Origin of the sequence: Streptomyces sp. HUAS 15-9, assembly GCF_025642155.1 — a bacterium.
In the GTDB taxonomy this organism is placed as follows: domain Bacteria; phylum Actinomycetota; class Actinomycetes; order Streptomycetales; family Streptomycetaceae; genus Streptomyces.
The window spans coordinates 5,929,626-5,986,841 of the sequence record NZ_CP106798.1 but is presented as its reverse complement, the minus strand read 5'-3'; the positions used below and the strand labels follow the sequence as shown (position 1 = coordinate 5,986,841).

Here is a 57,216-nt window from a genome sequence, read left to right as displayed (position 1 = left end):
CCAGGCTCCCGTCGGTCCGCGCGGGCCGCGTCGTCGGCGGTGACGAACTCCCCGTACATCGAAAGATGCAGTTCGGGACCGTTCCACAGGAGCACGCGGGCGGTGCGCGCGCCGTGTTGGATGGGGGCATGGCCCTGACGCTTCCGCGCCCGCACCGCGACGACATACGCATCGCCGTGGGCGGCTTCCTCGGAGGTCTGCTGATGTGGGGGCTGGGGCTCAGCCCCCGGGAGGTCACCGACGGCCTGGTGCTGGTGCCGCAGCGGTGGGCCGTGCTGGTGCCGCTGGCCGTGACGGCCGCGTGCGAACTGCTGCGCCGCACCCGGCCGAGGTTCGCCATGCTGGTCGGCACCGCCATGCTGACCGTGGACACGGTGACGCGGGGCAGCGTGGTCACGGTCGTCCTGTTCACCGACCTCATGTACGCGGCCGTCCTGTACGGCACCCCGGCCTCCGCCCGCCGCATCCCCTGGATCACCGGGCTGCTCACGGTGATCGGCGGGGTGGTGCCGGCCGCGCTCTGGCGTGACCCGAAAGGTCTGCTGATCGGTGTCGGCGTCGGTGTGGTGGCGCTCGCCCCCGCCGCGACCGGGTGGGTCGTGCGCGACCACCGTGACGCGGCCGAGGCCGCCCGGCTGCGCGCCGAACAGACCGCACTGCTGGCCGAGATGGACCGTGTCCAAGCGGTGACCGCCGAACGGGCGCGGGTGGCCCGTGAGTTGCACGACATGGTCGCCAACCATCTGTCCGCGATCGCCATCCACTCCACGGCCGCCCTGTCCATCGACGACCCCGGGACCAGCAGACAGGCCCTCGCCGTCATCCGGGAGAACAGCGTCGAAGGGCTCGCCGAGATGCGGCGGCTGATCGGGATCCTGCGGGACCGTGGCGGCGAACACGAGCCGTCCGCCACCCTCACCCTCGACGGCCTCACCGCCCTGGTCGACGGCGCCCGTGCCAACGGCCTCGACGTCACCCTGGACACCGACCACGGCCGGGTGCCCGCCCCGGTCGAGCTGGCCGCATACCGCATGGTCCAGGAGTCCCTGACCAACGCGCTCAAGCACGCCGGCCCGGGCCGTGTCACCGTCCGCCTGACCCAGCGGGACGGCATGCTCGACCTCCATGTGACCAGCCCTTACGGTCACCGGGACACCCCCCGCGCCCCCGGCTCCGGCGCCGGACTGATCGGGATGCGGGAGCGGGCGGCACTGCTCGGCGGCCGGTTCGACGCCGGCCCCGAGGGCGCACTCTGGGCCGTACGTGTCACCCTGCCCGTGACCGAAGGAGACCCCGAATGATCCGCGTCCTGGTCGCGGAGGACCAGTCCGCCGTGCGCGCCGGGCTGGTGCTCATCCTGAACAGCGCGCCCGACATCGAGGTGGCCGGCGAGGCGGCCGACGGTGAGCGGGCGGTGGCACTGGCCCGCGAGCTGCGGCCGGATCTGGTGCTGATGGACGTTCAGATGCCGCGCCTGGACGGGGTGTCGGCGACCCGGAAGGTCGTCGCGGAGGGGCTCGCGGATGTGCTCGTGCTCACCACCTTCGACCTCGACGAGTATGTCTTCGGGGCGCTGCGGGCCGGTGCGGCCGGGTTTCTGCTGAAGAACACCGAGGCGAAGGATCTGCTGGAGGCGGTGCGTACGGTGGCGCGCGGGGAAGGGATCGTCGCCCCGGCGGTCACCCGGCGGCTGATCGCCGAGTTCGCCGCACGGCCGGTGCGGGAGTCGAGCGCCGATCCCGCGGCCTTGGAGTCACTGACCCCCCGTGAGCGCGAGGTGCTGTCCTGCCTCGGAAAGGGGCTGTCCAACGCGGGGGTCGCCGAGCGGCTGGACATGGCGGAGGCGACCGTGAAGACCCACGTCAGCCGTCTGCTGGCGAAGCTGGAGCTGCGCAGCCGAGTTCAAGCGGCCGTGCTGGCCCAGGAGTTGGGGATCTAGGGGGATTCCGGACGAGTGGTCCAGACCTATTGACGCGTGGTCCAGACCTTTCTATTCTCGCGGCACCGTGGGCGTGAAGGCTCAGTCATGCCCCTGACACCCCCGAGATAGAGGGAGGCGCAGCATGCGCTTCAGACACAGAGCCGCGGCAGGGTTCGCGACCCTGTTGCTCCCCCTGGCCGGACTGGTCGGCCTCACGAGTCCCGCCCAGGCCGCGGCAGACTCCGCCGGCGCTACCGCCACCTACGCCAAGACCCAGGACTGGGGCTCCGGCTTCGAGGGCAAGTGGACCGTCAAGAACACCGGCACCACCGCCATCAGCTCGTGGACGATCGAGTGGGACTTCCCCTCCGGTACGTCCGTCACCTCGGCCTGGGACGCGGACGTCACCTCCTCCGGCACCCACTGGACCGCCAAGAACAAGTCCTACAACGGCTCCATCGCCCCAGGTGCCTCCGTCTCCTTCGGCTTCAACGGCGCCGGCTCCGGCTCACCGTCGGGCTGCAAGCTGAACGGCGACAGTTGCGACGGCACCACCGTCCCCGGTGACGCGGCGCCCTCCGCGCCCGGCACCCCGACCGCGTCGAACATCACCGACACCTCGGTGAAGCTGTCCTGGTCGGCGGCGACCGACGACAAGGGCATCAAGAACTACGACGTGCTGCGCGACGGCTCGAAGGTCGCCACCGTGACGACGACCTCGTACACGGACAACGGCCTGAGTGCCGGCACCGACTACTCCTACACCGTCCAGGCCCGTGACACCGCCGACCAGACCGGTCCGGTCAGCGGCGCGGTCGCGGTCCACACCACCGGCGGCGGCACCAATCCCCCGCCCCCCGGCGACAAGGTCAAGCTCGGCTACTTCACCGAGTGGGGCATCTACGGCCGCAACTACAACGTCAAGAACCTGGTGACGTCCGGCTCGGCCGCCAAGATCACGCACATCAACTACGCCTTCGGCAACGTCACCAACGGCCAGTGCGCGATCGGCGACTCCTACGCCGACTACGACAAGGCCTTCACCGCCGACCAGTCGGTCAGCGGCGTCGCCGACACCTGGGACCAGCCGCTGCGCGGCAACTTCAACCAGCTGCGCGAGCTGAAGGCCAAGTACCCGAACATCAAGGTGCTGTGGTCCTTCGGCGGCTGGACCTGGTCCGGCGGCTTCGGCCAGGCCGCGGCCAACCCGGCCGCGTTCGCGCAGTCCTGCTACAACCTGGTCGAGGACCCGCGCTGGGCCGACGTGTTCGACGGCATCGACATCGACTGGGAGTACCCGAACGCCTGCGGTCTGTCCTGTGACACCAGCGGGGCGGCGGCCTTCAAGAACGTGATGTCCGCGCTGCGCGCCAAGTTCGGCTCGAACAACCTGGTCACCGCCGCGGTCACCGCCGACGGCTCCTCCGGCGGCAAGATCGACGCGGCCGACTACGCAGGCGCGGCCCAGTACGTCGACTGGTACAACGTGATGACGTACGACTTCTTCGGCGCCTGGGCGGCGCAGGGCCCCACGGCCCCGCACTCCCCGCTCACCTCGTACAGCGGCATCCCGACCGCCGGCTTCACCACGGCCGACGCGATGGCCAAGTACAAGGCGAAGGGCGTGCCCGCGAGCAAGCTGCTCATCGGCATCGGCTTCTACGGCCGCGGCTGGACCGGCGTCACCCAGGACGCCCCGGGCGGCACGGCCACGGGCCCGGCGGCCGGCACCTACGAGCAGGGCATCGAGGACTACAAGGTCCTCAAGACGTCCTGCCCGGCCACCGGCACCATCGCGGGCACGGCGTACGCGCACTGCGGCAGCAACTGGTGGTCGTACGACACTCCCGCCACCATCAACAGCAAGATGGCGTGGGCCAAGTCCCAGGGCCTGGGCGGCGCCTTCTTCTGGGAGTTCAGCGGTGACACCAGCAACGGAGAGCTGGTGAGCGCCATCAACAGCGGGCTGTCGTAAGACAGTTCGAAATAGTAAGAAGCGTTGAGCGACGTTCACTCTCCTCCGGACTTCACTTCGTCCGGGGGAGAGTGAATGTGGCTACGCCACATTCACTCGCTGACCGGGCGGGGCTGCTTCCAGCCACGCGAGAAATCCGGTCAGCGCGTCTTCGGTCATGGCGAGTTCGAGGCGGGTGCCCCGATGGGTACAGGCGAGGATGACGGCGTCGGAGAGCAGCGCCAGTTCCTCCTCGCCCTCGGGGAGCCGGCGGCCGGCCACCTCGATCTGCGAGCGTTCCAGGACGCGGCGCGGGCGGGGGGCGTAGGAGAAGACCCGGTACCACTCGATCCGGTCGCCGTTGTAGCGGGCCACGCCATAGCTCCAGCCCTTGCCGCTGGCGTCGGGTTTCTCCGGTACGTCCCAGCGCAGGCTGCAGTCGAAGGTCCCGCCGGACCGCTGGATGAGTCTGCGCCGCAGGCCGAACAGGAAGAGTCCCACCACCACGAGCGCGACCACGACTCCGCACACAGTCAGAGCGAGGACCATCGGCACCGACCTCCTCGTCTCCTAGGTAACGGAACGGAAAAAACACCCACATCTGCCTCAGCCGCGGCTGGTACCGGATTGCTCCGGTCCCAGCCGCGGCTGAGTGACGTCATCACACAGTGCGCTGGCTCAGCGCGCCGTCGCCGCACGCAGTCGAACGTCCGCGCGGCGCTCGGCGGAGGCGTCGGCCTCCGACTTCGCGCGCTCGAGCGCCCGCTCCGCGCGCTGGACATCGATCTCGTCCGACAGCTCGGCGATCTCGGCCAGCAGCGACAGCTTGTTGTCCGCGAACGAGATGAAACCGCCGTGCACCGCGGCGACGACCGTTGCACCATCACTCGTACGGATGGTCACCGGGCCCGACTCCAGCACACCGAGCAGCGGCTGGTGACCGGGCATGACGCCGATGTCGCCGGAGGTGGTGCGCGCGACGACCAGGGTGGCCTCGCCGGACCAGACCTCTCGGTCGGCCGCGACCAGCGCGACGTGCAGCTCAGCAGCCAAGGGTGGCTCCTCGGGTCACCACCCGGCGGATCTGCCGGGTGTTGGTTACAAGTCTAGTGGGCGTGAAAGAGGGGGCGGGACGTACCCCGCCCCCTCAGGTGTGAGCCGCGGGGCTCACGGTGAACTCAGGGAGTTCAGGAGACGCCCAGCTCCTTGGCGTTGGCCTTGAGGTCCTCGATGCCACCGCACATGAAGAACGCCTGCTCGGGGAAGTGGTCGTACTCACCGTCACAGATGGCGTTGAACGCGGCGATCGACTCGTCGAGCGGCACGTCCGAGCCGTCCACGCCGGTGAACTGCTTGGCGACGTGGGTGTTCTGGGACAGGAAGCGCTCCACACGACGGGCACGGTGGACGACGAGCTTGTCCTCCTCGCCGAGCTCGTCGATACCGAGGATCGCGATGATGTCCTGGAGGTCCTTGTACTTCTGCAGGATCGTCTTCACGCGCATGGCCGCGTTGTAGTGGTCCTGCGCGATGTACCGCGGGTCCAGGATGCGGGACGTGGAGTCCAGCGGGTCCACGGCCGGGTAGATGCCCTTCTCGGAGATCGGACGGGACAGCACCGTCGTCGCGTCGAGGTGGGCGAAGGTGGTGGCCGGGGCCGGGTCGGTCAGGTCGTCCGCGGGGACGTAGATCGCCTGCATCGAGGTGATCGAGTGACCGCGGGTCGAGGTGATCCGCTCCTGGAGGAGACCCATCTCGTCGGCCAGGTTCGGCTGGTAACCCACCGCGGAGGGCATACGGCCGAGCAGCGTGGAGACCTCGGAACCGGCCTGCGTGAAGCGGAAGATGTTGTCGATGAAGAACAGCACGTCCTGCTTCTGGACGTCACGGAAGTACTCGGCCATGGTGAGGCCGGCCAGCGCGACGCGCAGACGGGTGCCCGGGGGCTCGTCCATCTGACCGAAGACCAGGGCGGTCTTGTCGATGACGCCCGAGTCCGACATCTCCTCGATGAGGTCGTTGCCCTCACGGGTGCGCTCACCGACACCGGCGAACACGGAGACACCGTCGTGGTTGTTGGCGACGCGGTAGATCATCTCCTGGATGAGCACCGTCTTGCCGACGCCGGCACCGCCGAACAGGCCGATCTTGCCGCCCTTGACGTACGGGGTGAGCAGGTCGATGACCTTGACGCCCGTCTCGAACATCTCGGTCTTGGACTCGAGCTCGTCGAAGTTCGGGGCCTTGCGGTGGATCGGCCAGCGCTCGCCGTCGTAGGTCTCGTCGACGTTCAGCACCTCACCGAGGGTGTTGAACACCTTGCCCTTGGTGAAGTCGCCGACCGGCACCGAGATGGCGGAGCCGGTGTCGGTCACCTGGGCCTGGCGGACCAGACCGTCGGTGGGCTGCATGGAGATGGTGCGGACCAGGCCGTCACCCAGGTGCTGGGCGACCTCCAGGGTCAGCGTCTTCTTCTCGCCTGCGTTGGCCGGGTCGGCCACCTCGACGTGAAGGGCGTTGTAGATGTCCGGCATCGCGTCGACGGGGAACTCCACGTCGACGACCGGGCCGATGACCCGGGCGACGCGGCCCGTGGCCGTCGCGGTCTCAACAGTGGTGGTCATTAGCGGTCACTCCCCGCGGTCGCGTCGGCCAGGGCGCTCGCGCCACCGACGATCTCGCTGATTTCCTGGGTGATTTCGGCCTGGCGGGCCGCGTTGGCAAGCCGGGAGAGGCTCTCGATGAGCTCACCGGCGTTGTCGGTCGCCGACTTCATCGCGCGCCGCGTGGCGGCGTGCTTCGAAGCGGCCGACTGGAGCAGCGCGTTGTAGATACGGCTCTCCACGTAGCGCGGCAGCAGGGCGTCGAGGACGTCCTCCGCCGAGGGCTCGAAGTCGAACAGCGGAAGGATCTCGCCCTTGGGCGTCTCCTCCGCGACCTCTTCGAGGCGCAGCGGCAGCAGCCGGGCGCCGAGCGCCGTCTGCGTCATCATCGAGACGAACTCGGTGAAGACGATGTGGAGTTCGTCCACGCCGCCGTCCGCCGTCTCCTTCTCGATGGCCTCGATCAGAGGCGCCGCCACCTTCTTGGCGTCCGCGTACGAGGGCTCGTCGGTGAAGCCCGTCCACGACTCCGAGATCTTGCGCTCACGGAAGTTGTAGTGGGCCACACCACGGCGGCCGACGATGTACGTGTCGACCTGCTTGCCCTCGCGCTCCAGGCGCTCGGTCAGCTGCTCCGCCGCCTTGATGGCGTTGGAGTTGAAGGCACCGGCCAGACCGCGGTCGCTCGTCAGGAGCAGGACCGCGGCACGGGTCGGGTTCTCCGTCTCCGTGGTCAGCGGGTGCTTGGTGTTCGAACCGGTACCGACCGCCGTGACCGCGCGGGTGAGCTCGGTCGCGTACGGCGTGGAGGCCGCCACCTTGCGCTGCGCCTTGACGACACGCGAGGCGGCGATCATCTCCATCGCCTTGGTGATCTTCTTGGTCGCGGTGACGGATCGGATGCGACGCTTGTAGACCCGGAGCTGGGCTCCCATGAGTCAGGTCCCTTCCTTACGTCACTTGGCGGCAGCGGCCGGAGTGTCCTCGCCGAGCAGCTTGCCGTCGGAGGTCTCGAACTGCTTCTTGAAGTCCGCGATCGCGTCGGCCACGGCCGTCAGCGTGTCGTCGGACATCTTGCCGCCCTCCTTGATGGAGGTCATGAGGCCCTGCTCCTTGCGGTGCAGGTACTCCAGGAGCTCCTTCTCGAAGCGGCGGATGTCGACGACCGGAACGTCGTCCATCTTGCCGGTGGTGCCGGCCCAGACGGAGACGACCTGGTCCTCGGTGGACATCGGCTGGTACTGGGCCTGCTTCAGCAGCTCGACCATGCGCTGACCGCGCTCCAGCTGCGCCTTCGAGGCGGCGTCCAGGTCGGAACCGAAGGCGGCGAACGCCTCCAGCTCACGGAACTGGGCCAGGTCGACGCGCAGACGGCCGGAGACCTGCTTCATCGCCTTGTGCTGCGCGGAACCACCGACTCGGGAGACGGAGATACCGACGTTCAGCGCGGGACGCTGACCGGCGTTGAACAGGTCCGACTCCAGGAAGCACTGGCCGTCGGTGATGGAGATGACGTTGGTCGGGATGAACGCCGAGACGTCGTTGGCCTTGGTCTCGACGATCGGCAGACCGGTCATCGAGCCGGCGCCCATGTCGTCGGAGAGCTTCGCGCAGCGCTCCAGCAGCCGGGAGTGCAGGTAGAAGACGTCACCCGGGTAGGCCTCACGGCCCGGCGGGCGGCGCAGCAGCAGCGACACGGCGCGGTAGGCGTCGGCCTGCTTCGACAGGTCGTCGAAGATGATCAGGACGTGCTTGCCCTCGTACATCCAGTGCTGGCCGATGGCCGAGCCGGTGTAGGGCGCCAGGTACTTGAAGCCGGCCGGGTCGGACGCCGGGGCGGCGACGATGGTCGTGTACTCCAGCGCGCCGTTCTCCTCCAGCGCGCGGCGGACCGACGCGATGGTGGAGCCCTTCTGGCCGATGGCGACGTAGATGCAGCGGACCTGCTTGTTCGGGTCGCCGGTGCGCCAGTTGTCACGCTGGTTGATGATCGTGTCGACGGCCAGGGCGGTCTTGCCGGTCTGGCGGTCACCGATGATCAGCTGACGCTGACCACGGCCGACCGGGGTCATGGCGTCGACGGCCTTGTAGCCGGTCTCCATCGGCTCGTGCACCGACTTGCGCTGCATAACCGTGGGGGCCTGCAGTTCGAGGGCGCGGCGACCGGTGGTCTCGATCTCGCCGAGGCCGTCGATCGGGTTGCCGAGCGGGTCGACGACGCGGCCGAGGTAGCCCTCGCCGACCGCGACGGAGAGGACCTCACCGGTGCGCTGCACCGGCTGACCCTCCTCGATGCCGCTGAACTCACCGAGGACGATGGCGCCGATCTCGCGCTCTTCCAGGTTGAGCGCGAGGCCGAGGGTGCCGTCCTCGAACTTCAGCAGTTCGTTGGCCATGGCCGAGGGCAGGCCCTCGACCTTCGCGATGCCGTCGCCGGCAAGGGTGACCGTACCGACCTCCTCGCGCGAGGCCGCGTCCGGCTTGTACGACTGGACGAAGTTCTCCAGCGCGTCCCGGATCTCCTCCGGCCGGATCGTGAGCTCCGCCATCTGGGTTCCCTGCTCTCCTTGTTGGGCCCGAAGTTTCACTTGGGGGGATGGGGACTCCCCCCTGAACGAGGTGAATCCTCTGCACGGCCCAACCAGGGCCGTAATTACTTTTTTCGATTTCCGCGTTGCTGCTAGCTCGCCATGCGGCGGGCGGCGTCCTCGAGGCGGTCCGCGAGGGAGCCGTTGATGACCTCGTCACCGACCTGCACCCGGATCCCGCCGACGACCTCGGGGTCGACGTCGAGGTTGAGGTGCATCTTGCGGCCGTAGAGCTTCGCGAGGGCGGCGCCCAGGCGCTGCTTCTGCGTGTCGCTCAGCGGCACCGCCGAGGTGACGACGGCGACCAGGCGGTCCCGGCGCTCGGCGGCGAGCTTGGACAGGGACTCCAGTCCCGCCTCCAGGCTACGTCCCCGCGGCGCGGTCACAAGGCGCGTCACCAGACGCTCGGTGGCCGGCTTGGCACGGCCGCCGAGCAGCCGGTGCAGCAGCTCGATCTTGGCCGGGGTGCCGGCCTTGCGGTCGGTCAGCGCGGCGCGCAGCTCGGTGTTCGAGGCGATGATCCGGCCGAACCGGAACAGCTCGTCCTCGACGTCGTCGAGCGTGTGCGCCTTCTCCGCCGCCGTGAGGTCGGCGACGTCCGCCAGCACCTCCACCGCGTCCACCAGGTCGCGAGGCTGTGACCAGCGGGAACGGACCATGCCGGACACCAGGTCGGCGGCCTCGCCGCTGACCTGGCCGCCGATCAGACGGCGCACCAGCTCGGCCTTGGCCTCCCCGGCCTGCGCCGGGTCGGTGAGGACCCGACGCAGCGACGGCTCACGGTCGAGCAGCGCGGTGACGGCCGCCAGCTCGTCGGCGAGCCGCGCCGCGTCCACGGACGTGGTGTCCGTCAGCGCGTCGAGACGCTCACGTGCGGCTGCCAGTGCCTCGCGGCTCGCTCCGTGCATACCCGTCATCGGGTCGCCTCGGCCTTCTCCTCGAGCTCGTCGAGGAAGCGGTCGATCACGCGGCTCTGACGGGCGTGGTCCTCGAGGGACTCGCCGACGAGCTTGCCGGCCAGTTCGGTGGCGAGCTTGCCGACGTCCTGACGCAGCGCGGCGGAAGCGGTCTTGCGGTCGGCGTCGATCTGGGCGTGACCGGCGGCGACGATCTCCTCGCGCTGCCGCTGGCCCTCGGCCCGCATCTCGGCGATGAGCGTGGCGCCCTGCTCCTGCGCCTCCTGGCGCAGGCGCGCGGCCTCGTGCCGGGCCTCGGCGAGCTGAGCCTTGTACTGCTCAAGAACGCTCTGTGCCTCGGTCTGCGCGGCCTCGGCCTTCTCGATACCGCCCTCGATGGCCTCGCGGCGCTGCTCCAGAACCTTGTTGATGTTCGGAAGGAGCTTCCAGGCGAGGAAGCCGAAGACGATGACGAAGGCGAGCAGGCCGATGACGAGCTCGGGGATCGGCGGGATGAGGGGGTTTTCCGCCTCCTCGGCCGCCAGAATGAGCATCTGGCTCATGTCAGTGCCTTTCGTCTAGGGGGCTGTCGCTGACCGGCTGATCAGGTGCCGTAGACGAACGGCATGACCAGGCCGATGAGGGCGAGCGCCTCACAGAAGGCGAAGCCGAGGATCTGGTTGGCGCGGATCAGGCCGGCAGCCTCGGGCTGGCGGGCGAGGGCCTGCGTGCCGTTACCGAAGATGATGCCGACGCCGACGCCGGGGCCGATGGCGGCGAGGCCGTAGCCGATGGAACCGAGGGAGCCGTGGACGCCGTCGGCAGCAAGGGTCTGGAGAGCGGACATGCCGATTCTTCCTTCTTCTTTACGGACCGGTGGGGGTTGGCCACCGGACGATCAGGGGGTGGTGAAGCGAGGCGCTCAGTGGTGCTCGGCGAGGGCGCCCTGGATGTAGGTGCACGTGAGGAGAACGAAGACGTACGCCTGCAGTGCCTGGATGAAGAGCTCGAAGGCTGTCATCACGATGGTCATCAGGAAGCTGACGCCGGCGTAGGCGATGCCGATGCCGTTCAGCAGGTACCAGCTGGCGATCGTGAAGAGCAGCAGCAGGGTGTGGCCCGCGAACATGTTCGCGAACAGTCGCACCGCGTGGGTGAAGGGCCGCACCAGCAGGTTCGAGAAGAACTCGATGGTCATGGCGAGCGGCAGCACCGCGCCCAGCGACTTGTCGTACCCGGTGACGTTCTTGAAGAAGCCGACGAAGCCGTGGCGCTTGAAGGTCAGCGAGATCCACAGGACGTAGACGATGAGCGCCAGGACGAGCGGGTACGAGATGATCGCCGTCACCGGGAAGGAGGCGACCGGAATGATCGACCAGAGGTTCATCATCCAGATGAAGAAGAACAGCGAGACGACCAGCGGAACGTACTTCTCGCCCTCCTTCTTGCCGATCGTCTCGTAGACGACACCCCGCCGGATGAAGTCGTAGCCGGCCTCGGCGACCATCTGCATCTTCCCCGGGACGACCTTGGGCCTGCGGAAGGCCGCCCAGAAGAAGCCGACGATGATGATGGAGCCGAGCAGCGCCAGCAGCATCGTCTTGTTGAAGTACACGTTGCTGTCGGCGTCGCCCCACAGGGGCTTGAACAGGAACGAGTGCAGGCCGGGAGCCGGGAAGCCACAGCCGTCGAAGATGTGGCAGTCGGTCTCGAAGGCGAGCACCTGCGTCGGGTCAGCACTCACCGCGGGCTCCTTCAACATGGCGCATAGGTACGGCAACCTCGTTGTGTCGGCGCGGCGTGCGGCCGCGGTTCGGCACGGGACTGGTGTTACGGATGTGGGGGCGGCTGTGGGGCATCTCGCCTCGCGATTGAGCAGGCGTCAGCTCGGATGCCCGCGCCCGCGATGCCGCAGTTGGCACCGGACGATAGCAGGATCTCTTGTGCGCCTTTATCCCGGCCCTACCTCTCACGACGAGTGCCCGGTCTTCTCGGACTTCTCGGGCTCGACGTAGAGGATCTTGGCCCTCATGTGCGCACGCGTCTGGGCGCCGATCCACGTGAGGGTGGCGACCACGAGCGTGATGGCGAAGGCCTTGGGATTGAACAGCGTGGTGTTCTTGAAGGCGGCGACGAAGACGAACAGCAACAGCAACTGCGCCGTGTAGAGCATCAGCCCCATGGCCTGGAACAGGTGCGGAAGCGATTTGGCAGTGCGCTGCAGGACATAGAGGCCGATCCCCATGAAGAGGATCACCACCAGCGTCGCGACGACGGCCCCGATCGCCCCCTTGCCGCCCGCGACCACGGCGCTGACGCCGGCGGCGAGCGCGCCGACGGCAGCCGTGGGTACGGCGGCCTGGGCCAGGATCCGGACGTCATTGGACGGCATGGCGGCAACTCCGCTTTCACAGGGGGCAGGGTGTCGTCATGGACGAGCGTAGTCCCGGTCAGAGAGTCCTAGACCTCAGGCCATTGGACCGTCGTACTGGGGTCCTTCGGCTCTATCCGGGGTTCTCGTGAACCGTATCACAAACTATTTGATGAGGTCTTTACCTGGTACGTGTGCTCGCTGTCACACATGAGAGTGACCCTGCGCGTCTGTGCAGAAACTGGGGTGAGATGTCTGGTATTAGGGAGCTTTGCTCCCCCACGAGTTGGCAATGCTCTAGTCAGATTCTTACCTTGGCGAACTCGCCCAGGAGAACGTCAGCGCGACGATCCGGCCTTACGTCCGTCCAGGAACCGCGAACGGGGGCCGATGGCGGTCGCGCCGTTGACCCCGGTCAGACCGGCGGGCACCGGGGCGGGCTGCTCCTCGTCGGCCGCCGGGGCCGCCTCGAAGGCCGCGGCGGGCGCCGCGGCCGCGCGGCGACGGCGGTAGCGCGGCGGCACGAAGCGTTCGGCCCAGCGCGGGGCCCGCGGGGTGAACCGGGGCAGCAGGAGCAGGATCAGACCGATCGCGCTGAAGAACACGACGCCGAGCACGATCCACATCGACGCGGAGTTCACCGAGTAGGCCAGCGCGCCGAAGCCGATCAGCGCCGACCAGAAGTACATGATCAGCACGGCCCGGCTGTGCGAGTGGCCGATCTCCAGGAGCCGGTGGTGCAGATGCCCCCGGTCGGCGGCGAACGGCGACTGTCCGCGCCAGGTGCGGCGCACAATGGCCAGCACCAGGTCGGCGGCCGGCACCGCGATGATCGTCAGCGGCAGCAGCAGCGGGATGTAGACGGGCACCGTCTGGTGCACCGCCGCCTTCTCGGAGCCGGTGAACAGGGCCAGCGCGTCCGGGTCGAGCTGACCGGTGATCGAGATCGCCCCCGCGGCCAGCACCAGCCCGATCAGCATCGAGCCGGAGTCGCCCATGAAGATCCGCGCGGGGTGCATGTTGTGCGGCAGGAAGCCCAGGCACATGCCCATCAGGATCGCCGCGAAGAGGGTCGCCGGGGCGGCCGCCTCGATGCCGTACGAGTACCAGATCCGGTACGAGTACAGGAAGAACGCGGTCGCGGCGATGCCCACCATGCCCGCGGCCAGGCCGTCCAGGCCGTCCACGAAGTTCACCGCGTTGATCGTGATGACGACGAGCGCCACCGTCAGCAGCGTGCCCTGCCACTGGGTCAGCGCCACATTGCCGACACCCGGGATGGGCAGCCACAGGATCGTCAGACCCTGCATGACCATGACGCCCGCGGCGATCATCTGGCCGCCCAGCTTGATCAGGGCGTCGATCTCGAACTTGTCGTCCAGGACACCGATCAGCCAGATCAGCGCGGCCCCGGAGAGCAGGGCTCGTGGCTCGTTCGACTTCTCGAAGACCTGGTTGAGGTTGGTCAGATGGTCGGCGACCAGCAGACCCGCGCACAGCCCGAAGAACATCGCGATACCGCCGAGGCGCGGAGTGGGCTCCCGGTGCACGTCACGTGCCCGGATCTCCGGCATGGCTCCGGCCACGATCGCGAACTTACGTACCGGCCCTGTCAGCAGATACGTCACCGCGGCCGTGATACAGAGCGTCAGCAGGTATTCACGCACGGGCTTCCCCACAGGTCTCGCTGGCCATCACAGCCCCACACCCTAGCGACGTACGCATATCAGTGGGGACTTCCGGGTAGCGACGATGGTTGCACGCAAGGCTGTGTACGAGGGTCCACTTCCGTGCGTCTACCCCCGCTCAGCCGGGATACGGCGGAAATCTACCCGCCAGTTCCCGCACCTCGTCGCGCGCCCCGGTGGGGTCGATCTCACTTCGCAGCACTCCCGCCATCAGCACGGCGATCCGCGCCATCTCCGGCTCCCCCATGCCCTGGGTGGTCAGCGCCGCGGTGCCAAGACGCAGCCCGCGTGCGTCGCCGTGCGGCAGGGCGCAGCAGTCCAGCACCATTCCGGCGGCCGCCAGCCGGCCGCGCGCGGTGCGTCCGTCGACGCCGAGCGGCGACGGGTCCGCGGTGATCAGATGGGTGTCCGTGCCCCCGGTGGTGACGGCGAGACCCTCGTCGGCCAGCTCGGACGCCAGGACCCTCGCGTTGGCGACCACCTGATGCGCGTACGCGGCGAACGCCGCCGTCGCCGCCTCGCCGAACGCGACCGCCTTGGCGGCGATGGTGTGCATCTGGGCGCCGCCCTGGGTGAACGGGAACACGGCCCGGTCGACGCGCTCGGCCAGCTCCGCGCCGCACAGGATCATCCCGCCGCGCGGCCCGCGCAGCACCTTGTGCGTGGTCGCGCACACGATGTCGGCGTACGGCACCGGGTTGGGCGCCGCTCCCCCGGCGACGAGCCCGATCGGATGGGCGGCGTCCGCGATCAGATACGCCCCGACCTCGTCGGCGACCTCGCGGAAGAAGGCGTAGTCGATGTGGCGGGGGTAGGCGATGGAGCCGCACACGACGGCCTTGGGCCGGTGGTTGCGGGCGAGGTGGCGCACCTGATCGTGGTCGATGAGCCCGGTCTCCGCGTCGACCCCGTACCCCACGAAGTCGAACCAGCGGCCCGAGAAGTTGGCCGGGGAGCCATGGGTGAGGTGCCCGCCGTAGGGCAGCCCGAGGGCGAGGACGGTGTCACCGGGCTGCAGCAGGGCGGCATAGGCGGCCAGGACGGCCGACGAGCCGGAGTGCGGCTGAACGTTGGCGTGCTCGGCCCCGAACAGCGCCCTGGCCCGGTCGATCGCGATGCGCTCGGCGACGTCGACGATCTCGCAGCCGCCGTGGTAGCGGGCCCCGGGATAGCCCTCGGCGTACTTGTTGGCGAGCGGTGAGCCCAGCGCGGCCAGCACGGCAGGCGAGGTGAAGTTCTCGGCCGCGATCAGCTGCAGCGTCGTCGACTGCCGTTCGACTTCCCCCAGCAGGATCCCGGCCAGCTCGGGGTCCTGCCGCCGCAGGACATCGGCCTCGAGGGTATGGGTGACCGACATGGCGGGCTCCCGGGCGGTCGACGGTGACGTAGGTCCAATGTAGGCCCGGCCAGGACGGGGTGCGCGACGTCTACGACCACTGGTGCGACGGCACCGGGAGTTGCTGGACACGGGGCAACGACGACCGCCGGCACGACGCCCCCGGAAACCACCAGACCCGGAGTCGACCACCACCGGTGCAATGGCATCAACCACCACCGGTGCAACGGCGCCGGCAGCCGCCAGGTACGCGGAATCGACCACCGCTCGTGCGGCCGCGCACCGGCAGCCGCTAGGTGCGCGCCGGTACCCCGGTCAGGGCCGTGACCACGGGGTCCAGTGCCTCGTGTATCTCGTCGCCGATCGAACGGAAGAACGTCAGCGGCGCCCCGTACGGGTCGTAGACCTCGTCCGCCTCCGCCGTCGGTGCCAGCAGCCACCCGCGTAGCGCCGCCGCGGCCCGGACCAGGGCGCGCGCACGCGCGACCAGGCCGTCCTCCAGGGGCGGCAGGGTCGCCGGGTCTATCGCGCGGACCAGGCGGGTGAACTCCTTCAGCGTGAAGGTGCGCAGCCCCGCCGAGTGGCCCATGGAGATGACCTGGGCGCGATGGTCGCGGGTCGCGGTCAGCACCAGGTCGGCCATGATGACGTGCTCGTCCAGCAGCTCCCGGCCGGTGAAGCCGGAGGCGTCCGCGCCGAACTCGGCCAGCACGGTCTCCGCGTTGGCCTCCATGGGCGCGCCCTCATGACCCCAGGTGCCCGCGCTCTCCACGATCAGCCCGCCGCCCAGGATGCCGAGCCGCTGTTTCACGAAATGCCGGGTCAGCCGCTCGGTGATCGGCGAGCGGCACACGTTGCCGGTGCTGACGTGGAGGATGCGGAAACTGTCGCGCGGAAGCCCGACGAAGGTGGTCGTAATCTCCGCTGCACGTTCCCCGTTGCCTATGCCACGCCCCGCTTCAGGGGCTGTCAATTCGCCACCTCGAGGTCGGGTACGACCTTGCGCAGCTCCTCCGCCGAGATCGCGCCCGCGCGCAGCAGCAGCGGCACGTCGCCGGTGACGTCGATGATCGACGAGGGCACGTTGCCGGGGGTCGGGCCGCCGTCGAGGTAGACCGAGACGGAGTCGCCGAGCATCTGCTGGGCGGCGTCACAGTCCTCCGGCGCCGGGTGGCCGGTGATGTTCGCGGAGGACACGGCCATCGGGCCGACATCGGTGAGCAGTTCGATGGCGACCGGGTGCAGTGGCATGCGCACGGCAACGGTGCCACGGGTGTCGCCGAGGTCCCACTGCAGGGACGGCTGGTGCCGGGCGACGAGCGTGAGGCCGCCCGGCCAGAACGCGTCGACCAGTTCCCAGGCCAGCTCGGAGAAGTCGGTGACGAGACCGTGCAGCGTGTTCGGGGAGCCGATCAGGACGGGGGTGGGCATGTTGCGGCCCCGGCCCTTGGCCTCCAGCAGGTCGGCCACGGCCTCCGAGGAGAACGCGTCGGCGCCGATGCCGTACAGCGTGTCGGTCGGCAGCACCACGAGTTCGCCCCGGCGGACGGCGGACGCGGCCTCGCGCAGACCCGTCGCGCGGTCGGTCGCGTCGTTGGTGTCGTATCGCCGTGCCATGTCTAGCGGGCCTCCTCGTACACGTACTGCTGGCTTGAAGTCCGGGGCGTGCTCACGGCAGCGCCCGGCGGGCGGTCGCGAAGCGCGGGCGGTTGTTGAGGTCCGGGTGGTCGGCCGCGTCGGCCCAGCCCCGCTCCTCGGTGAAGACCCATGGCACCTGGCCCCCCTGGGTGTCGGCGTGCTCGATCACGACGACTCCGCCGGGGCGCAGCAGCCGGTGCGCGGTGCGTTCCAGGCCCCGGATGAGGTCGAGACCGTCCTCGCCCGAGAACAACGCCAGCTCGGGGTCGTAGTCACGGGCCTCGGGAGCGACGTACTCCCACTCGGTGAGCGGGATGTACGGAGGGTTGGAGATGACCAGGTCGACCTGGCCGTCGAGGTCGGGGAAGGCGTCCAGGGCGTTGCCCTGGCGCAGGTCGACCCTGGAGCCCTCCATGTTCTTGCGGGTCCACTGGAGGGCTTCCTCGGACAGCTCCACGGCGTGCACGCGCGAGCGCGGGACCTCCTGGGCGAGGGCCAGCGCGATCGCGCCGGAGCCGGTGCACAGGTCGACGATGAGCGGTTCGACCACGTCCATGGCCCGCACGGCGTCTATGGCCCAGCCGACCACCGACTCGGTCTCCGGCCGCGGCACGAAGACGCCCGGCCCGACCTGGAGCTCCAGGTACCGGAAGTAGGCGCGCCCGGTGATGTGCTGGAGCGGCTCGCGCTGCTCGCGCCGGGCGATGACCTCCCAGTAGCGGGCGTCGAAGTCGGAGTCCTTCACGGAGTGCAGTTGGCCCCGCTTCACACCGTGCACGAACGCGGCGAGCTCCTCCGCGTCGTTGCGCGGCGAGGGCACGCCGGCGTCGGCCAGCCGCTGGGCGGCCTGGGCCACCTCCGCGAGCAGCACGCTGCGGGGGCTTGGGGGTCGCCCCCCAAAATCTTGCTGCACGCTCGTCCTCCGGGTATTCGGTACTTCGTGACTCGCCTTACGCGGCCGCGAGCTTGGCCGCCGAGTCCGCGTCGACGCAGGCCTGGATCACCGCGTCGAGTTCGCCGTCCAGGACCTGGTCAAGGTTGTACGCCTTGAAGCCGACGCGGTGGTCCGAAATGCGATTCTCCGGGAAGTTGTACGTACGGATCTTCTCGGAGCGGTCGACGGTGCGGACCTGGCTGCGGCGGGCGTCGGCGGCCTCCTTCTCGGCCTCCTCCTGCGCCGCCGCGAGCAGCCTGGAGCGCAGGATACGCAGAGCCTGCTCCTTGTTCTGCAGCTGGCTCTTCTCGTTCTGGCAGGAGGCGACGACTCCGGTGGGAATGTGCGTGATGCGCACCGCGGAGTCGGTGGTGTTGACGGACTGGCCGCCGGGCCCGGAGGACCGGTAGACGTCGATGCGGAGGTCGTTCGGATTGATCTCGACGTCGACCTCCTCGGCCTCGGGGGTGACCAGGACACCGGCGGCGGAGGTGTGGATACGGCCCTGGGACTCGGTGGCCGGCACGCGCTGCACGCGGTGCACACCACCCTCGTACTTCAGCCGGGCCCACACGCCCTGGCCGGGCTCGGTCTGGCCGCGGGTCTTCACCGCGACCTGGACGTCCTTGTAGCCGCCGAGCTCGGACTCGGTGGAGTCGATGATCTCGGTCTTCCAGCCGACGCGCTCGGCGTAGCGCAGGTACATGCGCAGGAGGTCCCCGGCGAACAGCGCCGACTCGTCGCCGCCGGCGCCCGCCTTGATCTCCAGAATGACGTCCTTGTCGTCACTCGGGTCACGCGGGACGAGCAGGAGGCGCAGCTTCTCGGTGAGTTCCTCGCGCTGCTTGTCCAGCTCCTTGACCTCGGCGGCGAAGTCGGGGTCGTCGGCGGCGAGTTCGCGTGCGGTCTCGATGTCGTCGCCGGTCTGCTTCCAGGAGCGGTACGTGGCGACGATCGGGGTGAGCTCGGCGTAGCGCTTGTTCAGCTTGCGCGCGTTGGCCTGGTCGGCGTGGACCGACGGGTCGGCGAGCTTCGTCTCCAGGTCGGCGTGCTCACCGACGAGTTCCTCGACGGCCTCGAACATCTTGGGCTCCTGTACTGCTCGGAAAGGGGGAAGGCGGGCGACCAAAAACGCCGGTCCCGGTGCGTCCCGAAGGCGGGACACAGCCGTGGACCGGCGAAATAGGGCTCGCTACTTCTTGGAGCCGGCGGCAGCCTTGCCGAAGCGGGCCTCGAAGCGGGCCACACGGCCACCGGTGTCGAGGATCTTCTGCTTGCCCGTGTAGAACGGGTGGCACTCGGAGCAGACCTCGGCCCGGATGGTGCCGGACTCGATGGTGCTACGGGTGGTGAACGACGCGCCACAGGTGCAGCTGACCTGCGTCTCGACGTACTCGGGGTGGATGTCGCGCTTCAAGGGTGTCTCCTAGGTTCGGGAGGGCACCGGGTCGCAACCGCGGGCTGCGGAGGCGTGAACCGGGGCCGACGTACCAGTCTGCCAGGACTGGCCGCATCCCCCAAAACCGGGGGGCTGGGCGTTCTATTCCCGGGGGTCCGGGCGTGCCCGGGATCGTCCGGGAGCATTCGGGATCGGGGCCCTCGCGCCGTATACGGGGCCGTCCGCGCCGTACGACGCCGCCGCGCCCTACGACGCCGTCACCACGCCCTTGGCCTCGCCCGTGGCCGTGCCCTTCGTCGCGCTCGCCGGGATCGGCAGGTCGTTGCTCAGGGCGGTCCACACCTGCTTGGCCTTGGCCTCGGCGACGACGACCCGGTTGGGGTTCGCGGGGTCGTACTGCACCGGCATCGTGACCATCTTCATGTGCGACGAACCGATGCCCTTCAGACCGTTCGCGAAGTCCATCAGGGAGTTCACCGTGCCCAGGTCGGAGTCGGTGGTGACGGCCTTGGTCGCGGTGTCGGCGAGGTCGAACAGCTTCTTGGGGCTGGTCAGGACGCCGATCTGCTTGATCTGGTCGACCAGGGCCTTCATGAAGGCCTGCTGGAGCTGGATGCGGCCGAGGTCGGAGCCGTCGCCGACGCCGTGCCGGGTGCGGACCAGGCCGAGGGCCTGCTTGCCGGTCAGGGTGTGCGTGCCGGCCTTGAGGTGCAGATGGCTCTCCGCGTCCTCGATGTTCCTGGTCGTGGTGACCGTGACCCCGCCGAGGTCGTCGATGAGCTGCTGGAAGCCGGAGAAGTCGACCTCCAGATAGTGGTCCATGCGGATGCCGGTGAGGGACTCGACCGTCTTCACCGCGCAGGCCGCACCGCCGGTGGAGTACGCGGAGTTGAACATCACGCCGGAGGCGGCGGCGTGCTCGGTGCCGTTGGTGTCGGTGCACGCGGGGCGGTCGATGAGGGTGTCGCGCGGGATGGAGACCACGCTCGCCTTCTTGTGGCCCTGGTACACGTGGACGACCATCGCCGTGTCGGAGCGGGCGCTGCCGTCGTCGGTGCCGCCGCCGAGCTTCTTGTTGGAGCCGGAGCGGGTGTCCGAGCCGAGGACCAGGATGTTCTCGGAGCCGTTGTCGACCTTCAGCGGACGGTGGCTGCCGAGGGCCTGGTCGATGTCGACGCTCTTGAGGTTGCCGTTGAGCTTGAAGTACAGGTACCCGGCGCCCGTGCCCCCCAGCACCAGGATGCCCGCGGCCGTCCAGGCCGTGACGAGCAGCGCCTTGCTGCGCCCGCTGCGGGGCTTGCGACGGCAGCCCCGGCCGCCGCGGCCGCGCGGCCGGCTCGTGCCGGTCTCGGCACCCGTCTCGGGTATGCCGGGCTCCGGCATGCTCTCGGCGGACATGTGCTCCTCGGTTCTCGTCCCGGTCGGTGTACCCCCTGCTTTCGCGGACGGGCCGGGTCGTAGTGACCCATACCGCACCATCGTCACTCCATCGGGTCAGACGGAGAAACTCGGGAAAGGGTTGCACAAAGCAGAGTGCCCACCGCGTGAAGCGATGGGCACCCTGTGTAACCGAGCAAACGGGATCAATCCCGCTCACCTGCGATTTCAGCCGAAAATGTCGTACTGCTTGAAGTCGGTACCGACGGAGATCCGTGTGGCGAAGATCTCGCTGGCCGCCTTGCCGGTGCCCTTGTACAGGTAGAGCGTGCCGCCGGGCGTACGGGCCAGGAAGTCGGCCTTGCCGTCGCCGCTGATGTCACCGACCGCGTCGAAGGCGTTGTATCCGGTCCAGGCGCTGCGCACCTTGACGCGGGTGGAGAACGCGCCGGTGCCGGACTTGCCGGTGCCCTTGTACAGGTACAGGTCGCCGGTGCTGCTCTTGCGAGCGAGCAGGTCGGCCTTGCCGTCGCCGTTGAAATCGCCGTGGCCGCGCACCATGTTGTACTGATTCCAGCCCGTGCCGACCTGGACGCGGGAGGAGAAGGTGCCGTTGCCCTTGCCGGGGTAGATCCACAGGGCGCCGCCGGAGTCGACGGACAGGAGGTCGGGCAGGTAGTCGCCGGTGACATCGCCGGGGGCGATGATGCGGGTGCGGGTCTTCCAGCCGGTGAAGATCTTGGTCTGCGACCAGGAGCCGGTGGACAGGACGTAGTGCATCCAGTAGACGTCACCGGTGCCGCTGTCGCGGACCACGAGGTCCTCGATGCCGTCCCGGTTCAGGTCGGTCTGCAGGACGACGTTCACGCCGTTCCAGTTGCCCCAGGAGATCCGGGCGCCGAACGACGTGCCCTTGGAGTCCTTCTCGTAGCCGGTCTTGGTGGAGGAGTTGCGCACCCACAGGTCGGCCTTGCCGTCGGTGTAGCTCAGGTTGCCGTCGTCGATCTGCGCGTAGGCGGCACCGACGTACGTGCTCACCTTGGTGAAGACGCTGTAGGCGCCCTTCTGCACGCAGTCCACGACGCCCCAGGAGACGACGCCGACGATCCGGCCGTTCACCACGAGCGGGCCACCGGAGTCGCCGTTGCAGGCGGAGGTGGTACCGGTATCGCTGCCGGTGGCGGGGTTGCCCGCGCAGACCATGTGGCCCTTGACGAAGTCCGTGCTGTAGAAGCCGGAGCAGGTGGTGTCCGACTGGATCGGCAGCGTGGCCGTCTTCAGCGTGTCGGAGATGTCCTGGGTGGTGGAGCTGGTGCGGCCCCAGCCGTAGAGCTTGGCGCTGGTGCCCGCGGCGTAGGAGGCGGTGTCGCCGGACGTCGTCATCCGGATCGGCGTGGCCTTGACCGGGTTGTCCAGCGTGAGGACGGCGATGTCGTTGTCGATGGTCGTCGCGCTGTACGACGGGTGGTTCCACTGGCGCAGCACGGCGGTCGCGGTGCCGCCGTGCAGGTCCGTGCCGCCGGCGCCGTCGCTGGTCGGCAGCTGCGAGGTGCCGGTGAGGACGGCGCCGTTGGCCTGCCAGTTGTAGCCCTTGACGCAGTGCGCGGCGGTGAGGATCTTCGTCGGCGAGACGACCGAGCCGCCGCAGAAGAAGCCGATGTCGTCGCTCTCGTCGGTGGTGCCCTTGTCGTCGTAGTACCAGAGCTGGGCCATCCACGGAGCGCTGGTGATGGTGGTCTCGCTGCCACCGATGATCTTCGGGTCGACCGTGGCGGTGTTGGTGCTGGTGCTCGCGCTCAGGGACGACTTCTCGGTCGTCTGTCCCGCGGTGTCGTCACCGGCGAGGGCGCCCGCGACCCGCTTCTCCAGCGTGGCGAGCGACGGCGAGGAGAGGGCCGGCTTGACGGTCGGGGTCGGCACCGAGGTGGCCGCCCCCGCGGACGAGGTCATCAGCGCCGCGGTCACGGCCGCGGCGACACCGGCGGCGGCGAGGGGCAGGGCGATGCGTATCCGGCGTCTGTGACGACCGCCGCCGGACGAAGCTGTGGACAAGGAAGTCCCCCCAGAGATGCATGAGTCGGAAGGGACGCAAGGTGCGCCCACTCCTCTCAGCGCCAAAAGGCCGACCCCTGTCACTCATGTGACAGGGGTCGGCCTCAACAGCCCAGGGAGCTCGACTGCGACTAGTCTCCGTTGCCGGGCATCGGAGTCGTCTTCTGGATCTGCAGCAGGAACTCGGCGTTCGACTTCGTCTGCTTCATCTTGTCGAGCAGCAGCTCGATCGCCTGCTGCGAGTCGAGCGCGTGCAGCACCCGGCGCAGCTTCCAGGTGATGGCGAGCTCGTCGCTGCCGAGCAGGATCTCTTCCTTGCGGGTGCCGGACGCGTCGACGTCCACCGCCGGGAAGATGCGCTTGTCGGCGAGCTTCCGGTCGAGCTTGAGCTCCGCGTTGCCGGTGCCCTTGAACTCCTCGAAGATCACCTCGTCCATGCGGGAGCCGGTGTCGACGAGAGCGGTCGCCAGGATGGTGAGTGAACCGCCGTCCTCGATGTTCCGCGCGGCACCGAAGAACCGCTTCGGCGGGTAGAGGGCGGTCGAGTCGACACCACCGGACAGGATGCGGCCGGAGGCCGGGGCGGCGAGGTTGTACGCACGGCCCAGACGCGTGATCGAGTCGAGCAGTACGACGACGTCGTGACCCAGCTCCACCAGACGCTTGGCGCGCTCGATGGCGAGCTCGGCGACCGTGGTGTGGTCCTCGGCCGGGCGGTCGAAGGTCGAGGAGATGACCTCGCCCTTGACCGACCGCTGCATGTCGGTGACCTCTTCCGGACGCTCGTCGACGAGGACGACCATCAGGTGGCACTCGGGGTTGTTGTGGGTGATCGCGTTGGCGATCGCCTGCATGATCATGGTCTTGCCGGTCTTCGGCGGGGCCACGATCAGACCGCGCTGGCCCTTACCGATCGGCGACACCAGGTCGATGATGCGGGTGGTCAGCACGCCCGGGTCCGTCTCCAGACGGAGGCGGTCCTGCGGGTACAGCGGGGTCAGCTTGTTGAACTCCGGGCGGCCACGGCCGTGTTCGGGCGCCATGCCGTTGACGGAGTCGAGGCGGACCAGCGCGTTGAACTTCTCGCGGCGCTCGCCCTCCTTGGGCTGCCGGACCGCGCCGGTGACGTGGTCACCCTTGCGCAGGCCGTTCTTGCGGACCTGGGCGAGGGAGACGTACACGTCGTTGGGACCCGGCAGGTAGCCCGACGTACGGATGAAGGCGTAGTTGTCGAGGATGTCCAGGATGCCCGCGACGGGGATCAGGACGTCGTCCTCGGCGAGCTGCGGCTCGTTGCCGGCGAACTCGTCACGGCCACGGCGGCCACGGCGGTCGCGGTAGCGGCCGCGACGGCCACGGCGGCCGCCCTCGAAGTCGTCGTCGTCCTGCTGGCCCCGGTCCTGACGGCCGCCGCCCTGCTGCTGGCCCTGCTGCTGGCGCTGGCCGCCCTGGCCCTGCTGCTCGTCGCCCTTGTTACGGCGGTCACGGTCACGGCCGCGGTCACGGCGGTCCCGGCGGCCACGGCCCTCGCCGTCACCGGCTTCGCCCTTGGCCTCGCCCTGCGCCTGCGGAGCCGGCGTCTCGGCTTTGGCCTCGCTCTTCGCCTCGGCGGCGATCGTCTCGGTGCTGCCCGCCTGAGCGGCCGTCGGGCTGCCCGCCTCGGCAGTAGCACGGCGGCGGCGACGCTCGGTCGGGGCGTCGTCTCCCCCACGCTCGGCTTCGCTCGCGCGGGAGGTACCCCCATCGCGGGCGGTGCCGCCGGCCGGCTGGCCGGGGATCTCGATCTGCTGCTGCGCCACGGCCTTCTCGGCGGGCGCCTCGGACTTGGCCGCCGCCTTCTTCTCCGCCTCCTCGCCCGTACGGGCCCGGGAGGTGGTGCGGCGCTTCGGCTTGGTCTCGGCAGCGTCCCCGGCGGGAGCCGCGGCCTTGGGGGCGGCTCCGCCGCCGGCCTGCGCCTCCTTGATGACCTCGATCAGCTGGCTCTTGCGCATACGCGCGGTGCCCCTGATGCCGAGGCCGGATGCGACCTGCTGCAGCTCGGCCAGCACCATGCCCTCGAGGCCGGTACCGCGGCGCCGCCGGGAGCCGGCACCGGTGGCAGGCGCGGAGGCGTCCGTGGCGGGCGCGGCAGCGGTCTCCTCGACACGTGCGCCCATCAGATCGGTGGTGTCGCTCACGAAGGGTCCTTCCCTGGAGCGGACGTCGGCCTGTCTGGCTCGGCGACCGGTTGTGCTGTCCGGCATCGGTTCTGTCTCTTGTGAACCAAGCCGGGGCGGTGGTCCGCCAACGCGGCGGAAGAGATATCTGGTGATGGCGCTTCCCCGACGGGCCGTGGCACCCAGTGTCACGCGGCGCGGTCGCACCGATTCCGGAGTGTGCCCAGCGGCCCGCTCAGTGCCCGCGTACGGCGTACTGACCAGGTACGACGTACGGAACGCAGAGTGGCTTGGGAGACTCCCGGAAGAATGTCTGTCCCGGACGGGGACACGAGGCACCTCGCCATGGTGGGGTCGGGTGCAGACTTGAGATTAACACTACCGGATCCAACAAACATTCCCCCTCTCCAAATCCGGCAACCGTGTGTCAGGTCGCAAGCGGCAGCACGCTCGCTCCCTGGACATCCAGGCTCAGCCGGTTGGCGGCCCAGTCCACGCCGGCCAGGGCCTCCACCTTGTCGGCGGTCCCGGCGTCGGCCAGTGCCATGACGGTGGGCCCGGCGCCCGAGATGACGGCCGGGATCCCGTCGGCGCGCAACCGCTCCACCAGCGCGGCGCTCTCCGGCATGGCCGGGGCGCGGTACTCCTGGTGGAGGCGGTCCTCGGTGGCGGGCAGCAGCAGCTCGGGGCGTCTGGTCAGGGCCTCGACGAGCAGGGCGGCACGGCCCGCGTTGGCGGCGGCGTCGACGTGCGGCACGGTGCGCGGCAGCAGGCCGCGCGCGGTCTCGGTCAGGACCGGCTTTCCGGGCACGAAAACCACCGGAACGATGGAATCGTTGGGCTCCATCCTGATGGCCCGCGCGGCGCCGCCCTCCATCCAGGAGAGCGTGAAGCCGCCGAGCAGACAGGCCGCGACGTTGTCGGGGTGGCCCTCGATCTCCGTGGCGAGTTCGAGCAGCGCCGTGTCGTCGAGCTTCGCCTCTCCGCCTATGGTCACGGCGCGGGCGGCGACGATGCCGGCGCAGATGGCGGCGGAGGAGGAGCCCAGGCCACGGCCGTGCGGAATGCGGTTCGCGCAGACGATCTCCAGGCCGCGGGGCTGTCCGCCCAACAGATCGAAGGCGGTGCGCAGGGACCGTACGAGAAGGTGACTCTCGTCTCGCGGCAGCGTCTCGCTGCCCTCACCCGCGATGTCGATGTGCAGCCCGGAGTCGGCCACCCGGACGACGACGTCGTCGTAGAGCCCCAGCGCGAGGCCCAGGGCGTCGAAGCCCGGACCGAGGTTGGCGCTGGTGGCGGGGACGCGCACCCGGACGGCGGCGGCGCGGAACGCTGGACCGGCCATCGCTCGATGACTCTCCTTGAGCTGCGTGATTGTCGAATGACATTCGATAGGGATGTGAGGACCCTCAGGCCGCGGAAACGGCGCGGCGCCCTGCCTGATGCGCAGGCATATGCGGCGGGCGGGTTGACTACAGCCTATCGAAGGAAGGTTCTGTGGCGACATAGGGCGCACAGGAGGCGCACGATGCGTGTCGCAAGCCCCCTGTGCCCCCCTCGTAGGGACTTCCCAGGTTAGGACGCCGCCAGCGGTTCTCGGGTTGCCCGGGGGCGTTCCCCGAGCGCACCCGGAGCAGACCACGGGCGGCCCTGCCTCAGGCGTCAGGCGTGAGGCGTCAGGTGTCTGGCTCTGACACCTGACGTCTGACATCTGCCTCAGGCGAGACCGAGCCGCTCGGCCGCGGCCACCGCGTCGACCGGGACGGTGACCGGCTGCGGTGCGCCCGCGACGGCCCAGTCCGGGTCCTTGAGGCCGTTGCCGGTGACCGTGCACACGATCCGCTGGCCCGGGTCGACCTTGCCCTGCTCGGCGGCCTTCAGCAGACCGGCCACGGACGCGGCGGACGCGGGCTCCACGAAGACACCCTCCTGCGCGGCCAACAGCCGGTAGGCGCGCAGGATTTCACGGTCCGTCACCTCGTCGATGAGACCGCCGGACTCGTCCCGCGCCGCCAGGGCGTACTGCCAGGACGCCGGGTTGCCGATGCGGATGGCGGTGGCGATGGTCGAAGGATCCTTCACGACCTCGCCGCGCACGATCGGCGCACTGCCGGAGGCCTGGAACCCCCACATGCGAGGAGTCCTGGTGGACACGCCGTCGGCGGCGTACTCCCGGTACCCCCTCCAGTACGCGGTGATGTTGCCCGCGTTGCCCACCGGCAGCACATGGATGTCCGGGGCGTCGCCCAGCATGTCCACGATCTCGAAGGCGGCCGTCTTCTGCCCCTCGATACGCACCGGGTTCACCGAATTGACCAGCGCCACGGGGTAGTTGTCGCTCAGATTGCGGGCGAGGGTGAGGCAGTCGTCGAAGTTGCCGTCGACCTGGAGGATCTTCGCGCCGTGCACGAGGGCCTGGCCCATCTTGCCGAGCGCGATCTTCCCCCGCGGCACCAGTACGGCGGAGACCATCCCGGCACGCACGGCGTAGGCGGCGGCGGAGGCGGACGTATTGCCCGTGGAGGCGCAGATGACCGCCTTGGCCCCCTCCTCCTTGGCCTTGCTGATGGCCATGGTCATACCGCGGTCCTTGAAGGACCCGGTCGGGTTCGCACCCTCCACCTTGAGGTGGACCTCGCAGCCCGTGCGCTCGGAGAGCACCTGCGCGGGCACGAGGGGCGTGCCGCCCTCGCGGAGCGTCACGACCGGCGTGGTGTCGGATACCGGCAGCCGGTCCCGGTACTCCTCGATGATTCCGCGCCACTGGTGGGTCATTGCTGGTTACTCTCCTTCAACCCGCATGATGCTGGCGACACCCCGCACGGTGTCGAGCTTGCGCAGCGCCTCGACGGTGCCGCCGAGGGCCGCGTCGGACGCACGATGGGTGACGACGACGAGGGAGGCCTCGCCGTCCTTGCCCTGCTGCCGAACCGTATCGATCGACACCCCGTGCTCGGCGAAGACGGTCGCCACCTGGGCGAGAACACCCGGTTTGTCGGCGACGTCGAGGCTGATGTGGTAGCGGGTCACGACCTCGCCCATGGGCGAGACGGGCAGCGCGGCATACGCCGACTCGCCGGGCCCCGTTGCCCCGCTGAGCCGGTTGCGGCAGACGGCGACGAGGTCGCCGAGAACGGCCGAGGCGGTGGGAGCGCCGCCCGCGCCCGGGCCGTAGAACATGAGCTGCCCGGCGGCGTCGCTCTCCACGAACACGGCGTTGTACGCGCCGCGCACGGAGGCGAGCGGGTGGCTCAGCGGAATCATCGCGGGGTGCACGCGCGCGGTGACCGAGCCCCCGTCCGCCGCCCGCTCACAGATGGCGAGCAGCTTGATGGTGCAGCCCATCTCCTTCGCCGAGGCGAAGTCGGCCGCGGTGACCTCGGTCATGCCCTCGCGGTAGACGTCGTCGAGGCGCACGCGCGTGTGGAAGGCGATACCGGCGAGGATCGCGGCCTTGGCGGCGGCGTCGAAGCCCTCGACGTCGGCGGTGGGGTCGGCTTCCGCGTACCCGAGGGCGGTCGCCTCGTCGAGGGCCTCCTGATATCCCGCCCCCGTGGAGTCCATCTTGTCGAGGATGAAGTTGGTCGTGCCGTTGACGATGCCCAGCACCCGGTTGACCTTGTCGCCGGCCAGGGACTCGCGCAGCGGCCGGATCAGCGGGATGGCACCGGCGACGGCGGCCTCGTAGTAGAGGTCCTTGCCGTTCGCCTCGGCGGCGGCGTGCAGGGCGGCCCCGTCCTGGGCCAGCAGCGCCTTGTTGGCGGAGACCACGGAGGCCCCGTGCTCGAAGGCGGTGGTGATGAGGCCCCGCGCGGGCTCGATCCCCCCGATCACCTCGACCACGACGTCGATGTCGCCGCGTTTGACGAGCGCGGTGGCGTCGGTGGTGACGAGAGCCGGGTCGATGCCCTCCCGTACCTTGGACGGCCGCCGTACGGCGACGCCGGCCAGCTCCACCGGGGCACCGATCCGCGCGGCGAGGTCTTCGGCGTGCGTCGTCATGATGCGCGCCACCTCTGAGCCGACAACCCCACAGCCCAGCAGCGCCACCTTCAGCGGACGCGTACGCATCATCCGACCTCGTTTCCTCATACCGTCTACGGTTGCACCAGTCTCACTCACCGGACGGGAGTTTCTACCCTTCGTCCGGATCGTGAGATGTCTATTTCATTTTGCCGGGACAGAAAGACCGGAGATCTTCCGGTCGGTCTCTTCGCTGCTCAGCCGGTCCGATTGTTCCCTGCTCAGCCGGTCCCGTTTTTTCTTCGTTACTCATCCGACGTCGAGACGCAGGAGATCCTCCTCCGTCTCGCGGCGGACGATCACCCGGGCCTCGCCGTCGTTCACCGCGACGACGGGCGGCCGGAGTACGTGGTTGTAGTTGCTGGCCATGGACCGGCAGTAGGCACCGGTAGCCGGGACCGCGATGAGGTCACCCGGTGCCAGGTCGGCCGGCAGGAACGCGTCCTTGACCACGATGTCCCCGCTCTCGCAGTGCTTGCCGACAACGCGCACGAGCATGGGCTCGGCGTCGGAGGTGCGGGAGGCGAGGGCGACGCTGTACTCGGCGTCGTACAGCGCGGTACGGATGTTGTCCGACATGCCGCCGTCGACGGAGACGTACGTACGCAGCCCGTCGAGGGGCTTGATGGTGCCGACCTCGTAGAGCGTGAAGGCGGTGGGCCCGACGATGGCGCGGCCGGGCTCGACGGAGATACGGGGCGTCCGCAGCCTGGCGGACTCGCACTCGCGGCCGACGATCTCGGTCAGCGCCTTGGCGATCTCATGGGGCTCACGCGGATCGTCGTCACTCGTGTACGCGATCCCGAGGCCACCGCCGAGGTCGATCTCGGGCAGCTCGACACCGTGCTCGTCCCGGATGTCCTTCAGCAGCCCCACCACGCGATGCGCGGCGACCTCGAACCCGGACATGTCGAAGATCTGCGAGCCGATGTGCGAGTGGATCCCGATCAGCTCGAGCCCGTCGAGCCGAAGGGCACGCCGCACGGCCTCCGCGGCCTGCCCGCCGGCCAGCGGGATCCCGAACTTCTGGTCCTCATGGGCGGTGGCGATGAACTCGTGCGTATGCGCCTCGACGCCGACGGTGATCCGGATCTGCACGCGCTGCCGCTTCCCGAGGGACTCGGCGACATGGGCGACGCGCACGATCTCCTGGAAGGAATCGAGAACGATCCGCCCCACACCCGCGTCGACGGCACGCTCGATCTCGGCGACGGACTTGTTGTTGCCGTGGAAGGCGATGCGATCGGCGGGCATACCGGCGGAGAGCGCGGTGGCCAGTTCACCGCCGGAGCACACGTCGAGGTTGAGCCCCTCCTCGTGCAGCCACCGCACAACGGCGCGCGAGAGGAACGCCTTCCCGGCGTAGAAGACATCGGCATCCTGCCCGAAGGCCGTACGCCACGCGCGGGCCCGGGCCCGGAAGTCGGCCTCGTCGAGGACGTAGGCGGGCGTACCGAACTCCTCGGCGAGCCGCTTGACGTCGATGCCGCCCACGCTGACGACACCCTGCTCATCACGGGTGACGGTCTGGGCCCACACCTTGGCGTCGAGGGCGTTGAGGTCGGTGGGCGGGGCGGAGTAGTGCCCCTCGGTGAGGACGTCGGCGTGACGGGGCCCAGCGGGATGTGCGGAACGGCTCATTTGTCTATGGCTCTCTTTTGGCTCTCTGGGCGTCGCTTCTGCTCGTCTGCTGCTCTGCTGCTGCTCTTCTGCGTGCGCGCTCAGAGGTGGTCGGGTGCGTCGATGCCGAGCAGGGACAGGCCACCGGCCAGCACCGTCCCGGCGGCTTCGGCAAGGGCGAGCCGGGCACGGTGGGCGGCCGAGGGTTTCTCGTCCCCGTACGGAAGCACGGCAGGCAGAAAGGGCAGGACGGCATCGGCGACGGTGACGAGATGCCGGGCAAGCCGGTCCGGGGCACGGTGGGTGGCGGCCGCGGTGACGATACGGGGGTAGTCGGCGAGGGCGTCGACGAGATCACGCACATCGATGTCCTCGATGCCGGCGGGCGTGGCCTCGAATCCCAGGCGGGCGGCATTGCGGCTGAGGGCCCGGGTGCGGGCATGGGCGTACCGGACGCGGAAGAGAGGATTCCCCTCGCGCTGTACGAGATGGTCGGCGGTGATCCGCGGCCGGTCGTGCGGCGCGGGATGGAGCAGGGCCCAGCGGGCGGCGTCGGGACCGAGCGGGGCGGGGTCCTCCGGGGCGGGGACGGGCCGCAGATTGACGGGCTCACGGTGATCGATCTCCACCCGCCCGCCCTGAGCGGCAACGATCCGCACGAGCACGTCGGCAACAACCTCGGCACGGGCTTCGTACGGCACACGCAACTCGACGACTTGCCCGGCGAGGGCATCGCCGTGCCCGTACGCCTCCCCCCGCTCCCCAATCTCCCGAACCAGAGAGCCAACGGGATCGGCCGCACCCGACAAACAGATGTTGATGAACCCGGGCCCGGTGACGACGACGTCACGGACCCCATCCGCCCCCACGAGATGCGGCCGCAGAATCTCGGCGACACGCAAGGGCGGCTGTCCGGCCGGGCGGGCGAGCTGGAGCGCGATGTTGGTGGCGTAGTCACCACACCCCCCGGGCCCCGGCGGCGTAACCACGACCCGCTCCGGAACGGTCACACTCAGCTCCCCTCCATCCACAGCACGACGCACCGCGCGCAGCACGGTGCGGGAGAGCTCGACGGGGGTCACGGGACAAGCGTAGGGGAGGAGGGGGGTGGGTATGCGAGTTGGTTTGGGGAGGGGTCCGGGATGTGGACGGGGGTGGGGGGTGGATCAGCACTCTGCAGAAAGGACAACCGAACCCGCCGGGGCGCGACACGGCGCGCCACTCATACGCAACCGTACGCAACCGTCCGAATCAGGCACCGGCCCGCCCGGCACGCTCCGTCGAAAGCTCGACCTCTTCGGAACCGATGGAGCCACCAAGGACAGACTCACTCCCCTCTCCATCCCCGCCCCTATCCCTATCGACCGGCCCGCCACGCCCCTGCTCGATCAACTGCCGTACGACGCTGACGAGTTCGGCAGGCTCGAACGGCTTGGCGAGAAAGGCGTCGACCCCGATGTCCAGCCCGCCCTCGACCTCGTACTGGGTGCAGGCACTGACGATGGCGAGGGGAAGATCACGGGTCCGGGGGTCGGCACGCAGCAGGGCGGCGGTCCGCAGTCCGTCCAGCCGCGGCATGACGACGTCCAGGGTCACGACATCGGGCCGCACCTCATGAACCACATCCAGACACTCGGCACCATCGGCCGCGGTCACGACCTCAAGCCCCTCCAGCTCAAGATTGACCCTGATCAGCTGCCGGATGACCTTGTTGTCGTCCACAACAAGCACCCGACCCGACGCGCCCGACACAACTCGAGAGTAGGTCCGCACCGGCCACCGCGTCCGGCTTTTCCCCACTTCCACCCACGCGAGGGAGCCACCCTCTCCGTCCAGCAGTAAACCCGTTCATGAACACCCCGAGGGAGCTGGTAGTGTTCTACCCGTCGCCAGGAGCAAGCAGCCTCCACAGCAGACACGCCCCCGTAGCTCAGGGGATAGAGCAACGGCCTCCGGAGCCGTGTGCGCAGGTTCGAATCCTGCCGGGGGCACCCACTATGAGGTGCCCAAAGACCCCGCCATCAGCGCTTTCGCTGAGGACGGGGTCTTCGCGTATGTGCAGGGGGATGCCGCCGAAAGCAGCCGTTTGCCAGTGATCACGTTGTAATGGCGTGTTGATCTTAAAGGGCTTCGCGGCAGGTCAGAAGGCGTTCCGTGGACCTCTGAGCGTAGCCCTGTGGACCACCTGTGGACGGACCGGAGCCCCGGACCGGAGGCGGCCCGGGGCTCCCGTTCATGGGTCATGTGGTCGTGTCAGTCCATGAGATCGTCCCCCTCCCCCAGGCCCTGCATGATCCGGTCGTTCATCTCCTTCTCCTGGCCGTCGATGCACTTGGCGTAGATCTTCAGAAGGACGTCCACCGAGTGGCCGGCGCGAGCGGCGACCTCCGGTGCCGGAACACCGGAGTTGAGCCACTGGGAGACGCCCGCATGGCGGAGGTCGTACGGCCGGAAGGCCAGGACCGAGGAGACCTGATCGGGGACCAGCGCCAGTTCCCGGGCCTGTTTCCACGCCCGCGAGTACGACGAGGCGGCGATCACGTTGCCCCGCTCGCTGAAGAACAGCCGCCCGTCCTTCGCCGTACCGAACTCCTTCAAGTGCTCGCGGAGCAGCCGCACCAATGGAGGCGGTACCGGCACGATGCGCACCTCACCATGGGCCCGCTGCTTCAGTCCGCGCCGATCGTGAGCCTCGCCGGAGTCGGTCCATGCCTTACCTGCCGTGGGACGAGTCTCCGCCAATTCGATACGGCCCCAACCCGACGCCGGAAGGGTGCAGTCGGAACGCCGAAGCCCCAGCGCCTCCCCGGGTCGCATGGCCGCGTAGTACAGGCACGCGAAGAACGCCCGCAGGCGCCGGCCGCTCGCTCGGTCATAGCCGCCCACGTACGTGAGCGCGGTCAGGAGCTCCCGAGCCTGCCGAGGATTGACCACCACTCGGCGGTCAACCTCCTGCACAGCCCGCTTCCCCCGCTTGCGTCGAACTCGGCTCAGCGGGTTGGAGGGCAGGTGTTCGAGTTCAACCGCGAACTCAAGTGCGTTGAAGACCACGGCTCGCCGTCGCCGGTACGTCTGGGTCGCCGCGGGCTTCCCGTCCAGCCTCCGCCCCAGCGCATCGATCAGCTCATGCACACGGGCGATCTCTTGCAGCTCTCCCACCGGAAGCGACGCCTTCTCGATCCAGCGCACCGCCGCGTCAATCTCCTCCGGCCGCTCCCGCTCCCTACGGGGGACGGGCAGGACGTACGACCGCAGCGCCCGACGGAGAACCTCGGGAGCGGGCCGCCCACGTCCCGGCTTCACAAGGACGGGGACGACCGTCGCCAACGCGTCCGTCATGCTGTCCCGCTGCTTGGCCGACGCCTCCGCCCAACGGGCATCCACGTACTTCACCGCCAGGTCGAGGAACGACAAGGCAGCTTTGCCGCCACGCAGCGAGTCAGGCAGACCGGTGACGGTGTCGAACGGCTCACCCTTGTCGAGCGCCCGCACCAGCTTGGCGCGGAAGCGGTCGGCCAGCGCCTTGGTCTTGTACGACTCGCTGAACGGCTGACCATCGACGACCCAGCGCACGAGGTAGGTCAGTTTCTTGGTGGTCTTGTTGACCGAGATCTTCCAGACGGAGACCTTGTACGACTTCACGACGCCGCCCTCTCTGCCCGGTCCTCCAACCAGTCGTTCAGCACGTCCCGCCGAACCCGGAGCTCCCCGTTCGGCAGGCGGATGCAGGCGGGGGCGATGCGCAGTTCCCGCCAGCGGTAGAAGGTGCGTCGGGAGATCCCGCCCAGTTCGTCGAGTACCTGCCGCACCGTGAGCAGCTCAACGGCCGGACCACGGTTCTCACGCGTCATGACGACCACCGCCCTCCCGAACGGAGGCAGCCAGGAGAGCCGCCTCCGGCGAGTAGCCGCGCCCCGCATAGCGCCATTGGCCGACCGTGACGGTCGGGACGTCAGCCAGGCCGAGAGAGGCCCGCTGTTCCTCCGCGCGATGCTCGGCACGGGCCTCCCGAAGGGCAGTCAGCGTGGTCGAGTAACGGCGTGACTTGGTGGAGAAGTGGCCGCCGTACCCGAGCATGTGAGCCCACCGGCGCAGCCCGAGCGGCGCGAACTCAGGCAGGCCGCCGAGCCACCAGCACGTGCCGATCATGCGTAGCACGTGCGCGCGCACGGGCAGCACGACCATGTCCCGCGCGTGGTAGATCCGGCCGTCCACCGCGCCGGCGGACTCCGCGCCCTTGGTGGCGTACTTGGCGATGTAGCCAGCCACAGACGCCGCGGAGGCCGGCCGCTCCCCCGCATTGCGTCCGTACGAGGTGACTGGTCGCACGTCGACCTGCGTGCCGAAGCGGAGCACCCGCGGACCGATGACGTCCGCGCCCGGAGCATTCAACTGCACACGACCGACTACCGTCCGTACGGCGTCCATGAGGAGCGCCACAGTGGCCCAGCCCGGCGGAGACGAGTCGGGCCCGTCTGGCCCGTCGAGGCGGATCACGCCATGGAAGTGGACCAGGCCGCGCCGCTGGTACTCGACGACCTTTGCGTACGAGACTCGGGCGACTTCCCCGAACTCCTCACGTGACAGCCCGACTTCCGTGCCACCTCCCGCCGCAGCTCCAGCCCGAACCGGTGCCAGAGCCGACCGGCGAACGCGTGCCAGAGGACCGCGCCCGCGTAGTCGTAGCATCCCGGGCAGAGCGGTTCGCCGAGGCGGGGGTCGTCCGCTGAGTGGCGGGCACGGCATCCGGTCGGCCGACCGTGCGGGCAGCACTCCCCCGGCCGACGGGGACGACAGGCCCGTACGCGCCCATCGTGCTCGCGGCGCGTGTGGACCGGGCCGAAGCCGGGAGCGGTGAGCGTGGCGAACACGCGCGGGTACTCGCTCACCGCCTCCGGGACGTTCTTGCCGCCGACGAGGCCAGCTCGTACGAGTTGGTACGTGTCCGCCCGATACAGCGCCGAGCAGGCCCGGCAGACTGTCGCCCGCCGGTTACCGCATGCAGTAAGCAGGCGACCGCCGTAGACGTCCGACCCGTGCGAGAGCAGGGCCGCGCCCGTAGTCGTGTCGAAGACGGTCGCCGTGCCGACGAGGTGAATCGGGTTGGTGCAGCCACCGAGGCGGACGATATTCCGGCGCCAGGCAGCGAACTCCCGGTCTGAGGCCCTGGCGACCAGAGCGGCTGCGCCGCCCGGTACGAGGGTCGTGGTCATCGGCGACCACCCCCGCCGCCGAACGCGTGCGCCATCACAGCCGAGATGCCCTCCGGCCTGGTCTTGGCGCTGAAGCGGAGCGTCGGGTCCGTGAGCCAGAGCGCCGCAGCGTGCGCGGGACACAGGTGCTGCTCGGTGTCGTCGAGCCCGACGAGGACGACCTGTTCCCGTCCGGCACAGGTCGAGACCTCCGCGTCGCGCTGCCTGAGGTCGCAGTCGGTCAGCGGGGATTTGCGCGAATGATGCGCGGTGGACAAAGTGTGAGTGCTCCTTTCACTGCTCATGTGGCGGATGGAGTGGGTTCCTGACGGGGTCGGGTTTGGCGACTTCGCGCCCCGTCGGGAGCCCGTCGTACGGGCGATCACTGCCGCTCCTCGGGAGGAATCGCTACGACGACGTACGCGATCGGTCCGAATTCGCGGCGTGCGTTGAAGTAGCCCTGGCTGAGGTCTTCCGTCGGTACGCCGAGCGGAGCAGCGATGGACTCCACTCCCTCTCGGCGAGCGGCGGAGTCAGATGCGTCGACCAGGACGGCGACGGACGCACGGCGCGGCACGACGACCGCGGGGTTGACTGTCAGGAAGTCGACCAGCTCTCGCAGACCGGCCAGGAACTCGGCGCGGTCACCGGAGCGGATGACGTAGTCGGACACGGGAAGTCCCCTTCTCGGGTCAGCGGGTCGGTTCAGAAGCGGAGTTGGCCGAGGATGCCGTTCACGCCGTCGAGGAAGGCCTGAGCGAACGGCGCGGCCACGGTCTTGGAGAGCAGGAAGCCGAAGGCTCCGCAGAGCAGCGCATCGACCCACCGCAGGTAGCGGATGCGCAGGAGGAACCAGATCAGCAGGCCGAGCAGCAGGACAGCGGACATGGACACCAGCACGGCAGGCCCCTTTCACGACGCTTCGACGTGCAGTTCGGACAGGACAGGAGTCAGGTACGCGTACTCGGCAGCGACGGCTTCCGCCTCCGCCTCCGTGATCAGGTGCGACCGGGCACGTTCCCAGCCGTCGCCTGAGGCGAGGACGGCAGTACCGGCCTGTTCCGGGGTGATGGCCTGCGCAGCCTTGAGCGCATCGGGGTTGAGGTCGCCGAGCGCCATTTCCGCTGTCCCCGGGTCGGCCACGCGATGGCAGACCCGGCCGCCGAGCTGTGCCCGCAACGCGGTGACACCGGGCCCCAGATCGGAGCCGACGCGTTGGCCGGCGACGACGAGGAAAACCCCCAGCGCCGCGCCGAGTTGGGCCAGGCGGATGAGTGCCGTACCGGCGGCGTGGGCTTCGTCCTTCTCACTCCGGCTCGCGATGAGGAACAGTTCCGCGATCTCGTCGACGATCACGACGACGGGGACCGGTCGTTCCTTGTCCGGCAATCCCCAGACGTTGCGAACGCGCGCCGTCCGGCACAGGCTCATGCGGTCGAGGGTCAGGTCCACGAGCGCGGAGAGCAGCCGGACCGCCTGCTCACGGTTGGTGGCGAGGGCGGACAACCGCAGCTCGTAGAGCGACAGTTCCATACCGCCCTTGCAGTCGATCCCGACCAGGGCGACGTGCTGAGGAGCCAGGCCCGCCACGAGCGCGTTGATCAACGTCGACTTGCCTGAACGCGTGGCTCCCACGATCAGCCAGTGCGGCACGCGCCGCAGGTCGACCACCCAGGCGGCACCGGTCTCCAGCACACCCACGGCCACCCGAAGCAGATGACCAGACCCCCGCTGCTTAGGAGCCCGAGGAGCGGCCAACGGGTCGGACGCCGACGCGACGATCCGTACGACTCCCGGCTTCCAAGAGGTCACCCGCACCGCGTGAACCTGCCAGTCCTCGGCCATAGCAGGCGCAGCCTTGACGAAGTCCTCCGGCACCTGGCCTGGCAACAGCCGTACCAGCAGCACGAAGCCGCCGGAGGTCGGGTGTATGAGACCGCGACGCGGTACGCGCGGCTGCGGTGGAGGCGCACCGTTGCCGACAAGCCCGGACACGACCGTCAGAGCCGGTCGCCGACTGACGGCGAGCCCACAGCCCGCCATCAAGGGCCGCCAGGTCTGCATGACCCGCAAGGCCACGACCGGGAAGCCGAGTAACAGCCACCAGGCGACGGGGTAGCGGCGGCGCAGGGCCGGGCCCGCGAGAAGCAGGCCCGGCACCAGCACTGCGGCCACCACCAGAACCCAACTCGGCCCGGACGAACCGGCCGAAGCGGTGGAGGAGGCCAGATTCATCACTGTGCGGCCCCCTTGCCCGCCGGAGCGGGAGCGCTCAGGGGCCGGATCTCTGCCGCGCGGAACGCGATCCCGTGCCGCCCGTCGTTCTCCCAGGGCGTCGCGACCAGGTCCCGCACGGCCACCGGCATGCCGAGCTGCACGCCGCTCGGTTCACCGGCCACGCTCACGTTCACAACGTCCGCCGACGCCCCTGCCATCAGGCAGAGGCCGACTTGGTACATGGTCTTGCCGGTCTCGCGGTCCACGCGGAGCTGACCGGTCTCACGGTTGGCGACCCGCGGAGCCGGGGGTACGGCGCAGATGATCCCCGTGAACTTCGCGGTGTCGATCGGAAGGCTTGCCACTTTTCGTCTCTCCTCATCACTGGGCACCCAAAGGCCGACCCTCCGGGTTGCTAGACCACCCGTAGTACGGGTGACGCAAACCAGAGTGACGACCCGTAGTACGGGTTGTCAACCGTCTAGCGATGGGGGAAGCTGTTCACGCTCGTAGACGAGTCGTCTACGCCAACGCACAGCCGCAGAAGCAACGGCCACGGAGGGCCCACATGCCGCCGAAGGACACGCAGCCGAAGTACCGGCAGATCGCCGACTACCTGCGCGATGGCATCTTGGACGGCACCTTCCCGGCCGGCCAACCGCTACCGTCCGAGGAAGCGTTGGCGAAGCAGTTCGGCGTGACGCGTCCCACAGTCCGTCAGGGCCTCGCTGAGCTACGGGCGTCAGGTCTCGTCGAGGCCATCATGGGCCGCGGCACCTTCGCCCGTTCCCCCCACAGCCGCCCAGGTCTCACGCGCCCGCGTGGCGTACGCCGAGCCTCCGACGGCCGCTACATCGAGGCCGACGGTATCCGCTGGGCCGACGCCGAGCCCCCGGTCGCCACCCGCACGGATGCTCCGATGGCCCTGGCGGACCTACTGCGTATCCCTCCGGGCGAGCCGATGTTCACGTACGACGCTCTACAGACGGCAGACAACGGCCGTCTCCGCCAACTCCACCGCACGTACGTGCCGTTCTCGGTGCTCATCGACTCCAAGTACGAGGAGGAGGCCCCACCGCCGGCGCCAGAGCTCTACGCCGCGCTTGCCGACCTGGGGCACGAACTCCACTTCACGGAGTATGTCCGCACCCGCATGCCCCTACCGGACCAGGCCCAAGCCCTCCGCCTGGCAGACGGGGTCCCCCTCCTGCACGTCCTGCGCGTGACGCTCACGGAGGCCGACAAGCCCTTGGCCCTGGAGGAATTCCACCTACCGGGCGACGAGTTGGAGCTGTCGTTCAGGCTGTAGCCGACCCTCGGTTGGCTCAGAATTTCTTCACGTAATCAAGGCGGCTCGCTCCGCTCCCCGCGCGCGGCCCGGCCCCCGGCCGGGCCTGCGCTCATGTCTCCGCTCCAGCCCGGCCGGCGCCCGTGCCGCGCTCAGAGCAATCAGCCACCTAATGCCAGAGAACGGGTACGTCGTGGCTGGGGCGGTCGGCTCCACGGCTTTAGCCACCTCCCCGGTCCGGGTCCCGCATCGAACAAGACCAGGGGGCCACTCGTGCTAATTGCGGTCAGGCCCAAAGCCTGCCCGAGTTGCCAACCAGCGTACGGCCCCCTGATCATGCTCGACCCCAGACCGGGCAGGCCACCGGCCAAACCCGCTCCGCCGACCAACTTTCCGAGCAGCTGGCGAATCGCGTAAGCGGAGTCTGGGCAGGCTCACCGGGCAATCGCGCCCCTCGCACGACCACGCCGGGGTTGGTTGAGCTGAAGACGGCAGGAGAGCCATGCGGCAAGAAGCACGCGAGGTGCTACTCACACGTCAAGGCATAGGCGGAATAGCATCCGCATCCTTGGCGTCCTTTGGACTACTCAGCGCGGCGTTTCAGGTCGCCCTTGCTGTGTGGCCAGATATGGCACGACACGATGTCGCTATTTTAACCTCCCTTGCCGGGAGTTGCCTCATGGCTGGCATTATTCACGCATGGCCGAAGATAGATACAAGTCACCATTACCGGTATCCGGATTTCACAATCCAAATAAAGTGCGGCGATCTCCTGAATGAACAGGAGAACGTGATTATTGGATTCACGGACACCTTCGACACCGACATTCACGACGGCGTTGTAATTAATCCAAGTAGCATACAGGGGCAATTCGAAAGAAAATACTACAGCCAGGATACTTCGCGCTTGGACCTAGAGATACAAGAGAAACTGCAAGATATTCCCATTGCAAGCCGCGAAACGGCAATAGCTAAGCGCAGAGGAAAACTCGACCGGTATCCGATTGGCACAACAATCGTTCTGACCAACAACGATACGCGATTTTATGCAGTGGCCTATGGATTCATGAGAAACGACCTGCGCGTGAGCTGCTCAGTTGATGCACTGTGGCAAAGCCTGACATCCGCCTGGGACGCTGTTAGGACTAACGGAGGTCTTGAGCCTGTGGCAATACCCATCATCGGGTCAGAGCTTGCGCGCGTGGGCTCGCTGGACAGAACGAGCTTGCTCAAGATGATCGCACTCTCATTCGTAGCCTCATCGAGGCAGGAAATAGTCTCTCGTCGACTCACGATAGTCATACACCCGAAAGATCGACAATCTGTCAATCTAGTGGATGCGGAGAAATTTCTAAAGTCCCTTTGAATCACCGCGGCAAGTAAAGGGCCATGTCGATGGCGGCAACAACATCATAGTAGTAGCCCTCGTCTCGCTCGCGATACTTATCCAAGAAAGCTTCGAGTTCATCCCTTCCCATTCGCAGCGCGACCGACTCCCATACCACCATCCGCACTTCCTGATGAGAACTGTAAAGTAGCTGCTGAAGTTCGCCAAGTGAAATGGACTGATTACAGGCGAGCTCTTTAGCACCGATAAGCGCAACCTCCCCATCTTTGTCATGCGCCATCTTTCTAGCGGTGTCCACCCCACCTGCTCTGGCCGCTCCTCTGAGCATCTCCTCTTTCTCATCTCCATAGCTCTTCGCTGCCCGGGCGAGCAAGGTATCCACGTCCTGTGAAGTTCCAAGTCTTGCCAACGCCCGCGCAGCCGGCGCAGCGCTCAGCCAGTCATTACGGGCAAGCTCCTCGCGAAATCGGACCAGGTCGAGCTCTCTCTTGTCTGAAGCAGGGACTCGTGCGAGAAGATCCACTGCAGCAGCCTTAAGTTTTGATTTAAGGAACTCCGTCAAGTCGTCATCGTACCCCAACTCAACGAGCTTCTCGGCATCGAGCGAGTTGGCGCAATCAGAATCAAGGATTTCTCGAGCTTCATCTGCCATGCCTGCTCCACGTCGCCACGAAAGGGCAGACCATGCAGCCACGAAAGATGGCGGGCTCAAAAGTTCAGCGCTCAACTCCTCCTCGGTTGCCGTGAGAGACTTCAATCGTGGCGCGAAATTACTCAGCGCATTCTCGTTCTTGAGTTCAGAGACAGCAGCGAGTAGATTGCGTGTCGCGTCACAGCGCTCGGCCGCGTCGAATGCGAATGCAATCAGGTGATCGCTCCCACTGTTGAGTACCCTACTAAACTCTTCCGCAGACGGAACGCGACGTTGAGAAACCAAGTCCAGAGCATTGTGGATTACTCGGTCCGGTAGAGCACGCCCCAGTAGCACGGATGCAAGCTGCTCGGTCGTCATCCTAGGGATGGAAGACAGAAGTAGGTGCTCAAAGCACGATCCTTCGCTCACGTAACGTGTCGCTGCCATCTCAGCGAGCCCCGAAAGATCGCCCTTCGCGTGCTCCACGAGGGCGCGAAGCTTGAACGACACGGCCTTATTATCCAATCGCTCAATAACAGCTCCCAGGAGATCGGCATCAGAGTCCCTTACTACAACTGCAATATATTCAAGGGCGGCATTTTCTACCTGGAGTGACTCAAGAATGTGCACCCACTTGTCAACGGGCGCTTCGCCCACCACCGCTAGTGAGCCGCCTGCTAGGTTTGCCTCGGCGACTCCATGCTCGTCACTTTCCCATAGTTCCAATGGGCGTGCCTTCATCTCGGCGAGAATGTAAAAAGACCCGGTCACAACCGAGAAATCTGCACTCGGATTTAGGATCTGATAGGTCAGAGTATCTACAAGATCACTTGTGTATTCGCCGCTCGGCGGTGCAACAATCTTAAATCCGGGTGCGATGCTGTGCAGAGTGCCGTCTTTCTCTCTTCTAATATTGTCCGCAATCGTCCAAAGAATCAACCTGTACTCCATAACGGACAGTACAAGTTCATGAGCCTTAGCGTAAATCCTATTCAATGAGTGAATAGGCATCGCGATCATTTCCGGCTGAGCGGCCATCGAAAAAAGGAGAAGCCTATCAGAGTCCAGTTCCTCCTCGGAGACTTCATTTCCCCGCTCGGCAAGATTGTAAAAATTCCGCAGTGTGGTGGCGATTTGACTTCTGGCTTCGTCCTCAATTTGCGGCTCGGAAGAAGCGGTGAGCGGGGTGGTAGTGGTCGCATCAGGCTTCGCGACCGTTCCGTCAGGTGAAGAATTCTCTACTGGGTTCCACTCATCTATTATCACCGAAGTGAGGTAGTGGGTAACTAGGTCTCGGAAATCACTTGTCGAATCGAATTGGCGGTACAGAGCAATATGCTGATCTTCTAGTCTCCTCTTGAAGGCGAGGACCCTCGACAGGGAAGGTCCAGCGTCTTCAATTTGATCATCGGGCACCCTCTTAAAAAAGATGCTAATGCGCGGCCGTTCTCCGTTTCTTGCTCGGCTGGCCGCTTGTTCGTACTCCTCCTCAAAGCCGGAAGTGTATTCACCCGTCGGGGTGCCCCACTTGCGATAAAGCAATCCAATGAACACATCGCACTGCTCAACTAGCGGATTGATTACCGCTTGCGGTCGCCCAAAGCTTGGTTGAGTTTCCTCCCACCCCGTTACGCGTAGTCGGAGTGCGACCTTAGATGCGAAGAGAGAATTAACGCTGGCAACTGCTTGACGTACAGCGTTACGCTCATCAACCAGATCCCCAGGTGACGCGATAAAGACCACCATCTCCTGCACGCTGGCCAATTGCCTATTCCTCCCCGCTTGCTGTTAGCTACGTCCAGGCATCTTACTGGACATGGTCAATACACGGCAGCCGTATGCACGGAGTTCTGCAGCCCGCGCTGTCCAGATGCGGCGCAACCCGCGAGTTGACGGCGTCCAAGGTCGCGCGCTCGCCAACCAGGTAGCTTCGCGCCTGTGCGTGACGAAGCGCCGAACTGCCCCTACCCACTCCCGATCTCTGATCGAACTCCAACGGTAGTTGCCAGCCCACCTAGCCCGGTGCGGACCGGCGTTTTTCGCAAGAGCACGGCTGTGAGCCCGTTCAACTCATGCCACGTCTGCACAATAGTGGGAAGCATTGGGCAACGACACTCGCGAACAGGTAACGCCTACAGTGTTCCGCAGCGGCCCGAAAGTCACTACCCTTCAGTAATCCGAACTTCACAGAAAAGAGCACACGTTCGATTATCCTATCTGCTTTGGCAGACCCGCGTGGCGCGTCCTCGGGGTTTCTGGTAGTCCAGTCGAGAGGGCGAGCGGGTACCGCACCACCCAGACATCGAGCGCTTTTACGCACAGACCGCACCCCGAGCAGGCATGCTGGGCTACATGACCGACGCATCACCCCCAGCACACAGCCCTAAGGCATTCCTCTCGCATGCAAGCGAGGACAAGGCCTCGTTCACGGAACCACTCGCTCGTGATCTGGCCCGGCTAGGGATCGATCCCTGGCTGGATAGGTGGGAGATCCGCCCGGGCGACAGCCTGGTGCAGAAGTTGTTCGACGAAGGGCTCGCAACCGCCGATGCCGTAGTGGTGATCGTTTCTCGCCACTCGGCAACGAAGGCGTGGGTGCGGGAAGAACTGGACCAGGGCATGGTCTCGCGGATCGAGCGTGGCACCCGGCTGATTCCTGTCCGATTGGACGATGTCGAGGTCCCCGCGCCGTTGCGCCACCTGGTGTGGCATAACGCAGAGCGCAGCCCGGAGGGCATTGCCAAGGCAGCCCAAGAGATCGCTGACACGTTGCATGGAACGACTCGCAAGCCGAGCATCGGCGCCGCCCCTACCTATACGCAGGCGTCAGCTCAGATTCCTGGGCTAGCTTCAGCAGACGCCTTTTTGCTCACGCTGGCGATCCGAGCCGCAATCGATACAGGCCACCCGCAGCTACTGGACTGGCCTGGGATCGAACGGAAGGCTAATGAGGCCGGCCTTGTGGGCGCCAACTTGCACGAGTCCACCATGGCACTGGCCGAGCAGAACTACCTCGATATCCGTTTTTTCGGCGAACGTGTGAATCAGGCTGATTTGACGCCCTACGGGTATGACGCGGGCATCGAGGCCGTCATGCCCGATGTCGACGAGGGCCGCCGCCGCACAATCGCGCTGCTGGTCAATGATCCACCGACCGGGGACCGCATCATGCACGAGCTCGCAGAGCGTGCGAACGTTCCCCTACTCGTGGTGCGTGAGCTCCTTGAGGACCTGAAACTTAGGGGCCTTTTGTCCTACAGCCTCACCATAGGGGATCACACACGGCTGCACAGTGTTAGCCCGACTCTGCGACGGGATCTCTGAGTCGCGCTCTGACCAGGAGACCTCTGGCAGCGACAAGGTGAGTGTCTAACTGCGTGACAACGCCGACGAACAACGGCGGGCGAGCGCGAACGTCTGCGGACCATCAGCGCAGGTGAGAGGTACACCAGCCAAAGGCAGCGCCCCCATCCGAGTTGCTTCGGGACGAAGAGGTCCGCGCCCATCCGTCGCGACGACTTTCAGGCTTGTCTCCACCCTGACCGCTCAGGAGCAATTGCAGGACCAGGCGTAGGCAATGAATGCGGCCGCCACGGCAAACGTGGCGGCCGCCCCGCCAGCCAGTCGCCCGCGCCGCCCTGGCCTCGAGGGACGGAGCAGTTCCCAGCCGCCATAGACGAGGAAGGCCAGCAGGGCGCCACCTACACCGCCGGTAACGATCGGGCTGCGCTCCCACCACCAGACGAACGCGTGCCGGATCCACACTGAACTACGAATCCCGGGTGCCTCTGACATCCACGGCTGGCATCAACGACGCTGGACGGGGGCGAACATCAGCGTCACTGACCGGCCGTCGTATCAGTCACCGACCTCAGCCGAAGCAGTCTCGGATCGAACTCCTAAAGCGGGTGTCGAGGACCGACGTCAATCCTCGCGGCACTGAGCGAACACCTGCTGTTGCTCGTCCCGCCAGCTCCAGTTAGCCGGCCGGGAGAAGGGCAGGCTTCGGGCAAGGCCGGAGAACTGGTCGGATGGCTCCCGGCTGGCCTTGTTCACCACGATCGCCGAGAGCATCGCTGCTCGTCCGTCTTCGTTGCGGTGGAGGCAGACATCCTTGAGCAGGTAGGTCATGACTCCGTGGTGAGGCGGGATGGAGTCGAAGCCCTGTGCCGCCAACTCGGCGCTCAGCTCCCCGTACGTGATGGTCTGTTCCTGCCGGGCCCGCTTCCGCAGGATCTCCACGGCCACTTCGACCGCTGCCGGGTACTCCGGATCCTTGATCCTCACTGTCCCTCCCCCACCGCGTGGAGACTGCTCAGCCTGCGCATCGTACCGGCCAGACACCGCCCCGTACTTCTAAAAGCGGACGAAGAGGTCGTGCCAGAACCGTGCCAGATCGTGCAGGGAACCACGGGGGATGACGGGGACCAGGGCGCCAGTCAGTAAGGCCCCAGGGGCGCTCCGCCGCCCCTCACTCCTGCCGGCCAGCGACCATCCACCGTGGTGGCCAGGTTTGATCATGGGCTTCGCGCGCATCGATGATATTCGTCGCGTGCTTCGCGATATTCGCGCCATGCCTGCGCCCAGCTGTCTCTCGTGGCCGGGATCTTGCCGTGCGCCATCCAGGACAGCTGCCACAAGGCGTGGTTGAGGACGCGTGCAGCGCTGATCGTGTCCGTGTCGGTCAGGAGTCGCAGGTTCTCCAGGAGATGACCGCGCCGATCTTCGGCAGCCGCCGCCTCACCGAGCGCTTCTTGCGTGGGTTCCAATGGCGACGGGTAGTCAGTGAGACCACGACCGGCCGCGAGGCGGAGGCTGACCATGCATACCTCCTTCACGGCCCTGGCGTAGTCCGTATATGCCGACAGTCGGCGTTCATCCCACCTAACGGCTTGCTGACGACGCCAGCGCGACCGCTCCGTAGCCACCGTGGCCAGGTAGGAAGTAGCAGCACCAACCACCACACCAAGCAGAGTGGGGATTTGATCAACCAACGCCATCTCGAAGCCTCTCTCTCGATATGCTCTGCCTGGACGCTGCAACGCCGAGGACATATGCACCCGAAAGCACTTTGAGCGCCCCGGCCCAGTGGAGCACAGCTATCGCAGCTACATACCTGAGAGTTCCACTCGCTCCTGCCACCAGTTCAACAGTGCGCCACGAGTGATGTAGGCCAAGACCCATAGGTGCATAGGGACTTGCTTGGCCTTCCACGCACTCCTACCAGCCATGATCTCGGTGTCCCGCTCAATGCACTCCGGTGGCCTCCCGTCGTCACCGAGCTCTAGATCTACACCGATCATGCCTGGTGGCATCGGTCGCCCAGCGTGGAGATAGTTAGAGCGGTGCTCATAAACGAAGGCAAGTGCCCTCCTGAGTGAATCCCAGTCCAGTCGCACACCCTCGTTATCGGGCCGTTCGGACGGCGGCGGGGGTGCATAGTGGCAGGTAAAATCTAGAAATCTCCTGGTAGCCTTCGCCGTCTCAACCAAAACATTGGCAACCGCTGGCAAGATGTCAGAAACTTCCCTGCCAGTGATCAGTTCGACGAGTTTAGGATAGGCATCCTGCAGTACCTCCATAGGATTAAGGGCGTCCGTCTGCATGTGCACAGCCAGTGTCTCCAGCGCCGTCACTAGGTGAAGCCATGCCTGTTGCGGATCGTTGTCACCGACCCAAAGTGCGTCGGCGTAGCAGCGGGCCGCCTTCGCCAAGGCGATCGCCTCTGCCGGCTGTAGCTTAGGATACAGAAGCAGCCATTTGACACCATGAGCAAGCTTGACCTCCTTGCCGCGTAGACCTGGGAATTGGATTCGTCGGTCTGGTACCGGAATTGAGGTGGGTGCACGATGATTGTGCAATTCTGGTTCCCCAGCCGGATCTTTGCCATGCTGGAACCTACGGATCAGCCCACCGTCGCGTAGACGAACCCCGAGAGCCACGCTGAGCAGTGCCGCAACTTCCTCACCTGCATACATTTCGATGTAGTGGTTAGGCGACGACTCATAAGGACGATTCCCTGGTGGCAACACCGGCGAACCGTGATTAAAACGCACCACCAGTTGACCCGAGAGGTACCCGTTCCCGACTTCTGCAGCGGTTGGAAACAGCCTGATCGGACCAACGCTTGTCGGCGACCCCCAATAGGGTTCGCCCTGGATCATCGAATCACTATAAATTAGACATTCGAAACCATCCGATTCTAGGTCTGGGTGTTTCCAGATCTGCCATGCGTCGGGTGCGTCAAACCTCGTTGCTGGCTTTTCTCGCTTCGTGCCCACCTTCACTGAATCCTTCCGCCCAAGCGTTGATGGCCCAGTGTCCTGCGAGACTGCGAGCGCTCGCCAGTGAATTCAAGGGTGCGGGTGCCATCGCGGCTCCCTTTGGTCGACGACACCCGCCGACAGCGTGGCTGAGGCCGGGTGGGGATGCAACGAGACGTACGTGTGCGCAGTCGGTCGGCAAGCCCACTGTCATCGGCTCAGGAACAGACGCTCCCTACTCCAGTCTCAGCCCTGCCGTTCGTCCGGGCTGCGGCGCTGGGGCGCCGGTCCCGGCCGAGCGGCAGGGCAACTGACTGCTGGGGTGCAGTTCAGGCCGCAGGGGCTTCCTGCGGAAGCAGAGGGCCGTCCGTCGTCGCGTCACTCGCTTCTGCGGCCAGTCCGGCCGCAATCAGCGTCGCCAGCAACTCAGCCGTTTCGGGTCGAACGTTCCCGAGCTGCACCAGTCCGTCACCAAACACGTTCACGTCGGCCACCAGGCCGGGGAAGTCCGAGTCCAGCCCGAGGAGCACGAGCTGATCAGCCAGGGCGCCGGCGCTTCGTCGTGCGCGGTTCCAGCCGCGTACGTAGGGCACGCCGGGCGACAGGTTCTCCGCTCGTTTGGCTACCACTCCGCGCCGGTCGGTCATGTCGTCAGGCCCTTCCTTTGTGTTTTTCTGCGATGGTCTGCCCGTGATCGTCGTCGGTATGGTCCCGGCCGAAGCCGCTTGCCAGGGCCAGGCGCAAGAGCTCTGCGAGACGCTCGGCCGTTGCGGGGGACACTCGGCCCAGTTCGACGAGACCGTGCCCGAAGGCGTTCAAGTCCGCGCGCAGGTAGGGGAAGTCCCTCTCCAGGCCGGCGCGCACGAGGACGTCTCGCAACGCGGTGGTGGCGTTTCGGGCCGCGTACCAGCCGTCGCTGTCGAGGGGCGACCATGCGGCAGCGTCGCGCCCGTCGGTCGGCTCAGTCGGCATCCGTGCTCGTCTCCTCGGAGAGCGCGGCGACCGCCGCGTACGGCGTCGGGTACTGCTCGTCGAAGCGGTCAATCCGTGCCAGGAGTTCCGCGGAGGCGACCAGCGCGGTGGCGAGAGCGACGGGGCGCAGCGGGTTGGCTTCCGGTCGGCGTGTAGGTGCGCGGAGCCACTGATAGCGGTCATCGGACAGCGGGATGGGGCCCGGTACGACGACGGCACAGTCGTGGCTCAGGTACCGGTATGGCGGCGGCGATGACGTTTCGCGTTCGAGGTAATGCGTGAAGGTCTCGCGGCTCTGCGAGCAGAGGAAGAACCCGACTCGCTGGGCCTTGCGGTCGACGACCGTCGGTCCGAACGGCATCGCACTTCGGAGGAGGCGATCAAACATCTCCATCCCGAGGCGCTGTTCCACGCTCAGCACGTCGAAGTAGCGGCCGGTCGGCAGCAGGCAGGGCATCCGGGGATCGTCCGCCCAGATCTGCCGGCACTCGGCGGGGTTGTCCGCTGCCGCCGACAGCCACTCCATGCCTCTCCTGGTCATCCTCTGCACGTCAACTCACCTCGATCGAGACTCGGTTGCGGCCGCAATGCCGCCCTGTGTCCAGGCTCGGGGTCGCCACCGTGGCCAGGGCAGATGACAAGAGGTGACGGGGGATGACGCGTCACGCGTGGACGCGTCATCCCCTGTCACGGATCAACAAGCCTCGATCTCCGGTTACTTGCAGCGCACAGTGAAGAACAGCGCGTACATTCGGTTGTGAGGCCAAAGAGTCGTGCGCCCCAGAAGTCGCACCCGTGCTCAGATGGGGAGGGAACGGTCACGTCTTCGCTGGAACCGGTCAGCGTTCGCTTACGTCAAGCGCGCGTGGGCCGCGGCTGGAGTCAGCCGCGGTTGGTGCGCGAACTGCGTCAGGTTGCGCTTCGCCGCGGACACCAACTTCCGTCGGACGCCAGCGTGAAGCGCCGTATCGCCAGTTGGGAGAACGCCCACAGCGCGCCGGACGACTTCTACGGTCCGTTGTTGTGCGAGGCATACGATCTCAGCGCGGCCGAGTTGGGGCTGAACCACGAGGGCGTGCGGGACACCGGGCTCTTGGACGCCAACTATCCGGCGAGCCCCGAAGGAGCAATCGATACCGTCGGGCAGCTGTGGCGCGCTGATCTCAACCGGTACGAGCCCCTATTGCAGGCCGAGCCGTCCGAGCCCGCGTGGAACGAAGCCTCGCTCCGTTGGCTGGTCGCACCCGAGCCCGCCGTTCCTCGGCAGCGTCGGGACGGAATGCGCGTCGGTTTCGGGGACGTCGCCGCCATCAAGACCACCGCGGACATGTTCGCCGAGTTGGACGACCGGTTCGGCGGCGACCACGCTCGGCACGCGGCCGTCCAGTACCTCAGCACAGAGGTGACGCCGCTCCTGCACGGGCAGTACAGCGAGCAGGTTGGGCGAGCGCTGTTCTCGACCGTGGCAGAGGCAACCCTCTTGGCCGGTTGGATGTCCTACGACGCCTGCCGTCACGGCCTGGCACAGCGGTACTTCCTCCAGGCCCTCCGGCTGGCCCAGGACGCCAATGACCGCCGGCTCGCCGGAAGCATCCTGTCCGCCATGAGCCATCAGGCAACGTTCCTCGGTCGCTACACGCAGGCCGCGACGCTCGCCCGCGCCGCTCTCATGGGCATCTCTCCCGTAGCCACGCCGACGCTGCGCGCCCAATTCCACGTCATGGAGGCCCGCGCTCTTGCTCGGACCGGTGACGTGGGGGCCTGCGAGGCCGCGTTGAATGCGGCCACACGGGCGTTGGAGAGTCGGAACAGCGACGACGAGCCCGAATGGATCAGCTACTTCGACGAGACTGAGCTTGCGGCTGAAGCTGCCCACTGCTTCCGCGACGTCAACAGCGCCCGGCAGGCTGTCGCCCACGCCGAGAACGCCATGAGCGGCAATCACGTCCGAAGCGACTTCTTCGCGACGATGGTTCTCGCCGACGCCCACTTACGGGCCGGCAACGTCGAGGAGGCTTGCAGCGTGGCGCTCGATGCCCTCGACCTGGGCGAGCAGCTCAAGTCGGCCCGCTGCGTCAGTTACCTTGCCGAGTTCCGGCAGAACCTTGCGGGGGTCAGCAAAAACAAGGACGTACAGGCCTTCACCGAGCAGGTCAGAGAGCACAGACTGTGGATCGCCTCTGGTGATCACGTAGGTTCCTGAGAGGCCCGGTCAGAACGGGCCCCATTCGTCTCGGCCCTCCCCGGTGCGGAGGGACCGAACCCGCCGGGCGAATTCCGCCGCAGCCCGGTCGCTGCTCGTCACCTGGTGGCCGAGCCAGGCAACCATCATCAGTTCGCGCAGGTCCGCGAGGGTCTCGTACCCAGGCCAGTTCATCAGGTCGAAGCCGTACCGGTGCACGAACTCCGCGTACTCCGCCTCGGTGTGCCAGGCGTACCGCTCGTAGAACATCGCTGTCTGGACCAGGTCCCACTCACGTGGGGCGAGAGCGAAGCCGTCCAGGTCGATGAGCACTGCGTGCCCGTCCCGATGGCGGAGGATGTTCCCGATACTGGCATCGCCGTGGATCATGCCGAAGGGAAGGACAAAGTCCAGTCGGTCGTACTCCTTGCCGAGGCTCGCCGCTCGCTCCTCCAGGAACGTTCGGTCCTCTGCCGAGATGCCGTCCAGACCTTCGAGGGAAGCCGCCACCTTGGCCAGCGGCTCGAAGTACGGCAGGCCCAGAGATTCAGGCTCTTCCAGCCAGTGCAACCGGCGTAGAAGGTCGGCGAGTTCCCGGACCGTCGCGTACTCCTCGTTCTCCTGAACGCTCTCCCAGAAGGTCACCACGAAGCCGCCGATGACGAGTGGTTGGGCCACCGACGCCGGCACGCGCATGGCCGGGAAGTCCCGCGTCTCAAGCCACCGGGCCACGCTCACAGCCCGTTCCATCTCAGTGAGCACCGCCGGATCACGCGCGATGCGGACGATGACCGGTAACGACGCCAGGCGATAGACTGCGTTCGAGCCGAGCCGCAACAACTCGGCGCCGCGGGAGTCGAGTTCGGCCGTGGCGCATGCCTCCCGGAGGACAGGCTCGAGGCCCTCCGCCGTGAACTCCGCGCCGCCGTCCGCTCCCCCGCTGCTGCCCGAGATCATGCTTCGACCATACGGGCCGGATCGAGAGCCCGACAGGCCGCCCACGTAATAGGGACGTAATGATCTTGATCAGCGCCGACCTCCGCAGCCCCTCCGCCGCAGGTCACCACCCCCAAAGCGCAACGGTCTCTGCTGGCCTCCGGAGCCGTGTGCGCAGGTTCGAATCCTGCCGGGGGCACTTCACATGAAGTGCCCAAAGACCCCGTCGACAGCGGAAACGCTGAGGCCGGGGTCTTCGCGTATGTGCAGGCGGATGCAACCCGAAGCGGCCCTATGTCGAGGTCTGTGGACGAGGCGTGGACGGGATCTTGAAGCATCGCCGCAGGTGAGCCCCGCCAAAGCAACGCGACCCCGGACGAGCGCGGGGCCGCATCGCGAAGCGGTATCGGCCCCCCTTGAGTCTGTCCCGTCAATAATCTCGCGGCTGACCCCAGGCCCAGCCTCGCCCCACCGCGTCGCCACCCTCGCACCGCAGTGCGGCAACCAGCCTGGTGAACTGCCGCGGGCCGAGCCCGGTGAACGGGGTTGTCCAGGGCGACTCCGGCACCGTGATCACGCCAGCCATCCCAAGATCGTGGCATCAATCTCACTGAGCTTCTTCAGCGTTGCCGCTCCAGGGTGAGGATGGCTTTGGCGATTGACGTCATGCGGTTTGGGCTGCATCGGGATCTGCGGAAGATCCTCCAGGACTTCAGTCGTGCGACGCCGCGTTCGACCGGTGCCCGTGTCGCGGCCAGGGCCCGGTTGACGGTCTTCTCGGTGAGGGTGAGTTCTTGCAGGGGTCTGCGTTTGATGCCCGTGGTCAGCCAAGGGCCGCCGCCCTGGTAGGCGAGGTCGGCCAGGACGGGAACGCCCTGGCGCTCGCAGATGCGGATGATCCGGTGGGTACGGGCAGCGGTCAGGTCGTGAGCTCGGCCCGGCAGGGCGGGTGACAGCCACAGCAGCCGGCCGTCCGGGTCGGTGACCACCTGCACGTTCACTCCGTGTCGGCGGTGCTTGGCCGAGTAGTCGGCCCGTCCGTCGCCGGCCCGGTCGCACTCGGCGAGCGTGCCGTCCAGCAGGACGAAGTCCACATCGGCCTCGCGCAGGACCTTCAGCAGACCTGGCGCTCGTTCGGCGAGCAGGTGGATGACTGCGCTGGTGTAGGCGTGGGCGGTGGACTCGCTGATCCCGAACCCAGCAGCGATCTTCGCCAGGGTCGTGTGTTCGCGCAGGTACACCAGTGCCACCGTCGCGCGTTGGGACGGGCGGAGCTTGCACCGCCGGTCACCCTCGCGGGTGACGAGAAGCATGGTGACCCACTCCACGAGCGCATGGGGCAGGTCGAGTGCGGCAGGATAGATGACCAACGAGGCCCCGAGCAGCGTGGTTGAGACGTCAGACATCTCGATCAACAGCTCGGTGGCCTCGCTCGTTGCGGTTCATCGACCGTCACCTGATCGGTGGCCAGCTCGAAGAACCTCACCGACTGCAAGATCTGTCAGAGCGTCGCCCCAGGGGCAGCAGGGCATCCTCTGGCAGACCGTCCTTCAGGAGCGGGAAGCTTCTCTCGGGGTCCTGAAGGACGCCGCCGCCGTCCCCCGGCAGCAGGTGCGGGACGACGGCTGAGCGGCCTCCGGACGAACAGCGCGCCGATCGGGCCGCGGACGGCGCGTCCGCGGCCCGATCGCCATGTCACCGTCAGGCCGACGGCCGGCAGGGCGAGCTGAGGTAGCAGGTGCCGCAGGACGTGTAGCCACCGACCACATGGCAGATCTGCCGGTAGTAGAAGCTGTTGCGCTGGCTGCAGTAGCAGATCTTCTCGAAGGTGGTGTCCGCCTGGGCCACGGCCTTGGGCACGAGCCTGCCCAGAATCTTGTCGCCCATCGTCCCCATGAATCCCATCACTGCCGTTTCCTTTCGAGTACGCACTGCCGGAAAGAAGCAGATTCGACCGTAGCAACGGCAGATACGGCGCTTCGTACAGTTCGGATACAGCGAGCGGAAGAGACCAGTCCGCAAACCGTGTCCAGCGAACCGCCCGATACACCCATAGACACCCAACTTCCACGCGAATTGCAAAGGGGGCGAACAGGGCGCGACGCACCCCCGGGTTTCCCGCGGGGGCAAGAAGAAATACATTGACAGGCAATACGGCGGGCGGGCACGATCACACCGACCGGCGGAACCCACGGGGGGTGTCTATGCCTGTTCTGTTGATTGCCGTTGGGTTCCTTGTCGGCCTCGCTGGCGCCGTCCTTGCCGCGCTCCGCATACGCGGCCGATACACCGTGGTCACCGTGGAAGGCACCAGCATGGCGCCGACGCTTTCGCCCGGCGACCGGGTGGTGGTGGAACGCCGCACCGTCGACCAGGTGCGGACCGGGGACATCGTCGTACTGCAGCCCCCGCGAAGGACGGGCGACTACGAACCGCTGAGCGACCGCGCATGGAACATCAAGCGGGCCGCCGCGCTTCCCGGGGACCGTATTCCGGAAGGAATACCGGGAGGCGGAGACCTCACTGAGGTCCCGGACGGGCGGCTGGTGGTGCTCGGCGACAATCCGGACAGTATTGATTCCCGTCATCGGGGATTTTTCGAGGCCGACCGGATCATGGGCGTGGCGGTCCGCCGACTGGGCGGCAGTGCTTTGTAAAAATCACATACCGGGGGACAGCCACAAGCATGACCGTCGAGTTCCGGGCCCTCGGCCCGCTGGAAATAGTGGACGGTGGCCAGACCGTCCGTATAGCCGCTGACAAACAGCGCACCATTCTCGCGATGCTGGTCGCCCACCGGGGCGGCGTCGTCTCCGTGCCCGCCCTCGTGGAAGAACTCTGGGGCGGCACCCCGCCCCGGTCGGCGGTGCCCAATCTGCGCACGTATGTGATGCAGTTGCGCCGGCTCCTGCCGCCCGCCGCGGACGGCACGCACCCCCGGCTGATCACGTCCCGCTCCGGCTACGCGCTCCGGACGGACGACGGCGAGACCGACATCGCCCGCTTCGAGGCCCTCGTCGAGCGGGCACGGCAGGCGGCGGCCGGGCACGACCTGGCGGGGGCCACCCGCGCACTGGGCGGCGCCCTGGCACTCTGGCACGGGGCGCCACTGGAGAACGTCGTCAAAGGACCCGCCCTGGAGGGCATCGCGGCGGACCTCACCCAGCGGTACCTGAGCGCGATCGAGGCACAGGCGGACGTGGAACTCGCGCGCGGTACCGGGGCGGCCGTGGTCGACACCCTGCGCCGGGCCGTGCGCCAGCATCCCCTGCGCGAACGGCTGCGCAGCCGCCTGATGCTCGCCCTGCACCACAGCGGCGACACGGCCGGCGCGCTCGCCGCCTTCACCGACGCCCGCGAAACGCTGCGCAACGAACTCGGCCTGGACCCGGGGCCGGAGCTGTGCCGCACCCAACAGGCCGTGCTGCGCCGGGAACCGGATCCGACGTCCGTCCGGGAGGTCACCGCCCTGACGACGGCGCGGCCCGCGCACCCGGCCACCGGTACGGTGCCGCGCCAGCTCCCCCGGGCTCCCGGGCCGTTCGCCGGACGGGCGCACGAGACGTCCCTGGTGCGGGACGCCCTGCGCACCCGGGACGGGACGACCGCCGGGGCGCCGGTCGTGGTGCTGCACGGGCCGGCCGGACGCGGGAAGTCGGCGCTGGCCCTGCACGTCGCCCACCGGGCCGCCGCGGACTACCCCGACGGCCAGCTCTACGTCGATCTCGACAGCCCGCGGGCCGGCGCCGGCCCCCTGACCCCGGTCACCGTGCTGCGCCACTTCCTCCGCTCGCTCGGCATGCCCAGGGCGGACGTGCCGACCGCCCTCTCCGAGGTCTCGGCCTACTACCAGTCCATGGTCGCGGGCCGGCGCGTCCTCGTGGTCGTCGACAACGCCTTCCACCGCGGCCAAGTCCTTCCGCTGCTGCCCGCAGGCCCGGGGTGCGCGGTGCTGGTCACGAGCCGGAGCGTCCTGCCCGCGCTGGACGCGGTGCATGTGCCGGTGGACCCCCTGGACGAAACGGACTCCGTCCGCCTGCTGTCCCTGCTGGCCGGGGACCCGCGCGTCACCGCGGAGCCCCGGGCGGCGCGGGAGATCGCACGGCTCTGCCACGGAAACCCCCTCGCGCTCAGCATCGCGGGGGCCCGCTGCGCCGGCCGCCCGCAGGGGAGCCTCGCCGGACTCGCCGCCCGGCTGCGCGACCCGGCGCGCACCCTCGACGAATTACGGGTCGCCGACCTGACGATGCGCTCGTCGTACGCCAGGAGCTACCGGGAGCTGTCGGCCCACGACCCCGAACACCGCGCCGCCGCACGGGCGTTCCGCCGGCTGTGCACCCTCGGGGCGCCCTTCAGCGCGACGCGCGCCGCCGAGGCCATCGGCGCCGCCCTGCCGGCCACTGAGCGGGCCCTGGACTGCCTGGTGACCGTCGGGCTGCTCACTCCGGTGGCGCGCGAGGGGTTCCGGATGCCTGATCTCGCGGGCCTGTACGCGAGAGAGCTCGCCGCCCGCGACCAGGTCCGCTACAGGGAGCCGGTGCTCAGCCGATCGGCGATATGACCGCGTGCGACGGCTCCGCCGCCGGTGCCCCGGGCCGGTCCGCCACGTCCGGACGAGCCGGTGCGTCCGGGGCCTGCGGTGCGTCCGGGGCGTCCACGGCCTCGGGTGCGTCCGGGGCGTCCGGGGCGCGATAGCCCTCGGCCTGGATGGCGAACAGACGCGCGTACTCGCCCTCCCCGGCCATGAGCTGCTCGTGCGTTCCCCTTTCCACGATCCGGCCGCCCTCCAGCACGACGATCGCGTCCGCCTCGCGGACCGCGCCGAGCCGGTGGGAGACGAGCAGGCTGGTGCGCCCCGCCCGGTGTTTGCGCAGCCGGGCGTGGATCTCCGCCTCCGCCTGGGCGTCCAGGCCGGCACTGGGCTCGTCCAGGATCAGCAGGTCCCGGTCGTCGCGCAGCAGGGTGCGGGCGAGCGCCAGCCGCTGCCACTGGCCGCCGGAGAGCACGACCCCGGACTGCGGGTCGTCCTCGGCCTGGTCGGCGAATATGCGGCTGAGCATGGTGTCGTAGCCACGGGGCAGCCGCTCCACGGTGCCGTCGGCATCGGCGAGCCGGGCGGCCTCGCGCAGTCGCGGGCGGTCGTCGAGCGCCTGGAGTTCCCCGACGCCGATGTTCTCCGCCGCCGTCAGGTCGTAACACATGTAGTCCTGGAACAACACGCCTATACGACGGCGCAGTTCGGCCGGCGGCACGTCGCGGATGTCCACTCCGTCCCAGTAGATCGCCCCTTGGGTCGGATCGTAGAAACGGCAGAGCAGTTTGATCAGGGTGCTTTTCCCCGCGCCGTTCAGCCCGACGAGGGCGACCGCGGTTCCGTGCGGGACGGTCAGGTCGACGCCCCGGAGAATCCACGGATGGTCCTCGGCGTACCGGAACCAGACGCCGCGCAGTTCGATGCCCCGGCGCAGGGCCGGCAGTCGCCCCGAAGGGTCCGCCGACGGCAGGTCGTCGGGGAGCGACATCACCTTGTCGTGGTACCCGAAGACGAGCAGCGCCTCGTGCGCCATCGCGACGTTGTCCACCAGACCGGTCAGGGCGGCCTGGGTACCGGCCACGGCGGCGACGAAC

Annotated in this window: 53 protein-coding genes, 1 tRNA gene and 1 pseudogene (1 of these 55 cut by a window edge); 10 read left to right on the top strand and 45 right to left on the bottom strand. The window is 67.7% G+C overall.

Features of this window, described 5'->3' with window-relative positions; genetic code table 11:
* Positions 1 to 128 precede the first annotated feature (128 nt).
* The 3 genes from N8I87_RS27770 to N8I87_RS27760 all read left to right on the top strand — a co-directional run bounded on the left by N8I87_RS27770 (position 129) and on the right by N8I87_RS27760 (position 3,896).
* Entirely contained in the window at positions 129 to 1,301 is a 1,173-nt protein-coding gene (locus N8I87_RS27770) for a histidine kinase (RefSeq protein ID WP_263212736.1), read from the top strand.
* The gene (locus N8I87_RS27765) at positions 1,298 to 1,939 is read left to right on the top strand and encodes a response regulator (protein WP_263212734.1); all 642 of its coding nucleotides are present in this window, start codon (positions 1,298 to 1,300) and stop codon (positions 1,937 to 1,939) included. The genes N8I87_RS27770 and N8I87_RS27765 overlap by 4 nt, the downstream gene beginning before the upstream one ends.
* Before the next feature lie 124 nt (positions 1,940 to 2,063).
* Positions 2,064 to 3,896, top strand: coding sequence for a glycoside hydrolase family 18 chitinase (locus N8I87_RS27760; protein ID WP_263212732.1), 1,833 nt, complete (start codon positions 2,064 to 2,066; stop codon positions 3,894 to 3,896).
* Between the two features lie 81 nt (positions 3,897 to 3,977).
* On the opposite strand, the gene N8I87_RS27755 is transcribed toward N8I87_RS27760, so the two are convergent.
* The 26 genes from N8I87_RS27755 to N8I87_RS27630 form a co-directional block, all read right to left on the bottom strand.
* Positions 3,978 to 4,424, bottom strand: a complete 447-nt coding sequence (locus N8I87_RS27755) for a DUF2550 domain-containing protein (RefSeq protein ID WP_263212730.1) — start codon at positions 4,422 to 4,424, stop codon at positions 3,978 to 3,980.
* A 129-nt stretch (positions 4,425 to 4,553) separates the two neighbouring features.
* A complete protein-coding gene (locus N8I87_RS27750) occupies positions 4,554 to 4,928 on the bottom strand; it encodes a F0F1 ATP synthase subunit epsilon (protein WP_263212729.1) in 375 nt (124 codons plus the stop codon).
* A 134-nt stretch (positions 4,929 to 5,062) separates the two neighbouring features.
* Positions 5,063 to 6,499: a F0F1 ATP synthase subunit beta gene (gene atpD / locus N8I87_RS27745; RefSeq protein ID WP_263212726.1), complete on the bottom strand. Its 1,437-nt coding sequence runs from the start codon at positions 6,497 to 6,499 to the stop codon at positions 5,063 to 5,065.
* The gene (locus N8I87_RS27740; RefSeq protein ID WP_263212723.1) at positions 6,499 to 7,413 is read right to left on the bottom strand and encodes a F0F1 ATP synthase subunit gamma; all 915 of its coding nucleotides are present in this window, start codon (positions 7,411 to 7,413) and stop codon (positions 6,499 to 6,501) included. Before N8I87_RS27740 ends, atpD begins: the two co-directional genes overlap by 1 nt.
* A 21-nt stretch (positions 7,414 to 7,434) precedes the next feature.
* Positions 7,435 to 9,027 (bottom strand): F0F1 ATP synthase subunit alpha, encoded by a 1,593-nt coding sequence (atpA, locus tag N8I87_RS27735; RefSeq protein ID WP_263212721.1) that lies wholly within the window; start codon positions 9,025 to 9,027, stop codon positions 7,435 to 7,437.
* Between the two features lie 131 nt (positions 9,028 to 9,158).
* Positions 9,159 to 9,974, bottom strand: a complete 816-nt coding sequence (locus N8I87_RS27730) for a F0F1 ATP synthase subunit delta (RefSeq protein WP_263216707.1) — start codon at positions 9,972 to 9,974, stop codon at positions 9,159 to 9,161.
* A 5-nt stretch (positions 9,975 to 9,979) separates the two neighbouring features.
* Positions 9,980 to 10,525, bottom strand: coding sequence for a F0F1 ATP synthase subunit B (locus N8I87_RS27725; RefSeq protein WP_263212718.1), 546 nt, complete (start codon positions 10,523 to 10,525; stop codon positions 9,980 to 9,982).
* 41 nt (positions 10,526 to 10,566) lie between these two features.
* On the bottom strand, positions 10,567 to 10,809 hold the full coding sequence (locus N8I87_RS27720) for an ATP synthase subunit c family protein (protein ID WP_093474678.1): 243 nt from the start codon (positions 10,807 to 10,809) through the stop codon (positions 10,567 to 10,569).
* Positions 10,810 to 10,884: 75 nt separating this feature from the next.
* Complete coding sequence (atpB, locus tag N8I87_RS27715; RefSeq protein WP_263212713.1) at positions 10,885 to 11,706, bottom strand: F0F1 ATP synthase subunit A; 822 nt, start codon at positions 11,704 to 11,706, stop codon at positions 10,885 to 10,887.
* Positions 11,707 to 11,931: 225 nt separating this feature from the next.
* Positions 11,932 to 12,354, bottom strand: a complete 423-nt coding sequence (locus tag N8I87_RS27710; protein WP_263212710.1) for a Cg1360 family ATP-synthase-associated protein — start codon at positions 12,352 to 12,354, stop codon at positions 11,932 to 11,934.
* 317 nt (positions 12,355 to 12,671) lie between these two features.
* A complete protein-coding gene (locus tag N8I87_RS27705; RefSeq protein ID WP_263212707.1) occupies positions 12,672 to 14,000 on the bottom strand; it encodes an MraY family glycosyltransferase in 1,329 nt (442 codons plus the stop codon).
* Positions 14,001 to 14,139: 139 nt separating this feature from the next.
* The gene (glyA, locus tag N8I87_RS27700) at positions 14,140 to 15,378 is read right to left on the bottom strand and encodes a serine hydroxymethyltransferase (RefSeq protein ID WP_263212705.1); all 1,239 of its coding nucleotides are present in this window, start codon (positions 15,376 to 15,378) and stop codon (positions 14,140 to 14,142) included.
* 271 nt (positions 15,379 to 15,649) lie between these two features.
* Complete coding sequence (locus N8I87_RS27695) at positions 15,650 to 16,330, bottom strand: arsenate reductase/protein-tyrosine-phosphatase family protein (protein WP_263212703.1); 681 nt, start codon at positions 16,328 to 16,330, stop codon at positions 15,650 to 15,652.
* The gene (locus N8I87_RS27690; RefSeq protein ID WP_263212701.1) at positions 16,327 to 16,974 is read right to left on the bottom strand and encodes an L-threonylcarbamoyladenylate synthase; all 648 of its coding nucleotides are present in this window, start codon (positions 16,972 to 16,974) and stop codon (positions 16,327 to 16,329) included. Before N8I87_RS27690 ends, N8I87_RS27695 begins: the two co-directional genes overlap by 4 nt.
* Positions 16,975 to 17,026: 52 nt before the next feature.
* Positions 17,027 to 17,866, bottom strand: a complete 840-nt coding sequence (gene prmC / locus N8I87_RS27685; protein ID WP_263212699.1) for a peptide chain release factor N(5)-glutamine methyltransferase — start codon at positions 17,864 to 17,866, stop codon at positions 17,027 to 17,029.
* A gap of 79 nt (positions 17,867 to 17,945) precedes the next feature.
* On the bottom strand, positions 17,946 to 19,013 hold the full coding sequence (gene prfA, locus N8I87_RS27680; RefSeq protein ID WP_263212697.1) for a peptide chain release factor 1: 1,068 nt from the start codon (positions 19,011 to 19,013) through the stop codon (positions 17,946 to 17,948).
* Positions 19,014 to 19,121: 108 nt separating this feature from the next.
* A complete protein-coding gene (rpmE, locus tag N8I87_RS27675; protein WP_019326867.1) occupies positions 19,122 to 19,346 on the bottom strand; it encodes a 50S ribosomal protein L31 in 225 nt (74 codons plus the stop codon).
* A 228-nt stretch (positions 19,347 to 19,574) separates the two neighbouring features.
* On the bottom strand, positions 19,575 to 20,726 hold the full coding sequence (locus tag N8I87_RS27670; RefSeq protein ID WP_263212681.1) for an LCP family protein: 1,152 nt from the start codon (positions 20,724 to 20,726) through the stop codon (positions 19,575 to 19,577).
* A 207-nt stretch (positions 20,727 to 20,933) separates the two neighbouring features.
* Complete coding sequence (locus N8I87_RS27665) at positions 20,934 to 22,655, bottom strand: trypsin-like serine protease (RefSeq protein WP_263216706.1); 1,722 nt, start codon at positions 22,653 to 22,655, stop codon at positions 20,934 to 20,936.
* Positions 22,656 to 22,888: 233 nt separating this feature from the next.
* The gene (gene rho, locus N8I87_RS27660) at positions 22,889 to 24,934 is read right to left on the bottom strand and encodes a transcription termination factor Rho (RefSeq protein WP_263212679.1); all 2,046 of its coding nucleotides are present in this window, start codon (positions 24,932 to 24,934) and stop codon (positions 22,889 to 22,891) included.
* A gap of 406 nt (positions 24,935 to 25,340) precedes the next feature.
* Positions 25,341 to 26,258 carry a homoserine kinase gene (gene thrB, locus N8I87_RS27655; RefSeq protein ID WP_263212677.1) on the bottom strand — a complete coding sequence of 306 codons (918 nt, stop codon included), beginning with the start codon at positions 26,256 to 26,258 and terminating at the stop codon, positions 25,341 to 25,343.
* Between the two features lie 371 nt (positions 26,259 to 26,629).
* Positions 26,630 to 27,688: a threonine synthase gene (gene thrC, locus N8I87_RS27650; RefSeq protein ID WP_263212675.1), complete on the bottom strand. Its 1,059-nt coding sequence runs from the start codon at positions 27,686 to 27,688 to the stop codon at positions 26,630 to 26,632.
* A 6-nt stretch (positions 27,689 to 27,694) separates the two neighbouring features.
* Positions 27,695 to 28,984, bottom strand: a complete 1,290-nt coding sequence (locus N8I87_RS27645; protein WP_263216705.1) for a homoserine dehydrogenase — start codon at positions 28,982 to 28,984, stop codon at positions 27,695 to 27,697.
* A 201-nt stretch (positions 28,985 to 29,185) separates the two neighbouring features.
* Positions 29,186 to 30,577 carry a diaminopimelate decarboxylase gene (lysA, locus tag N8I87_RS27640; RefSeq protein WP_263212672.1) on the bottom strand — a complete coding sequence of 464 codons (1,392 nt, stop codon included), beginning with the start codon at positions 30,575 to 30,577 and terminating at the stop codon, positions 29,186 to 29,188.
* Between the two features lie 80 nt (positions 30,578 to 30,657).
* The gene (gene nrtL, locus N8I87_RS27635; protein WP_263212669.1) at positions 30,658 to 31,638 is read right to left on the bottom strand and encodes an ArgS-related anticodon-binding protein NrtL; all 981 of its coding nucleotides are present in this window, start codon (positions 31,636 to 31,638) and stop codon (positions 30,658 to 30,660) included.
* A 169-nt stretch (positions 31,639 to 31,807) separates the two neighbouring features.
* A complete protein-coding gene (locus N8I87_RS27630; RefSeq protein ID WP_411577295.1) occupies positions 31,808 to 32,329 on the bottom strand; it encodes a response regulator in 522 nt (173 codons plus the stop codon).
* Between the two features lie 146 nt (positions 32,330 to 32,475).
* Between N8I87_RS27630 and N8I87_RS27625 the strand changes: the two genes are divergently transcribed.
* Positions 32,476 to 32,547: transfer RNA gene (locus tag N8I87_RS27625), tRNA-Arg, on the top strand.
* A 262-nt stretch (positions 32,548 to 32,809) separates the two neighbouring features.
* On the opposite strand, the gene N8I87_RS27620 is transcribed toward N8I87_RS27625, so the two are convergent.
* From N8I87_RS27620 to N8I87_RS27585, 8 genes and pseudogenes are all read right to left on the bottom strand, one after another.
* A complete protein-coding gene (locus N8I87_RS27620) occupies positions 32,810 to 34,198 on the bottom strand; it encodes a tyrosine-type recombinase/integrase (protein WP_263212668.1) in 1,389 nt (462 codons plus the stop codon).
* Positions 34,195 to 34,407: a helix-turn-helix transcriptional regulator gene (locus N8I87_RS27615; protein ID WP_263212666.1), complete on the bottom strand. Its 213-nt coding sequence runs from the start codon at positions 34,405 to 34,407 to the stop codon at positions 34,195 to 34,197. The genes N8I87_RS27620 and N8I87_RS27615 overlap by 4 nt, the downstream gene beginning before the upstream one ends.
* Positions 34,397 to 35,769, bottom strand: a pseudogene (locus tag N8I87_RS27610) (replication initiator). Before N8I87_RS27610 ends, N8I87_RS27615 begins: the two are co-directional and overlap by 11 nt.
* The gene (locus N8I87_RS27605) at positions 35,766 to 36,026 is read right to left on the bottom strand and encodes a hypothetical protein (protein WP_062234068.1); all 261 of its coding nucleotides are present in this window, start codon (positions 36,024 to 36,026) and stop codon (positions 35,766 to 35,768) included. The pseudogene N8I87_RS27610 and the gene N8I87_RS27605 overlap by 4 nt, the downstream one beginning before the upstream one ends.
* A gap of 104 nt (positions 36,027 to 36,130) precedes the next feature.
* Entirely contained in the window at positions 36,131 to 36,421 is a 291-nt protein-coding gene (locus tag N8I87_RS27600) for a hypothetical protein (RefSeq protein ID WP_263212663.1), read from the bottom strand.
* Positions 36,422 to 36,453: 32 nt separating this feature from the next.
* Positions 36,454 to 36,648 carry a hypothetical protein gene (locus N8I87_RS27595; RefSeq protein WP_317633497.1) on the bottom strand — a complete coding sequence of 65 codons (195 nt, stop codon included), beginning with the start codon at positions 36,646 to 36,648 and terminating at the stop codon, positions 36,454 to 36,456.
* Positions 36,649 to 36,660: 12 nt separating this feature from the next.
* Positions 36,661 to 37,983 carry an FtsK/SpoIIIE domain-containing protein gene (locus N8I87_RS27590; RefSeq protein ID WP_263212658.1) on the bottom strand — a complete coding sequence of 441 codons (1,323 nt, stop codon included), beginning with the start codon at positions 37,981 to 37,983 and terminating at the stop codon, positions 36,661 to 36,663.
* Entirely contained in the window at positions 37,983 to 38,330 is a 348-nt protein-coding gene (locus N8I87_RS27585; RefSeq protein ID WP_263212656.1) for an SCO3933 family regulatory protein, read from the bottom strand. The genes N8I87_RS27590 and N8I87_RS27585 overlap by 1 nt, the downstream gene beginning before the upstream one ends.
* Positions 38,331 to 38,533: 203 nt before the next feature.
* Here N8I87_RS27585 and N8I87_RS27580 point away from each other — a divergent pair, with 203 nt between their 5' ends.
* Both N8I87_RS27580 and N8I87_RS27575 read left to right on the top strand, forming a co-directional pair.
* On the top strand, positions 38,534 to 39,274 hold the full coding sequence (locus tag N8I87_RS27580; protein WP_263212653.1) for a GntR family transcriptional regulator: 741 nt from the start codon (positions 38,534 to 38,536) through the stop codon (positions 39,272 to 39,274).
* Between the two features lie 481 nt (positions 39,275 to 39,755).
* Complete coding sequence (locus tag N8I87_RS27575) at positions 39,756 to 40,619, top strand: macro domain-containing protein (protein WP_263212652.1); 864 nt, start codon at positions 39,756 to 39,758, stop codon at positions 40,617 to 40,619.
* A gap of 1 nt (position 40,620) precedes the next feature.
* Here the strand turns inward: N8I87_RS27575 and N8I87_RS27570 are convergent, their stop codons facing one another.
* Complete coding sequence (locus N8I87_RS27570) at positions 40,621 to 42,990, bottom strand: DUF4062 domain-containing protein (protein WP_263216702.1); 2,370 nt, start codon at positions 42,988 to 42,990, stop codon at positions 40,621 to 40,623.
* Positions 42,991 to 43,587: 597 nt separating this feature from the next.
* Here N8I87_RS27570 and N8I87_RS27565 point away from each other — a divergent pair.
* Entirely contained in the window at positions 43,588 to 44,559 is a 972-nt protein-coding gene (locus tag N8I87_RS27565) for a toll/interleukin-1 receptor domain-containing protein (RefSeq protein WP_263212650.1), read from the top strand.
* A gap of 600 nt (positions 44,560 to 45,159) precedes the next feature.
* Here N8I87_RS27565 and N8I87_RS27560 read toward each other — a convergent pair.
* The 6 genes from N8I87_RS27560 to N8I87_RS27535 all read right to left on the bottom strand — a co-directional run bounded on the left by N8I87_RS27560 (position 45,160) and on the right by N8I87_RS27535 (position 49,020).
* On the bottom strand, positions 45,160 to 45,522 hold the full coding sequence (locus tag N8I87_RS27560) for a hypothetical protein (RefSeq protein ID WP_263212647.1): 363 nt from the start codon (positions 45,520 to 45,522) through the stop codon (positions 45,160 to 45,162).
* Between the two features lie 230 nt (positions 45,523 to 45,752).
* Positions 45,753 to 46,058, bottom strand: coding sequence for a hypothetical protein (locus tag N8I87_RS27555; RefSeq protein ID WP_263212646.1), 306 nt, complete (start codon positions 46,056 to 46,058; stop codon positions 45,753 to 45,755).
* 285 nt (positions 46,059 to 46,343) lie between these two features.
* Positions 46,344 to 47,399: a hypothetical protein gene (locus N8I87_RS27550; protein WP_263212645.1), complete on the bottom strand. Its 1,056-nt coding sequence runs from the start codon at positions 47,397 to 47,399 to the stop codon at positions 46,344 to 46,346.
* Positions 47,400 to 47,827: 428 nt separating this feature from the next.
* On the bottom strand, positions 47,828 to 48,145 hold the full coding sequence (locus N8I87_RS27545; protein WP_263212642.1) for a hypothetical protein: 318 nt from the start codon (positions 48,143 to 48,145) through the stop codon (positions 47,828 to 47,830).
* A gap of 4 nt (positions 48,146 to 48,149) precedes the next feature.
* Entirely contained in the window at positions 48,150 to 48,470 is a 321-nt protein-coding gene (locus N8I87_RS27540; protein ID WP_263212639.1) for a hypothetical protein, read from the bottom strand.
* Positions 48,460 to 49,020: a bifunctional DNA primase/polymerase gene (locus N8I87_RS27535; RefSeq protein ID WP_263212636.1), complete on the bottom strand. Its 561-nt coding sequence runs from the start codon at positions 49,018 to 49,020 to the stop codon at positions 48,460 to 48,462. Before N8I87_RS27535 ends, N8I87_RS27540 begins: the two co-directional genes overlap by 11 nt.
* 279 nt (positions 49,021 to 49,299) lie before the next feature.
* Between N8I87_RS27535 and N8I87_RS27530 the strand changes: the two genes are divergently transcribed.
* Positions 49,300 to 50,673, top strand: coding sequence for an NsdA family TPR-like regulatory protein (locus N8I87_RS27530; RefSeq protein WP_491743948.1), 1,374 nt, complete (start codon positions 49,300 to 49,302; stop codon positions 50,671 to 50,673).
* A 9-nt stretch (positions 50,674 to 50,682) separates the two neighbouring features.
* On the opposite strand, the gene N8I87_RS27525 is transcribed toward N8I87_RS27530, so the two are convergent.
* The 3 genes from N8I87_RS27525 to N8I87_RS27510 form a co-directional block, all read right to left on the bottom strand.
* The gene (locus N8I87_RS27525; RefSeq protein WP_263212634.1) at positions 50,683 to 51,609 is read right to left on the bottom strand and encodes an aminoglycoside phosphotransferase family protein; all 927 of its coding nucleotides are present in this window, start codon (positions 51,607 to 51,609) and stop codon (positions 50,683 to 50,685) included.
* A gap of 599 nt (positions 51,610 to 52,208) precedes the next feature.
* Complete coding sequence (locus N8I87_RS27515; protein ID WP_263216700.1) at positions 52,209 to 52,958, bottom strand: transposase; 750 nt, start codon at positions 52,956 to 52,958, stop codon at positions 52,209 to 52,211.
* 331 nt (positions 52,959 to 53,289) lie between these two features.
* Positions 53,290 to 53,493: a hypothetical protein gene (locus N8I87_RS27510; RefSeq protein ID WP_263212631.1), complete on the bottom strand. Its 204-nt coding sequence runs from the start codon at positions 53,491 to 53,493 to the stop codon at positions 53,290 to 53,292.
* 299 nt (positions 53,494 to 53,792) lie between these two features.
* On the opposite strand from N8I87_RS27510, the gene N8I87_RS27505 reads away from it, so the two are divergent.
* Both N8I87_RS27505 and N8I87_RS27500 read left to right on the top strand, forming a co-directional pair.
* Positions 53,793 to 54,245 carry a S26 family signal peptidase gene (locus N8I87_RS27505; RefSeq protein ID WP_263212629.1) on the top strand — a complete coding sequence of 151 codons (453 nt, stop codon included), beginning with the start codon at positions 53,793 to 53,795 and terminating at the stop codon, positions 54,243 to 54,245.
* Between the two features lie 29 nt (positions 54,246 to 54,274).
* Positions 54,275 to 56,149, top strand: coding sequence for an AfsR/SARP family transcriptional regulator (locus tag N8I87_RS27500; protein ID WP_263212627.1), 1,875 nt, complete (start codon positions 54,275 to 54,277; stop codon positions 56,147 to 56,149).
* Here the strand turns inward: N8I87_RS27500 and N8I87_RS27495 are convergent.
* Positions 56,130 to 57,216, bottom strand: the 3' portion of a protein-coding gene (locus tag N8I87_RS27495; RefSeq protein ID WP_317633496.1) for an ABC transporter ATP-binding protein. 908 nt of this gene lie beyond the right edge of the window; the window shows 1,087 of its 1,995 coding nt (coding positions 909-1,995); its start codon lies beyond the right edge, outside the window — the gene reads right to left on this strand; the stop codon is at positions 56,130 to 56,132. The two genes, N8I87_RS27500 and N8I87_RS27495, sit on opposite strands and share 20 nt — an antisense overlap.

Bases quoted from the DNA above. Each gene is read 5' to 3' on its own strand.
- N8I87_RS27590 (WP_263212658.1), bottom strand. From the start codon at position 37,983: ATGAATCTGGCCTCCTCCACCGCTTCGGCCGGTTCGTCCGGGCCGAGT.
- N8I87_RS27690 (WP_263212701.1), bottom strand. From the start codon at position 16,974: ATGGCACGGCGATACGACACCAACGACGCGACCGACCGCGCGACGGGT.
- N8I87_RS27525 (WP_263212634.1), bottom strand. From the start codon at position 51,609: ATGATCTCGGGCAGCAGCGGGGGAGCGGACGGCGGCGCGGAGTTCACG.
- N8I87_RS27550 (WP_263212645.1), bottom strand. From the start codon at position 47,399: ATGATCCAGGGCGAACCCTATTGGGGGTCGCCGACAAGCGTTGGTCCG.
- N8I87_RS27580 (WP_263212653.1), top strand. From the start codon at position 38,534: ATGCCGCCGAAGGACACGCAGCCGAAGTACCGGCAGATCGCCGACTAC.
- prfA (WP_263212697.1), bottom strand. From the start codon at position 19,013: ATGTTCGAGGCCGTCGAGGAACTCGTCGGTGAGCACGCCGACCTGGAG.
- N8I87_RS27765 (WP_263212734.1), top strand. From the start codon at position 1,298: ATGATCCGCGTCCTGGTCGCGGAGGACCAGTCCGCCGTGCGCGCCGGG.
- N8I87_RS27760 (WP_263212732.1), top strand. From the start codon at position 2,064: ATGCGCTTCAGACACAGAGCCGCGGCAGGGTTCGCGACCCTGTTGCTC.
- N8I87_RS27540 (WP_263212639.1), bottom strand. From the start codon at position 48,470: ATGCCGACTGAGCCGACCGACGGGCGCGACGCTGCCGCATGGTCGCCC.
- N8I87_RS27565 (WP_263212650.1), top strand. From the start codon at position 43,588: ATGACCGACGCATCACCCCCAGCACACAGCCCTAAGGCATTCCTCTCG.
- N8I87_RS27500 (WP_263212627.1), top strand. From the start codon at position 54,275: ATGACCGTCGAGTTCCGGGCCCTCGGCCCGCTGGAAATAGTGGACGGT.
- N8I87_RS27505 (WP_263212629.1), top strand. From the start codon at position 53,793: ATGCCTGTTCTGTTGATTGCCGTTGGGTTCCTTGTCGGCCTCGCTGGC.
- atpA (WP_263212721.1), bottom strand. From the start codon at position 9,027: ATGGCGGAGCTCACGATCCGGCCGGAGGAGATCCGGGACGCGCTGGAG.
- thrC (WP_263212675.1), bottom strand. From the start codon at position 27,688: ATGACCCACCAGTGGCGCGGAATCATCGAGGAGTACCGGGACCGGCTG.
- N8I87_RS27615 (WP_263212666.1), bottom strand. From the start codon at position 34,407: ATGACGCGTGAGAACCGTGGTCCGGCCGTTGAGCTGCTCACGGTGCGG.
- thrB (WP_263212677.1), bottom strand. From the start codon at position 26,258: ATGGCCGGTCCAGCGTTCCGCGCCGCCGCCGTCCGGGTGCGCGTCCCC.
- atpD (WP_263212726.1), bottom strand. From the start codon at position 6,499: ATGACCACCACTGTTGAGACCGCGACGGCCACGGGCCGCGTCGCCCGG.
- N8I87_RS27555 (WP_263212646.1), bottom strand. From the start codon at position 46,058: ATGGTCAGCCTCCGCCTCGCGGCCGGTCGTGGTCTCACTGACTACCCG.
- N8I87_RS27670 (WP_263212681.1), bottom strand. From the start codon at position 20,726: ATGTCCGCCGAGAGCATGCCGGAGCCCGGCATACCCGAGACGGGTGCC.
- N8I87_RS27725 (WP_263212718.1), bottom strand. From the start codon at position 10,525: ATGAGCCAGATGCTCATTCTGGCGGCCGAGGAGGCGGAAAACCCCCTC.
- N8I87_RS27545 (WP_263212642.1), bottom strand. From the start codon at position 48,145: ATGACCGACCGGCGCGGAGTGGTAGCCAAACGAGCGGAGAACCTGTCG.
- N8I87_RS27720 (WP_093474678.1), bottom strand. From the start codon at position 10,809: ATGTCCGCTCTCCAGACCCTTGCTGCCGACGGCGTCCACGGCTCCCTC.
- lysA (WP_263212672.1), bottom strand. From the start codon at position 30,577: ATGAGCCGTTCCGCACATCCCGCTGGGCCCCGTCACGCCGACGTCCTC.
- N8I87_RS27710 (WP_263212710.1), bottom strand. From the start codon at position 12,354: ATGCCGTCCAATGACGTCCGGATCCTGGCCCAGGCCGCCGTACCCACG.
- N8I87_RS27665 (WP_263216706.1), bottom strand. From the start codon at position 22,655: ATGACCTCGTCCGCGGGGGCGGCCACCTCGGTGCCGACCCCGACCGTC.
- N8I87_RS27740 (WP_263212723.1), bottom strand. From the start codon at position 7,413: ATGGGAGCCCAGCTCCGGGTCTACAAGCGTCGCATCCGATCCGTCACC.
- glyA (WP_263212705.1), bottom strand. From the start codon at position 15,378: ATGTCGGTCACCCATACCCTCGAGGCCGATGTCCTGCGGCGGCAGGAC.
- N8I87_RS27575 (WP_263212652.1), top strand. From the start codon at position 39,756: ATGCGGCAAGAAGCACGCGAGGTGCTACTCACACGTCAAGGCATAGGC.
- N8I87_RS27645 (WP_263216705.1), bottom strand. From the start codon at position 28,984: ATGCGTACGCGTCCGCTGAAGGTGGCGCTGCTGGGCTGTGGGGTTGTC.
- N8I87_RS27730 (WP_263216707.1), bottom strand. From the start codon at position 9,974: ATGCACGGAGCGAGCCGCGAGGCACTGGCAGCCGCACGTGAGCGTCTC.
- N8I87_RS27755 (WP_263212730.1), bottom strand. From the start codon at position 4,424: ATGGTCCTCGCTCTGACTGTGTGCGGAGTCGTGGTCGCGCTCGTGGTG.
- N8I87_RS27510 (WP_263212631.1), bottom strand. From the start codon at position 53,493: ATGGGATTCATGGGGACGATGGGCGACAAGATTCTGGGCAGGCTCGTG.
- N8I87_RS27770 (WP_263212736.1), top strand. From the start codon at position 129: ATGGCCCTGACGCTTCCGCGCCCGCACCGCGACGACATACGCATCGCC.